52 protein-coding genes and 4 pseudogenes (1 of these 56 running past the window's edge) are annotated in these 57,671 nt (G+C 36.9%); 19 read left to right on the top strand and 37 right to left on the bottom strand.

What is annotated here, in order from left to right:
- Positions 1-288: 288 nt before the first annotated feature.
- The 3 genes from QNH43_RS23230 to QNH43_RS23240 all read right to left on the bottom strand — a co-directional run bounded on the left by QNH43_RS23230 (position 289) and on the right by QNH43_RS23240 (position 3,243).
- Entirely contained in the window at positions 289-1,218 is a 930-nt protein-coding gene (locus tag QNH43_RS23230; RefSeq protein ID WP_283915881.1) for an aminoglycoside phosphotransferase family protein, read from the bottom strand.
- Between the two features lie 165 nt (positions 1,219-1,383).
- A complete protein-coding gene (locus QNH43_RS23235; RefSeq protein WP_283915882.1) occupies positions 1,384-1,947 on the bottom strand; it encodes a histidine phosphatase family protein in 564 nt (187 codons plus the stop codon).
- A gap of 438 nt (positions 1,948-2,385) precedes the next feature.
- Positions 2,386-3,243: an alpha/beta fold hydrolase gene (locus QNH43_RS23240; protein WP_283915883.1), complete on the bottom strand. Its 858-nt coding sequence runs from the start codon at positions 3,241-3,243 to the stop codon at positions 2,386-2,388.
- 383 nt (positions 3,244-3,626) lie between these two features.
- Here QNH43_RS23240 and QNH43_RS23245 point away from each other — a divergent pair, with 383 nt between their 5' ends.
- Together QNH43_RS23245 and QNH43_RS23250 are read left to right on the top strand one after the other, a co-directional pair.
- Positions 3,627-4,547, top strand: coding sequence for an IS110 family RNA-guided transposase (locus QNH43_RS23245; RefSeq protein WP_283915884.1), 921 nt, complete (start codon positions 3,627-3,629; stop codon positions 4,545-4,547).
- Positions 4,525-4,857, top strand: a complete 333-nt coding sequence (locus tag QNH43_RS23250; protein WP_283915885.1) for a hypothetical protein — start codon at positions 4,525-4,527, stop codon at positions 4,855-4,857. Before QNH43_RS23245 ends, QNH43_RS23250 begins: the two co-directional genes overlap by 23 nt.
- A 214-nt stretch (positions 4,858-5,071) precedes the next feature.
- Here QNH43_RS23250 and QNH43_RS23255 read toward each other — a convergent pair whose 3' ends face one another.
- The 6 genes and pseudogenes from QNH43_RS23255 to QNH43_RS23285 form a co-directional block, all read right to left on the bottom strand.
- A complete protein-coding gene (locus QNH43_RS23255; protein ID WP_076370413.1) occupies positions 5,072-5,455 on the bottom strand; it encodes a DUF1259 domain-containing protein in 384 nt (127 codons plus the stop codon).
- Between the two features lie 193 nt (positions 5,456-5,648).
- Entirely contained in the window at positions 5,649-5,984 is a 336-nt protein-coding gene (locus tag QNH43_RS23260; RefSeq protein WP_192207562.1) for a hypothetical protein, read from the bottom strand.
- Between the two features lie 495 nt (positions 5,985-6,479).
- Positions 6,480-7,649, bottom strand: coding sequence for a serine hydrolase domain-containing protein (locus QNH43_RS23270; RefSeq protein ID WP_283915886.1), 1,170 nt, complete (start codon positions 7,647-7,649; stop codon positions 6,480-6,482).
- A gap of 467 nt (positions 7,650-8,116) precedes the next feature.
- A protein-coding gene (locus QNH43_RS23275; RefSeq protein ID WP_283915887.1) for an IS3 family transposase occupies positions 8,117-9,459 on the bottom strand; the annotation gives its coding sequence in 2 pieces (ribosomal slippage) (positions 8,117-9,018 and positions 9,018-9,459; 1,344 coding nt in all).
- A 433-nt stretch (positions 9,460-9,892) separates the two neighbouring features.
- Positions 9,893-10,180: a hypothetical protein gene (locus tag QNH43_RS23280; RefSeq protein WP_283915888.1), complete on the bottom strand. Its 288-nt coding sequence runs from the start codon at positions 10,178-10,180 to the stop codon at positions 9,893-9,895.
- Positions 10,180-10,353, bottom strand: a pseudogene (locus tag QNH43_RS23285) (SHOCT-like domain-containing protein); the annotation flags it as partial. The gene QNH43_RS23280 and the pseudogene QNH43_RS23285, both read right to left, overlap by 1 nt.
- A gap of 2 nt (positions 10,354-10,355) precedes the next feature.
- Between QNH43_RS23285 and QNH43_RS23290 the strand changes: the two are divergent.
- The 3 genes and pseudogenes from QNH43_RS23290 to QNH43_RS23300 form a co-directional block, all read left to right on the top strand.
- Positions 10,356-10,490, top strand: a pseudogene (locus tag QNH43_RS23290) (helix-turn-helix domain-containing protein); the annotation flags it as partial.
- Between the two features lie 270 nt (positions 10,491-10,760).
- Positions 10,761-11,663, top strand: coding sequence for a DMT family transporter (locus QNH43_RS23295; RefSeq protein WP_283915890.1), 903 nt, complete (start codon positions 10,761-10,763; stop codon positions 11,661-11,663).
- A gap of 18 nt (positions 11,664-11,681) precedes the next feature.
- Positions 11,682-11,990: a tRNA-binding protein gene (locus tag QNH43_RS23300; protein ID WP_283915891.1), complete on the top strand. Its 309-nt coding sequence runs from the start codon at positions 11,682-11,684 to the stop codon at positions 11,988-11,990.
- Positions 11,991-12,263: 273 nt separating this feature from the next.
- Here the strand turns inward: QNH43_RS23300 and QNH43_RS23305 are convergent, their stop codons facing one another.
- The 3 genes from QNH43_RS23305 to QNH43_RS23315 all read right to left on the bottom strand — a co-directional run bounded on the left by QNH43_RS23305 (position 12,264) and on the right by QNH43_RS23315 (position 14,342).
- On the bottom strand, positions 12,264-12,683 hold the full coding sequence (locus QNH43_RS23305) for a VOC family protein (protein WP_283915892.1): 420 nt from the start codon (positions 12,681-12,683) through the stop codon (positions 12,264-12,266).
- A 325-nt stretch (positions 12,684-13,008) separates the two neighbouring features.
- Positions 13,009-13,467 (bottom strand): hypothetical protein, encoded by a 459-nt coding sequence (locus QNH43_RS23310; protein ID WP_434060140.1) that lies wholly within the window; start codon positions 13,465-13,467, stop codon positions 13,009-13,011.
- 266 nt (positions 13,468-13,733) lie between these two features.
- Positions 13,734-14,342, bottom strand: a complete 609-nt coding sequence (locus QNH43_RS23315; protein WP_283915894.1) for a DedA family protein — start codon at positions 14,340-14,342, stop codon at positions 13,734-13,736.
- Positions 14,343-14,869: 527 nt separating this feature from the next.
- Between QNH43_RS23315 and QNH43_RS23320 the strand changes: the two genes are divergently transcribed.
- Positions 14,870-16,297 carry a PQQ-dependent sugar dehydrogenase gene (locus QNH43_RS23320; RefSeq protein ID WP_283915895.1) on the top strand — a complete coding sequence of 476 codons (1,428 nt, stop codon included), beginning with the start codon at positions 14,870-14,872 and terminating at the stop codon, positions 16,295-16,297.
- A gap of 276 nt (positions 16,298-16,573) precedes the next feature.
- Here QNH43_RS23320 and QNH43_RS23325 read toward each other — a convergent pair whose 3' ends face one another.
- The 4 genes from QNH43_RS23325 to QNH43_RS23340 all read right to left on the bottom strand — a co-directional run bounded on the left by QNH43_RS23325 (position 16,574) and on the right by QNH43_RS23340 (position 20,595).
- Positions 16,574-17,125: a hypothetical protein gene (locus tag QNH43_RS23325; RefSeq protein ID WP_283915896.1), complete on the bottom strand. Its 552-nt coding sequence runs from the start codon at positions 17,123-17,125 to the stop codon at positions 16,574-16,576.
- A 234-nt stretch (positions 17,126-17,359) separates the two neighbouring features.
- Positions 17,360-17,749, bottom strand: coding sequence for a cupredoxin domain-containing protein (locus tag QNH43_RS23330; protein ID WP_283915897.1), 390 nt, complete (start codon positions 17,747-17,749; stop codon positions 17,360-17,362).
- Positions 17,750-18,031: 282 nt separating this feature from the next.
- The gene (locus QNH43_RS23335; RefSeq protein WP_283915898.1) at positions 18,032-19,633 is read right to left on the bottom strand and encodes a bifunctional metallophosphatase/5'-nucleotidase; all 1,602 of its coding nucleotides are present in this window, start codon (positions 19,631-19,633) and stop codon (positions 18,032-18,034) included.
- Between the two features lie 350 nt (positions 19,634-19,983).
- Positions 19,984-20,595, bottom strand: coding sequence for an FMN-binding negative transcriptional regulator (locus QNH43_RS23340; protein ID WP_283915899.1), 612 nt, complete (start codon positions 20,593-20,595; stop codon positions 19,984-19,986).
- Between the two features lie 173 nt (positions 20,596-20,768).
- Between QNH43_RS23340 and QNH43_RS23345 the strand changes: the two genes are divergently transcribed.
- Positions 20,769-22,148, top strand: coding sequence for a MocR-like pyridoxine biosynthesis transcription factor PdxR (locus QNH43_RS23345; protein WP_283915900.1), 1,380 nt, complete (start codon positions 20,769-20,771; stop codon positions 22,146-22,148).
- 280 nt (positions 22,149-22,428) lie between these two features.
- On the opposite strand, the gene QNH43_RS23350 is transcribed toward QNH43_RS23345, so the two are convergent.
- The gene (locus QNH43_RS23350; RefSeq protein ID WP_283915901.1) at positions 22,429-22,950 is read right to left on the bottom strand and encodes a spermidine/spermine N(1)-acetyltransferase; all 522 of its coding nucleotides are present in this window, start codon (positions 22,948-22,950) and stop codon (positions 22,429-22,431) included.
- 253 nt (positions 22,951-23,203) lie between these two features.
- Between QNH43_RS23350 and QNH43_RS23355 the strand changes: the two genes are divergently transcribed.
- Both QNH43_RS23355 and QNH43_RS23360 read left to right on the top strand, forming a co-directional pair.
- Positions 23,204-23,848 carry a YczE/YyaS/YitT family protein gene (locus tag QNH43_RS23355; RefSeq protein ID WP_283915902.1) on the top strand — a complete coding sequence of 215 codons (645 nt, stop codon included), beginning with the start codon at positions 23,204-23,206 and terminating at the stop codon, positions 23,846-23,848.
- A gap of 289 nt (positions 23,849-24,137) precedes the next feature.
- Complete coding sequence (locus QNH43_RS23360) at positions 24,138-24,404, top strand: hydrolase (RefSeq protein WP_082609221.1); 267 nt, start codon at positions 24,138-24,140, stop codon at positions 24,402-24,404.
- A 135-nt stretch (positions 24,405-24,539) separates the two neighbouring features.
- Here QNH43_RS23360 and QNH43_RS23365 read toward each other — a convergent pair whose 3' ends face one another.
- From QNH43_RS23365 to QNH43_RS23380, 4 genes are all read right to left on the bottom strand, one after another.
- Positions 24,540-25,097, bottom strand: a complete 558-nt coding sequence (locus tag QNH43_RS23365; protein WP_283915903.1) for a cysteine hydrolase family protein — start codon at positions 25,095-25,097, stop codon at positions 24,540-24,542.
- 302 nt (positions 25,098-25,399) lie between these two features.
- Complete coding sequence (locus tag QNH43_RS23370; protein WP_054399368.1) at positions 25,400-25,885, bottom strand: DinB family protein; 486 nt, start codon at positions 25,883-25,885, stop codon at positions 25,400-25,402.
- A 193-nt stretch (positions 25,886-26,078) separates the two neighbouring features.
- The gene (locus tag QNH43_RS23375) at positions 26,079-26,858 is read right to left on the bottom strand and encodes a GNAT family N-acetyltransferase (protein WP_283915904.1); all 780 of its coding nucleotides are present in this window, start codon (positions 26,856-26,858) and stop codon (positions 26,079-26,081) included.
- Between the two features lie 534 nt (positions 26,859-27,392).
- On the bottom strand, positions 27,393-28,073 hold the full coding sequence (locus QNH43_RS23380) for a hypothetical protein (RefSeq protein WP_283915905.1): 681 nt from the start codon (positions 28,071-28,073) through the stop codon (positions 27,393-27,395).
- A gap of 445 nt (positions 28,074-28,518) precedes the next feature.
- Between QNH43_RS23380 and QNH43_RS23385 the strand changes: the two genes are divergently transcribed.
- Complete coding sequence (locus QNH43_RS23385; RefSeq protein ID WP_283915906.1) at positions 28,519-29,676, top strand: FAD-dependent oxidoreductase; 1,158 nt, start codon at positions 28,519-28,521, stop codon at positions 29,674-29,676.
- 32 nt (positions 29,677-29,708) lie between these two features.
- Positions 29,709-30,377, top strand: coding sequence for a TetR/AcrR family transcriptional regulator (locus QNH43_RS23390; RefSeq protein ID WP_283918436.1), 669 nt, complete (start codon positions 29,709-29,711; stop codon positions 30,375-30,377).
- Positions 30,378-30,742: 365 nt separating this feature from the next.
- On the opposite strand, the gene QNH43_RS23395 is transcribed toward QNH43_RS23390, so the two are convergent.
- The 8 genes and pseudogenes from QNH43_RS23395 to QNH43_RS23430 form a co-directional block, all read right to left on the bottom strand.
- A complete protein-coding gene (locus tag QNH43_RS23395; RefSeq protein WP_283915907.1) occupies positions 30,743-32,068 on the bottom strand; it encodes an FAD-dependent oxidoreductase in 1,326 nt (441 codons plus the stop codon).
- 440 nt (positions 32,069-32,508) lie between these two features.
- Entirely contained in the window at positions 32,509-33,924 is a 1,416-nt protein-coding gene (locus QNH43_RS23400) for a DUF4179 domain-containing protein (RefSeq protein WP_283915908.1), read from the bottom strand.
- On the bottom strand, positions 33,917-34,456 hold the full coding sequence (locus QNH43_RS23405; protein ID WP_283915909.1) for a sigma-70 family RNA polymerase sigma factor: 540 nt from the start codon (positions 34,454-34,456) through the stop codon (positions 33,917-33,919). Before QNH43_RS23405 ends, QNH43_RS23400 begins: the two co-directional genes overlap by 8 nt.
- 277 nt (positions 34,457-34,733) lie before the next feature.
- Positions 34,734-35,108 carry a VOC family protein gene (locus QNH43_RS23410; protein WP_283915910.1) on the bottom strand — a complete coding sequence of 125 codons (375 nt, stop codon included), beginning with the start codon at positions 35,106-35,108 and terminating at the stop codon, positions 34,734-34,736.
- 161 nt (positions 35,109-35,269) lie between these two features.
- On the bottom strand, positions 35,270-35,662 hold the full coding sequence (locus QNH43_RS23415) for a GNAT family N-acetyltransferase (protein ID WP_283915911.1): 393 nt from the start codon (positions 35,660-35,662) through the stop codon (positions 35,270-35,272).
- A gap of 293 nt (positions 35,663-35,955) precedes the next feature.
- Positions 35,956-36,039, bottom strand: a pseudogene (locus tag QNH43_RS23420) (GNAT family N-acetyltransferase); the annotation flags it as partial.
- Positions 36,040-36,177: 138 nt separating this feature from the next.
- Complete coding sequence (locus tag QNH43_RS23425) at positions 36,178-37,515, bottom strand: MFS transporter (RefSeq protein WP_283915912.1); 1,338 nt, start codon at positions 37,513-37,515, stop codon at positions 36,178-36,180.
- A gap of 66 nt (positions 37,516-37,581) precedes the next feature.
- Positions 37,582-37,866, bottom strand: a complete 285-nt coding sequence (locus tag QNH43_RS23430; RefSeq protein ID WP_098573007.1) for an ArsR/SmtB family transcription factor — start codon at positions 37,864-37,866, stop codon at positions 37,582-37,584.
- Between the two features lie 215 nt (positions 37,867-38,081).
- Here QNH43_RS23430 and QNH43_RS23435 point away from each other — a divergent pair, with 215 nt between their 5' ends.
- Positions 38,082-38,366, top strand: a complete 285-nt coding sequence (locus QNH43_RS23435; protein ID WP_283915913.1) for a hypothetical protein — start codon at positions 38,082-38,084, stop codon at positions 38,364-38,366.
- A gap of 234 nt (positions 38,367-38,600) precedes the next feature.
- On the opposite strand, the gene QNH43_RS23440 is transcribed toward QNH43_RS23435, so the two are convergent.
- Positions 38,601-39,914, bottom strand: coding sequence for an HAD family hydrolase (locus QNH43_RS23440; protein ID WP_283915914.1), 1,314 nt, complete (start codon positions 39,912-39,914; stop codon positions 38,601-38,603).
- A 465-nt stretch (positions 39,915-40,379) separates the two neighbouring features.
- Here QNH43_RS23440 and QNH43_RS23445 point away from each other — a divergent pair, with 465 nt between their 5' ends.
- Positions 40,380-40,508, top strand: a complete 129-nt coding sequence (locus tag QNH43_RS23445; RefSeq protein WP_283915915.1) for a hypothetical protein — start codon at positions 40,380-40,382, stop codon at positions 40,506-40,508.
- Between the two features lie 251 nt (positions 40,509-40,759).
- Here the strand turns inward: QNH43_RS23445 and QNH43_RS23450 are convergent, their stop codons facing one another.
- A complete protein-coding gene (locus QNH43_RS23450) occupies positions 40,760-42,028 on the bottom strand; it encodes a saccharopine dehydrogenase NADP-binding domain-containing protein (RefSeq protein ID WP_283915916.1) in 1,269 nt (422 codons plus the stop codon).
- Positions 42,029-42,463: 435 nt separating this feature from the next.
- Here QNH43_RS23450 and QNH43_RS23455 point away from each other — a divergent pair, with 435 nt between their 5' ends.
- Positions 42,464-43,051 carry an SET domain-containing protein gene (locus QNH43_RS23455; RefSeq protein ID WP_214926251.1) on the top strand — a complete coding sequence of 196 codons (588 nt, stop codon included), beginning with the start codon at positions 42,464-42,466 and terminating at the stop codon, positions 43,049-43,051.
- Positions 43,052-43,212: 161 nt separating this feature from the next.
- Here QNH43_RS23455 and QNH43_RS27885 read toward each other — a convergent pair.
- A pseudogene (locus QNH43_RS27885) lies at positions 43,213-43,374 on the bottom strand (IS110 family transposase); the annotation flags it as partial.
- Positions 43,375-43,838: 464 nt separating this feature from the next.
- On the opposite strand from QNH43_RS27885, the gene QNH43_RS23465 reads away from it, so the two are divergent.
- Entirely contained in the window at positions 43,839-44,756 is a 918-nt protein-coding gene (locus QNH43_RS23465) for an IS110 family RNA-guided transposase (RefSeq protein ID WP_283915839.1), read from the top strand.
- On the top strand, positions 44,753-45,070 hold the full coding sequence (locus QNH43_RS23470; RefSeq protein WP_283915840.1) for a hypothetical protein: 318 nt from the start codon (positions 44,753-44,755) through the stop codon (positions 45,068-45,070). Before QNH43_RS23465 ends, QNH43_RS23470 begins: the two co-directional genes overlap by 4 nt.
- 229 nt (positions 45,071-45,299) lie before the next feature.
- Here QNH43_RS23470 and QNH43_RS23475 read toward each other — a convergent pair whose 3' ends face one another.
- The 4 genes from QNH43_RS23475 to QNH43_RS23490 form a co-directional block, all read right to left on the bottom strand.
- Positions 45,300-47,522, bottom strand: coding sequence for a transglycosylase domain-containing protein (locus QNH43_RS23475; protein ID WP_283915918.1), 2,223 nt, complete (start codon positions 47,520-47,522; stop codon positions 45,300-45,302).
- A 77-nt stretch (positions 47,523-47,599) separates the two neighbouring features.
- Positions 47,600-47,839, bottom strand: a complete 240-nt coding sequence (locus QNH43_RS23480) for a hypothetical protein (RefSeq protein WP_101225802.1) — start codon at positions 47,837-47,839, stop codon at positions 47,600-47,602.
- A gap of 904 nt (positions 47,840-48,743) precedes the next feature.
- Entirely contained in the window at positions 48,744-50,213 is a 1,470-nt protein-coding gene (locus QNH43_RS23485) for a multicopper oxidase family protein (RefSeq protein WP_283918437.1), read from the bottom strand.
- A gap of 643 nt (positions 50,214-50,856) precedes the next feature.
- On the bottom strand, positions 50,857-52,026 hold the full coding sequence (locus QNH43_RS23490; RefSeq protein ID WP_283915919.1) for an MFS transporter: 1,170 nt from the start codon (positions 52,024-52,026) through the stop codon (positions 50,857-50,859).
- A 532-nt stretch (positions 52,027-52,558) separates the two neighbouring features.
- Here QNH43_RS23490 and QNH43_RS23495 point away from each other — a divergent pair.
- Positions 52,559-54,238 carry a NucA/NucB deoxyribonuclease domain-containing protein gene (locus QNH43_RS23495; protein WP_283915920.1) on the top strand — a complete coding sequence of 560 codons (1,680 nt, stop codon included), beginning with the start codon at positions 52,559-52,561 and terminating at the stop codon, positions 54,236-54,238.
- Positions 54,239-54,871: 633 nt separating this feature from the next.
- Positions 54,872-56,215: a branched-chain amino acid transport system II carrier protein gene (gene brnQ, locus QNH43_RS23500; protein ID WP_283915921.1), complete on the top strand. Its 1,344-nt coding sequence runs from the start codon at positions 54,872-54,874 to the stop codon at positions 56,213-56,215.
- Positions 56,216-56,394: 179 nt separating this feature from the next.
- Here the strand turns inward: brnQ and bla are convergent, their stop codons facing one another.
- Complete coding sequence (gene bla / locus QNH43_RS23505; protein WP_283915922.1) at positions 56,395-57,327, bottom strand: class A beta-lactamase; 933 nt, start codon at positions 57,325-57,327, stop codon at positions 56,395-56,397.
- A gap of 301 nt (positions 57,328-57,628) precedes the next feature.
- Between bla and QNH43_RS23510 the strand changes: the two genes are divergently transcribed.
- A protein-coding gene (locus QNH43_RS23510; RefSeq protein WP_283915923.1) for a BlaR1 family beta-lactam sensor/signal transducer crosses the window boundary here: on the top strand, positions 57,629-57,671 show its 5' portion. Its footprint extends 1,769 nt past the window's final position; the window shows 43 of its 1,812 coding nt (coding positions 1-43); its start codon is at positions 57,629-57,631; its stop codon lies beyond the right edge, outside the window.

Below are 57,671 nucleotides of genomic sequence, written 5' to 3' on the forward strand. Positions count from 1 at the left end.
TTGATTAAAGAATTGTTAAAATGACTCCCCAATAAGAAAACTCATAGTAAAAAAAACAAACGCAAATGCCGATATTGCTTTTGGTAATTTACCATAAAAGTATATTAATGCTAACCCTATTAGTATGTGAATAAAAGCAAAAAGAATAAGACTCATTTACCTCACCTCTTTCCTAAATTGTACCATTTTCCACTTTGATAAATAATCCCTTCTTTCACTAACCTGCCCCGATAGTTCCGTAAGAAAAGCTGTCTTAAAGACAGCTCCGATCTTCAGCTAACGCACCTGTTAGCTAAATAACTTATTTGGTTCATACCATGTAGGTTTTAGTAACTCAAAGTTTTGGTGGTCTTCCAACACAACGTATAATCGTGTTATCATTGCATCTAAATCGCCTGGTGCAAATCGTAAAGACCATACAACTGATGAAAAGATAACCATTCCCGTATAGATAGAATAAAGCATCCAAAAATCTTCAGGAGCACTACCATCAAAATACCCTTCAATTTGTCCAATTGAAAATGGAATGCTTAATTCCCTTTGAAATAATGCTACTTTTACAAAGTCATGAAAGGGATCTCCCCAATCAAAATTATTAAAATCAATTACACCAGCATACTGCTTATCCTTCACAATGATATTCTCCAGATGAAAATCATCATGCTGAAAGTGATTGGAACGATTTTTTATATGATGTTTATTCTTCTCAATAAAATCAATAATTTTTTCATCATTTTTAATTTTTATACCACAGGATTTGTAAGCATTTAGATATCTATAATGCTTATCCATCACTAGGTCATACCAGGCTTTAACTGTTGAAGGTGCTTCATATAAATGCATCCTCGATAGTTGTATACCTGCTTCCATTCCAATTTTATATTGTTCTTCTTCTTTAAGTGTATGTATTGCCTCTTTTGCATCTACACCATCAATATAAGAATAAATATTATAACCGGCGTTTAATGCTTCAATAATACCTATATCAATTGGCTGTGATGATTGAACATTAAACTGTTTCATTTTGTTCAATATTTGAAACTCTGCCTTCTTCTTTTCATACCCCAAGATATCATATACTCGTAACAAAAATTTGTTATCATCAACATAAACTACATATTTTTTATCGGGAGAGTACCCTTTTGATAGTTTTTCAATTTTAGTAGCGTTTTGCAGAAACTTTACTCTGTCTTGAAGAGTTTTTATAATTTCATCCATACTTTACCTCAGCTTTTATCTTTTCACTCTATAACATTTAAATGTTCCTTTAGTTTTCAGTTATTCGACTAACCTGCCCCGATAGTTGTATAAGAAAAAGCTGCCTTAAGACAGCTCTGATCTTCAGCTAGCGCACCCGTTACTTCTATAAAATATTGTATTTAATTAGATTTCTATTACTTTATCTTCATCCCATATACGTTCCAAGATCACTTTATTATTAATACAGTTTATTTGAAAAACGTCAGGATTACTAAGGTTTTTCCAACACTCGAAATCAAAGTTACTATTATAATTCTTTAAAAGTAAGGAAATTATATCTCCATGACTGACGATTACTGTGTTTTCAGTCCCACTTTTGAAGACTTCTTCTACAACATTTACGATTCGATTCATTGCTTCTTGACTTGACTCTCCGCCTTCAAATTTTAATTCCATATCATTAAATGTTGCTTTTAGCTTTTCATACCAATCAGGTAAGTCCGTTGTGCTTAGAATACGTTCTGAGAGGCGTTCATCAATCTCTATTTTAATATTCGTTTTCTCACTTAATGGTTCTACTGATTGAATAGCACGCAACAACGGACTTGATATTATTCGGTCAATTTTTTCATTACTGAAGAAGTCAACTAAATATTTCGCTTGTTTTGAACCTTTTTCTGTTAATTGTGATTCCGAAGGTTGCCCCTGTGCTTCGCAATGTCTGACAATGTAAATCTTAGTTAGCATAAGCTCCTCCCACCTTAGTAGTAAATACAAGTTTCTATATCTGTCTGTACTTTTCCTTCCTGAACTAAACTGCCCCGATGGTTGCATAAAAAAGGAGCTGCTGATCAACTCCTGATAAGTAAAGCACTCGTTACTTAATTTAGAAATTTAATTAGCTTTTCTTTGTCCTCCTAAAAAATAAATAACCTAAGACACCTAAAATTAATGCTATACCTCCGAAAACAATTACTTGAAATATAATATCCCCTATAAACATAACCTGTTTCTCCTTTTCTAAAAAACATTTTCCTAAATCTGTATACGAGATTTTTCCTAAAAAGGTTTCAACTGATAGTTTGATTTTAAAAGTCTTATTAAACTAAACTGCCCCGATGTTGCATAAAGAAAAAGCTGCCTTAAAGACAGCTCTAATCTTAAGCTAACGCACCCATTAGTTCATTAAGAATAGGTTTTCGTTTTCAGTCCTTTATAATCAGAAACCATCTGAAGGAATTTTTCTTTCTCTTCTAAATACGGTACGTGATTACTTTTTTCAAAAATATAAAGTTTGGAATTTTTTAAACCAGCCTTTATTTCTTCAGAAAAAACAAGAGGACATTGGGCATCATACCTTCCACAATAAACAATGGTCGGGATCGTAACCTGATTCAGTTCATTTTGAATGTCGTAGTTTGGCAAATCATTAAAGGAATAATAATCCAGCCTTTTTTGTACAACTTTCCCACTGCTCGGTTTATTAAAATAATCATCCCATCTTTCTTTGTTATATAAAGACATATTAGTCCATTCTCTGTTAGCATCCCTTCGCTCTTCAGTGGTAGAGTCAGGAGATTTTAGTACGGCAAAAATCTTTTTCAGTTTTTTATTTAGTGGACTACGAGGACTATAAATACTGCCTTCGTGTTCCATATATTTTTTAGTAGCAGTTGCTCCTCCAACTAATAGTTTTGTCAGAGATTTTGGAAACATTGTTGCATAAATTAAACCCAGCATTCCTCCAGTTGAATGCCCTGCAAAGCACCATTTATTATAATTTAAAGCTTCTCTAATAGCCTCTAAATCCTTAGAGGTTTCTTTCATACTTAATTCCTCTTCTATACCTGCTTTGCAAGAGTTTCCTGCTTCTTTTAAGTTTATTAGATAAACTTTGAATTGATCTACAAAAGTGTCGGCGAAATAATAACCTAATTCATTAAACTCACTATATAAATGGGTAATACAAACTGGTTCTCCTTTTCCTTGGGTAAAGATCTCAAACTTTCCACGAGTTGTACTTATAAACATTCTCTCCCACATAACGGTCCCCCTAAAAACTAAAATGTATATTATTGTAAATTCAGCATTTTTTAGAGAAAATCCTTCAAGTTACTGTTGAACTATCCTGCCCCTTTAGTTCCATAAGAAACTCCTATGGCGGCGCTCCTCGCCGCCACCATCTACTACGAAAATCTAAACTCAAAAATAGAGTCTAACCCATTAAACCGTTGACGATAATGGATGATAACAATACAACCAGGCTGAACTTTTTTTGGTGGATCTTAAGGAAGATACCCTGTATAAGAAACTGGTTGTGACAGTATGGAAGAACCATTTAGTGTACTACTAGTACGTATACAAAAATTTTTGTAACAAATCTCCTGTCATATGTATTGTTAATCTTTTTTTGAGGTGATTCTCCTATGGAAGCAATGATTGAACGGTGTGCTGGCCTAGATGTGCACCAAGAAACAGTAGTAGCCTGTGTATTATTTGGTCCATTAGATAAAAAACCAAAAACCTCTATTGAAACGTTTTCAACTACAACAACGGGACTCTTGGCTTTGAGTGATTGGCTCGCTCCCCTCCAGGTATCCGATGTTGTGATGGAAAGTACCGGAGTCTACTGGAAACCAATATGGAATATACTCGAAGGATCTTTTCACCTTGTTCTTGCCAATGCCAGGCATGTCAAAAATGTTCCAGGCCGTAAAACTGATGTAAAAGATGCCGAATGGCTTGCCAAGCTTCTAAGATGCGGACTTATTGAAAGCAATTTTGTCCCACCAGAGGATATTCGTGATTTACGTGATCTTACTCGTTATCGAAAAAAATTGATTCATCATCGCACATCAGAGCAGAATCGCATTCACAAAATTCTTCAAGATGCTAATATCAAGCTAACTTCCGTTCTATCAGACATTTTTGGTGTATCGGGACGCCGAATCCTTGAAGCGATTCTAAACGGTGAAAAAATAGAGACCGATGGTCTTCGAAAAATGGTGGATTGGCGAACAAAAGCAAGTATTACTGACATTGCCCATGCAATTAATGGTCGTATTCGCCGTCATCATCGTGATATGTTGCGTTACCATTGGGAGCATATGAGTTATTTAGAAAAAGCCATAGAAGAATTGGAAAAACAAATTGATCAACTCCTATCCCCATATCATAAGGAAGTAGAATTATTGGATGGTATACCTGGTGTGAACAAAGCTGCCGCAGCTACTTTTATTGCAGAGATGGGCGTGGATATGTCCTTATTTAAGTCGGCTAAACATCTTGCCTCTTGGGCTGGTGTGAGTCCTGGAAATTACGAAAGTGCTGGTAAAAAAAACGAGTAAAACCACACAAGGTAACAAAGCTCTGAAAACGATGGCCGTAGAGTGTGTATTAGCGACATCAAGGCAAAATAATCGAATTGCTTCACATCGAAAAAGGATTACCAAAAGGCAGGGAAAAATGAAAGGACGAATTGCTTCTGCTCATTTACTATTGACGATTGCTTACAACATCTTAAAAACAGGAGAACCCTATCATGAACTAGGCTCAAATTACCTTGAAGAAAAACAAAATAACAAAGAATTAAAAATGATCGAATACCTAAAAAAGAAAGGCTATTCAATCGCTCCATCTAAACAACAAACTGCATAACCAGTTAAAATAACGACATAGTACATTTACGCCCTTCGAAAAAAAATGAGAATATGGAGGGTTTATTTTAGCATGACTTTTTACTAATGTGTTTTCATACAAAAAAGCCGCCTTAAAGACAGCTCCAATCTTCGGCTAACGCACCTGTCAGTTCAACAAAACCAAGTTTTCACCGTGTATTATGTTCGTCAAAAATCAACTAGTGGGACATCCGTTAGTTCCTTAACGCTTTTCTGACTTTCTTTGCAAAAACTAATGGATCATCAACAGCTTCGATATTAACGTAAATCAAATTCGGATCATCAAATAGCCACTCATTGTGTATGGATGAAACTATTATTCCTTGTTTAAGAATCAAAGCAACAAAATTCTCGACTTCACTTTGCAAGAGTGCTACCCTACCTAGGCACAATGCTTGTCCAGTCTTATCTCTTGATTCAAATGAGAAAGAAGAAGTCACTCTAAAGCGTTTCCCTAAAATTTTTGCTTTTATTTCATTTCGATTTATGGTTGTCACACATTTTCCACCCGCAAATCCTTCTTGGCCGCCGATAATCCTAGCAAACTTTTGACAAATTAATTCATCATTAGATGCCATCTATTCATCCCCTCCCTAATATTAATAGGGTATGAATCAATGAATAGATTCGAAACGGATATGCATCCATTTTGAAATGAAAATCATTTTATATTTTATTCAAACTATCCTGCTCCTGTTAGCACCATAAGAAAAGAGCTGATCCTCAAAGCTCACTAATGAACTAATGCACCCGTTAGTTTAACAACTAAACTTAATTTTTATTTTCTTTTTCGAAATAGAAACCTGTCCCATTTTCTTGTGGAACAAACCCTTGTTGAGCTGAACTATTTTCCACCATATTTTGCTCTTCTACTGAAATAATTGTGGTAACATTTTTTCCTTCAGCTACATTACCTTCTCTACGATTTTGCTCTTCTACTGATATAACTCTGTATTGATCTCCGTTATTAGTGGCAGTTTGTTCAACTTTTACTTTTGACTGTCCAGTTTGTGCAAATACCTTTGTACTTTGTAGGTCCTTCGCAAAACCGATTGATAAAGCTAAAGCACCAGCAAACCCTATGGTCAAAACTAATTTCCATTTCATTTAAAAACCTCCTAATGGTTCGAGTTTGTGTTAATAACATATTTTACCATACCTAAAACTATGTTACTTTAAAAATTTGTTACTCAACTAAACTGCCCCGTTAGTTCCATAAAGAAAGAGCTGCCTTAAAGACAGCTCTGATCTTCAGCTAACGCACCCGTTAGTTTAAGTACAAACTTTCAAAAATTGAAATCTATCCTTGGAATTTAATACAACAAAAAGGTTCTAGAACCAAAGCCTTTTTTGTTTAATTTACCTTTTAAAATCCACCTTCTGAATGAATAATCTGATCTGTAATCCAATTTGCTTCATCGCTCATTAGAAATTAAATCGTTTTTGCAACATTTTAATGCATTAACCGTTATTTGAGAAGGAGTTACCTTTTTCTTGCTTAATAGCTCACTGTTTTTAAAAGTAAGTTGGGGCTTTTGAACCGGAAAGGTATATTTTTAACTATAAAAACTATGATAAAATTTTTCCATTTTCCCTTTTTGCCTACTTGCTAAATTCAGCAAGTAAAATATTTTTAAAAGGATTAGGACTGTTATCTCTACCCAAACTGTTCAAACTGACGACCAATGTATGCTTGCCTCCAAGTGTACCTCCAGCAATAGTGGAAAACCCTAGAATGCCACCTGTGTGTCCCCATATCGAGACACCGTTTGGAAGCTTAGTTTCATAGATTCCAAGACCATATCCATCAATTCCTGCTCTTCCTGTAGGAACTGTAGTAAGCATTTGTTTTAGTTGCTGTTCCTTCAGTAATTTGCCACGGAGCAAGGAAGAGAAGAATTTATTTAAGTCGTCAGCAGTAGAAATCATATCTCCAGCCGAGCTGCCTGCACTTGGGTTATAATAAGTAACGTCTTTTATCTCACTTGCTTCGTCTGGTTGGGAATATCCCCGAGCATGCTTGGTGCCTGGAATAACGCTTGAATTGCCAGGTAGGAATGTATCCGACAATTCAAGCGGTTCAATAATCCGATTTTCAATCTCTTCCGCGTAGCTGTTTCCGGTTACTTTTTCAATAAGAATACCCAGTAATACGTATCCTGTGTTTGAATAAGACCAGCCCTTTCCTGGGACAAAGTCTGGGGGCAGAGAAATCCCCATCTTCACTAGTTCTTCAGCCGTATACGATTTTTTTGTATCCATAAAATCAGCGTCTTTTGACCTTGAGTATTCAGCGATACCACTTGTATGGTTCAATATCTGCCGGATGGTAATCTGTTTACCATCATATCCGTTTCCTTGAATGACACCAGGCAACCATTTTTCGATGGAGTCGTCTAGATTCAAGCGGTTCTCTCCAGCTAATTGAAGTACAACCGTTGCGGTGAACGTCTTCGTCACGCTACCAATGCGAAAGCGAAAATCTGTTTTCATTGGTTGCTTGGTGCTCAGATTCGCTACCCCAGCGGCATAACCCCACGTTTTACCATCCTCGGAAGTTTTAGCAAGTATCCCCGGGAATCCAAGTTGCAATGTATCCCGCATTGCTTGCTTGACGGAATTATGATCTCGTTGAGTGCTTGTTTGTAACGAACTAGATACATTTTGAGTGGGCTCTACTTTTGCAATTGAGGTTGGCGATGTGTATAGCAGGGAACTTCCAGTTATCAACAGGGCGAGACTTGCAAATGTAATTTGACTACGTATTTTCATAAGGCATTCCTCTCCTCTATTAATATTGTATAGGTGGTTGCTTGTTGTTCCATATTAATCACACAGCTATACTTTGCACAAAATGACTATCCTCGCCTTCGTCTGCTTCGTCTTGATACTCATCATTCTCATCTTGATTTTCAATGTGCTTTTTTATAAGGAATTGTTCCATTTCCTCTACATATGACTTAAGGTTACCTTATTTTACCATAAACACCCAATAATTAGATTTAAATATCATTTTTCTATTCTCGTGGTTTAGTATTCATTGCACAGTTCGAATAAAATATGGCTTGATGAACTATCCTGCCCCGTTATTGCCATAAAAAAAAAAGCTGCCTTAAAGACAGCCCCGATCTTCAGCTAACGCACCCGTTAGTTTAAGAACAATCCTTCACAAACTAACGCAACACATTAGAAAAGGCCCATTTGTGAAGTGAACCCAAAAAGTTAGACACTTTATTTAATTAGGCAACCTTGAAGGCATGAACCCGGTAATCTACTGGGCTCATGCCTTTTAGTTTTACTTTGATTCGTCGGTGATTGTAATAATGGATATAATCTTCCAGTTCTTTTTTGAAATGCTCCATGCTGTCGAACTTCTGTAAATAAAGTAATTCCGATTTCAGTAAGCCAAAGAAGTTTTCTATGACGGCATTGTCTAAACAATTTCCTTTGCGGGACATGCTTTGTATAATGTTATGTCTTTTCAAATCATGTGAGTATTGTTTCATCTGGTAATGCCAGCCCTGATCTGAATGGAGAACGGGGGAATCTTTCGATTCCAATCGCATAAAGGCTTGGTCTAGCATCTTGGAGACTAAGGGATAAACAGGACGTGATTCGATATTGTAAGCAATGATCTCTCCATTAAATAAATCTAGAATGGGCGATAAATACAACTTCTCACCGTGTAAATGAAATTCAGTTACGTCCGTAACCCATTTTTGATTTGGCTTTGTTGCCTTAAAATTACGATTGAGGATATTAGGCGCAACCTTTCCAATCTTGCCTTTGTATGAACGGTATTTCTTCATACGGACCAGACACTTTAGTCCCAACTCCTTCATCAATCGAAGGACCGTTTTATGGTTCATTGAAATCCCTCTATTACGTAATTCCAATGTAATGCGTCGATACCCATATCTCCCTTTATTCGTATGAAATATCTCCTGAATAACTGGCTTTATTTCTTCGTATTTATCCTGACGCCCGAAGGCGTTTATCCAATAATAATAGGTACTCCTTGCCAGATTTGCGACGGACAGAAGTAGCTTTAAATTAAAATCTCCCCTTAGCTCATGTACTACTTTCGCTTTTTGCGTTCGGACGCTTCGCTTTCTTGAACTAAGGCTCTCAACTTTTTTAAATATGCATTCTCTGCACGTAATCTTTCATTTTCAGCCTGTAACGCCTCTAATGACCCTTCTACTGGTTTTTTCTCCGTTTCTTTTTTCATGGATGGACGCCCCTTTTTCTTCGTTTCAAGAGCGTCAACTCCGTACTCCTCCAATTGCTTTAGCCAATTAGTAATGGTAGAAGGAGAAGCAATGTTATACACAGCAGCTGCATGGGTACTAGACACTCCAAAATCGTTCATATAGTTTAGTACATCCATCTTAAAGCTAATATCATAATTTGTATAGGTAGACATTAGCCCATCTATCCCATGTTCTTTATAATGCGCCACCCATTGCTTTAAAGGAGTCAAACTGATATTAAATTGATTGGCTACAGTTCTAAATGAGTCCATTCCTTCTAAATAAACAAGGACAGCTTTTAATTTCAACTCTAATGAATATTTTGTCATAAAAAAAGCACCTCCAATTGTTAGATGGTGTCTAACAATTGGGGTGCAGTTCATTTGACGGCCTTTTTATGGAGGTAACGCGGCGTTAATTCAATAAGAACAATTCAAGAAAATAAAATATTTACTGTTATTATTCCTATAAGGACCATATATCACAAAGCAATTCTCAGTTACCTGTTGGCACTTCTTTCATTTTTTAACCCTATAATAATTAAAATCAACATTACTAAAATTACAATTATTGAGTTGTTGACATTGTCCAAACGCAATATAAAATAGCTAACTCCCATTAAAGAGAAAAGAATAAAGAGGAAAATTGGTATATCGAGTTTTTTTATAAATAACACCTCAGATTTAATTTATTGTCTAAATTAATATGATAGATTAACTTCTTTATAAAAAAGTTTAATCATTTTTAAAATTCTTGTGTTCGTCAATTAATATCATGTAACTTCATTTTTTCTAATTCTTTCTTTCTTTTATTTTTTAGAGATTCTCTTCCCTGAGCCCAGCCTCCCAATAAAATTATCAATCCAGCAAATGCAACAAAAATAGTGTGAAAAGGATGTCCATTATCCATTCTATTGGACAACCATTCAAAAATAAAAACTAAATACAGAATAGGTAAAATTGCTCCCCAGTAAACATTGGTTCTTCTAGATAAAAAAAATTGAACCCCTAATATTCCAAAGGCTATTAACCATTTATAAACTTCATCCATTATTCATCATTCCTTTCGTTTTTATATTTATCAATAATCAATTTTGCCGTTTCTAAACTCATCCGTTCATCAATAACAAAATTTTTAATCATATTTACAAATTCTACATCTTCTGTTTTGCTATTCAGTTCAATTTTTTTAATTAATGTATCCAACTTAGCCCTTACTGTCGGATTTAGAAAGAGAACGTATACTCCAAACTCTTGAAAAAACATATAGAAATAAAAGCATCACTGCAAAAGAATTAGGAATGTCTAGAGCTACTCTTTATAAAAAAATGAAGAAATACGGAATTGATTTTACCAAATAAAGTATCTTACCCTTTTATTAACACTAGGTTAATAACAATATTTTAGTTATGAATCCGGAAAAAAATAAGGTGTTCATCAATATTAATTTTTGTTACACTTAAAAAAATTATGAAATTTTGGTAACGAGGTGACTAAGATGTTTTGGACTCCATTATTTGAAAACGATGTACCAACAGTACTCTCCCACTCTTAACGGAGAGAACTTTAGAATAGCTATTTCTCTCCGTTAAGGCATAACAAGCCTAAAAATAAATACGGAGGGTACAAACATGAAAAATACACTAATTGGTTCTTTATTTTTAATATTAGCTTCAAGTATTTGGGGAGGTATGTATGTTGTCGTTAAAGTAGTAGTGGCAGTCATACCACCATTAGAACTTGTGTGGATGCGTTATCTTATAGCACTTGTTGCGTTAGTAATCATTGGATTTGTGACTAAACAAAATTGGAGAATTAGAAGACAGCATTTTGGAATTATAATTGCCATTGCAATTATAGGATACGTCATTTCCATTGTTACTCAAGAAACAGGTACAATGCTTTCTACTGCACAGATGGGGGCTATTATCACTTCTACGACACCTGCATTCATGGTTTTGTTTGCTAGTATAATTCTTAAAGAACGTTTAACTTTTAAGAAAGCTATTTCTGTTAGTTTAGCCACTATCGGTGTCATTACTATCGTTGGAATTGACGATATTAATATGTCTAGTTTGCTAGGAGGAGTCTCTCTTATTATAGCTGCATTGACATGGGCTTTAATGTCAGTACTTATAAAACGCTTGCCTGGTGACTATTCACAACTTGTTGTAAATACCTATGCTACTTTAATTGCTTTTGTTGTTCTAACTCCTTTAGTTATAACAAGATTACCTAAAATAAATATAAATGATTTAATGAATCCTACCATTTTTGGGGGAATAATATATTTAGGGGTAATATCAACAGCTATTGCATTTCTATTATGGAATCGTGGTTTACAAATGCTAAATGCCTCTAGTGGAGGAGTTTTCTTTTTTTTCCAACCCGTTGTTGGAACATTATTAGGTTGGTTGATATTAGGTGAAACGATTAGTATCACTTTTTGGATAGGATCTTTCTTGATTCTGATAGGAGTCTTAATCGTTATTAAAGATAGACAAGAAGAACAAAATCAATCATTATCTCAATAAATACAAAAAAGAATAACATTGGCAACTTTCGACGATTTTCAAAAATTAGATATGCGTGTTGGGGAAATTACAAAAGTAGAAGAATTTCCTAAAGCAAGAAAACCAGCCTATAAATTATGGGTTGATTTTGGAGAAGAAATAGGGATTAAACAAAGTAGCGCTCAAATAACAGATTGCGGTAAGCAAGTAATAGGAGTGGTCAATTTCCCTCCTATTAAAGTTGCTGATTTTAGTTCAGAAGTTTTGGTGATGGGGACTTATTCGGAGCAAGGTGCTGTTCTAATTGAACCTCAACAAAGGGTTAAAAAAGGCGATCGATTAGGATAAGTTCAAAGAACACAAATGATATTACATTTGTGTTCTTTTTTTACCCTTCTTCCTCTATGCTGCCATTATAGCGACATAATAAAAGGAACCCTCCTTTTATTAAAGGAAAGCCCCCGTTAGTTCATTATCAAAGGTTCGTACCCTTCGCGGATTACCATTTAATCATTTTCATTTGTTCGATTGAACGATTCTATAAAATAAATTGTGTAAACATACCAGCGATGTGAGTAGTACAAACTGGACATGCGTTAAGCTGAATGCCGACAGCTCGGATCACTCTTTTCTGGTCGAACCTAGAACTTCCAAATAGTGCTGATTGTACATAATGCCCAGTATGTTCCCAAAGGGATCAACCACAGAGGCAGTAATGAACCCCTCACCGCGAACTGTAGGTGCTTCGTGTTCTTTCGCTCCCATGGACAACAGCTTCTCGAAAGTTGCTGTCACATCATCGACGTGCCAGTACACGACAGCACCACCGGCCTGGCCGGTCGACGAACCATCGGGCGCGTAGCGGCTATCGATCAGGCCAAGCTCGTGCTGGTAGTCGCCGAGGCGAAACTCGGCATATCCTGGGCGTTCGAAGTATGGGTCGATACCCAACAGCTCGGCGTACCACTTCTTTGCCGCCACTAGATCAGCCGCCCAAAAACTGACGGTGGTTAGTCCTCGTAATGTCTTTTGGTCGCTCATATTCGATTTCCTCCTCAATGTCGAGTATGTAACTGTTCTTTAAAATTCAGGGTCGCCGGGTTATTTCCTGGTTGTTGTTCCAAAAGCTAATGTAAACGTCTAATGCTGACAACAGTATGTCAGTGGAGATGAATATTTTTTCAAAGGTGCTTTGAACATTTATTCCTTTGATTAATTTCGATTTCCTTACGAATGATCCCTTCCCTTATTCAAGAAAATGGCCCAATTGTTGAAGTAACCTAATTTTAGCTCCATAAAAAATGAGCTGTCGGAGCAACTCCCTTATGGAAGTAAAGCACCCGTTAGCTCAATATGAATATTTACTTTAGTATGCTGGCTCCCCGTTTTCAGTGTCAAATCCCATTCCCCTTAGCAACTGCTGGGTATAAGCTAAACTTTCCTCTGTCTTCTGCTGCCAGTCGATAACGGTATCCATGAACTCTTTATATTCACTTGGAGCATTTTCCCTCATAACCCTTAACCATTTCGTTACTTCCTTGTCTTGCTTCAACCCATTATTAACACATGCAACCAGGGCTTTAATAATGGATTCATGGTATTCACCACTCTGCAATCGTTTTGCGCAGCCTAATGCTGTAACCCGGTGATAGGAGGCTGGAATAAGATGATTATGCATTTCTGCGTGTCCTTTTAAATTTTTAGTGACAGGGATATGAAATAATTGCGTCGTCATTGAACAAACCATTTGTTCGCCGTTCAGACTGTAGTTTAAATATTCCAATACAGTAGACCAGTCTTGCCGGTAGGGAAAATAATAGCTCAATACATTCACCCACTTGTAAAAATTCTAAAATATTCTATGTATCATTTATATTTTGGTCTACCCTTGTTCAGCACTCGTGCCCGTTAATTCATTCAAAAAACCTATATTTTTTGTAAACTAAATTCCTTTATTCAACTAGCCTGCCTCGATAGTTCCATAAAGAAAAAGCTGACTTAAAGACAGCTCTAATCTTCAGCTAACACACCCAATAGTTCTATAAGCTCTATATATAATTTTATTAAAGTCCTCCATCTAAACCGTCACTTTTATGAAATACCCCTTCTTAATCGATTTCTTCTCTTCCATAAAAAATAAATGAATATTGAAAGGACAAATAAACTCGTAATCACATAAATACTGTATGTTGACATATATAGTTCAACATTGTTCCAATTTTCCCCTAATATTCTTCCTAATGTGATAAAAGTAAAACTCCATATTAATGCACCAGTATAGGCGTAAACAATAAATTTTCTAAAAGAGAAGCGATTGACAGATGCTATATACGCTGTAAGGTGCCGTACCCCAGGTATAAAATAACCAAATAATAAAAGATAGGGTCCAAATTTCTTGAATAATTTCTTTGTTATATTAATTTTTTGTTCGGTTATGTGAAGTTTTGGTCCAAACTTTTCTAATAAAGGCAACCCAAATTTATAACCAATGAAGTAGCTAAGCGAAATCCCCCCTGTTGCTCCTGCAAAGGCACTTACTATTGAAATTAAGTAAGATAATTTACCCTGAAACACATTGTAACCAATATATGTAAGAAGAACCTCGTCGGGTACAGGAAGTCCTACAATACCTCCGATTAAAGCAAATATTATTCCGACGTACCCATAATGTTCTAGAAGGTAAGCAACTTGATTTTCCACTTTCTCACTCCAACCTTTAGGTAATGTCTAACAATCATTTCTGATTATTTACTATCAGCAGTATTTAAATAATAAAGGCTGTTTTCGCTTACTTTGTTGCTATTTTCCAAGTAAAGCGGTGTGGTTGATTTCCCCTTCAGATGCTCGCTTTCCGCGGGCGGGCGGTGAGCCTCCTCGTCGTAAACGCCTGTGGGGTCTCACCTGACCCGCTGCTCCCGCAGGAGTCTCGCACTTGCGCTCCAATCAACCTTAAATCGTTTCGTTTTAAAAACAACAATCTTTACGAAAAGAGCCATAATAAAAAAAGGAAATTCACTCTTCATTGGGGATGATACCTTTAACAATATTAAAGGTATCATCCCCAATTTTTGATTTTCTTATTGCACTATCCTGCCCCTTTAGTTTAATTACGCTCGCGCGCGGAAAGTAAGTGCAATGCCTTATCAGCTTCCCGACCCAACTTGGTACTAATAGACGGTTCTAATCATATTCTTATAAGAAAACGATAAGAAGGGGTGCAAAGTCAGTTGATAAAAGTTAAGGTTGGTTTACGGCCCATTGTAAGTAAGATAAATTTACCTACTGTTTTAAAGACAACCATACTTCCAGGTGACTCAATTGAAAGATTATTTATTGCAACCCAGGTAGGAGAGATCTTTTACATAGGAAACGGAGTTATAAGGACTTTTTTGGATATTCGCCCGCGAATTTTAAAATTAGGTACTTCTGAACAAGGTGTTTCAGGTAGGGGATATGATGAACGGGGATTGCTGGGGCTAGCGTTTCATCCAGAATTTTATTATAACGGTCTGTTTTATCTTCATTATTCAGTAGCTGGAACACAAGGTCCAGGGGCCCTTACTGAACATTTTAGGCCTAACCCGTGCGATCCCAAAACTTTAAACCTAAAGTGGATAAATAGAGAAACTCAATATGATCATATTAATACAGTTGAAGAATGGATTTTACAATCGAATGGTCAACCTCAAAAACGACGGACATTACTTAACATAAGAAGACCATTTTTTAATCATAATGGTGTCAATAGCTTAAACTTTTCACCTGAAACCGGAAAACTTATTTTAACAACCGGTGATGGCGGAGCAGGCTATGATCCATTTAATTTAAGTCAAGATGATATGGAGATAGCTGGTAAAATAATTGAAATCGATGTAGATAAGAGCATATCCTTCAATAATCCACCCATTGTTACACGTTTTAATGAACTTCCTCTGCCTATTCAGGAAACGCTTACGGTCATTGCAAAAGGGGTTCGCAATATACCAGGCATTTCATTTCAAAGGTTTTATAATCAGTATATCAAATATGTGGGGGGTGTCGGACAGGATTTGGTTGAGTCGATTTTTTCATTCGTTCATTATAAACCAATACCGGTTACTCAGATTGTTCAAGCTTCTTTCATGAATTCTGAAACTGACAAAGAGGGATTCATTAACTTTGGCTGGCGAGGCTGGGAAGGTGCTTTTCCTACTTCGATTATAAGAGGATGCAATGAAAATAATAATTTGGATGAGAAAACAATTGCTTATTACAATGAAGCAGTAGCACTTTCAGCGAGTCGTCTTCAGCCTCTAACCAGTTATTTTCATAAAGAAACCAGACCCGATAAGTTTGGAGGAACTGCACTTACAGGAGTGCAGGCCTATATGGGGAATACAATTCCTGGTTTAACAGGAAGCGTTGTGTTTACCGATCTTGCCCGGAAAGATTCTCAACCCCAGGTTAGAGGGGCTTTAGCTTATACCACCGTAAGACCAAATGGTGAACAAAATGATTTTAGTGTGATACAAACCGATTATGATTTTGGGTCCCAATCAGCCTATTATGTTAGTTTGGGAACGAACCTGAATCAAACCAGCTTATATTTAGCGGTTTATGGCTCTATGAAAGTGACTGATTTTAACCAAGGCACTGTTTTTGAAATAGTTCCATGAATCATCACAGTAAATCTCTTACATGGATTTTAGAACCATGTGATGGAGAATTATTAAATTAGGCTGTTTTCGCATACTTTGTTGCTATTTACCAAGTAATGTGGTGTGGTTGATTTTCCCTCCAGATGCTTTTTTTCCGCGGGGCGGGCGGTGAGCCTCCTCGTAAACACCTGTGGGGTCTCACCTCTCCCGCTGCTCCCGCAGGAGTCTCGACTTCCACTCCAATCAACCTTAAATCGTTTCGTTTTAAAAACAACAATCTTAACGAAAAGAGCCTTAAATTATAATCATTTTTAACCTTTTAAACATGATTAAAGCAATTTCAACCCATAACCAGCTATAAATGAAGGCAAATAAAAAGCAAGTTGTAAGAAATGAAAAGGAAACAGAGACGGCTGGACCTAATACCGGAAAGTGAAAAATAAATATTAGACCCATAATTCCTAACATTAAAAGAATGGCACCAGTAGCAATAATACTTAACCTCTTTCTAAAAAGGTGAAAAGATGCCCCTATGCCAAGTCCTAACAATCCTGTTGTAAAAGGAAATACAATTAGTTCAGTTGGCTGCAGGATGAATAACAGCATCATTGTCAGAAAGTAGGACATTGCCCCAAATGGAATGGAAAACATGGAACATAACAGGATAGGTGCAGTGGCCAGCGGACTTATAAAATATCCTACCCCTGGTAAAACTCCGGCAGACTGCAGAATGGCAGCAATACAGGAAAAAATAGATACTTGAATAAGCTTCATCGTTTTTTTATGTTTATTGAATATTAATTGAGATAAACGAGCCTCATCAGAAATAGGTTTTAAAAAATACACCTTTCCACCTCATTTTAAATGGTTTATACGTTACCACACATTATATTTACCATTTATTGGAGGTGGAACAATTATTAATGATCCAAGCATCAATATCCTCTGTAATGAAAAATAAGCTTAATAAAAACTCCCTCTAAACCTTAATCGATAATACAAAGTAGAGAAGTCCGTTCGGGAGGCAGTAAGTAATTTCCTTTGCCTATAAAAAAAACAAGGCCTTATCGGCCCTGCATTTTATTCGACTATTACTTTCCCAACCATTCCCTCCTGGAAATGGTACCGGCATATCAGTTCATATGTACCGGGCTGTTTCGGATTCACGGTAATGTTTTTTTCTTCACCTGGCTGAACCTCAACGTCAATTCCGAGCTTTTCCAGTGTGAAGGTGTGCTCTTTACTGCCTTTGTTTTTCAATATCATCGTTGTGGCTGTTCCACTCGGAATGGTGATGACTTTCGGATTAAAGAAATCATCCTTCAACTCGACCTCAATCGATTTTCCCGTCTCCATAGGCTGTGTCACAACACCGGATTCGGCAAATACGCCGAGTGAGCCTAGTGTTGTCACAACCACAAACATTGCAAGCACAACGACCAATCGTGTTACCCACTTTTTCACAGACATTCGCAATCCCTCCTTTCCTTTATTTTTTTCTAATTCATAAAATATTATTACTATAGATTTGGTTGCGTACTTTCAGATAGTAACTTTTTATCTGAAACAGTGAAAAGAAAAAGAGCGACTCTAATGACGATCTTCTGGTATCTATTCTTATGCAACAAAAAAGAGCTGCCAAAGCAACTCCCTACCTTTTATTTCTCGTTTAAGCCAATCTTGAGTAACTGAATTTATTTTTTGGTAATACTTCCTCAAAAGCCACTTATGCAAATCCTTGTATGATCCCCTTCATTCTTTCAATGAATGGTGAGAATTTTCATGGGGATACTTCTGTTGGATATAGCTTATAAGTGCAGTGACAACTTGTGGACCGGATTCTACGAGCCTACCTTGTTCAAATGCAGTGAAGTTATCACCGCCTGAAGCTAAATAATTACTAACCGCTACTTCATATTCGTTGTTTGGCTGAATCTCTTGACCCTTCATGTCTTTTAGCGCAACAATGCGGTTGCCAATTGGAGCATTGGGGTCCCAATTATACGTTAAACCAACCGTTTGTAACCTATTTTCATAATCTTTCGCCCACTGCTGTTCTAGAGCAAGCTTTATTTGGTCTCCTGTTAAGATTAACTTACTGACATTATGTCCCATAGGCAAGTCTGTATAAAGGTCTTCTACAGTGATTTCCCCTTTTTTTAAATTTTTCCGCATTTCTCCTTGATGGACAAAAGCTATATCTACCCCCATGGCTTCCCGCTCAGATTCTGCAATCATTTTCGCTAATGGGGATTCACCGTTTGCATCTTGATTTCGTGTTATTTCTTCAGGCATTTCTCCTATTATCTGATCAAAATAGCACCCCAATCTTTTTCTATATTTATTTTGAAGAGCAACCGTTTCTTTATCTGGTTTTATATGATGATGTGAAGTGACTATAATCTTTGCTTGTTTCTTAACAATATTTTTAGTATGTGGGTCAATTTCAAGATTCACTTGAGAAAAGGCTTTCCCATTGGAATAAGCTTGAACGATCAGCTTACCGGCTACAACGGTATTGGCATATTCATGGCTGTGACCGGCAAACATGACATCGACCTCATCATCGATTTTGGGAGCCATCTCCACTAAAGCTCCACTGGAATTTGCTCCTGCCTTATCTGATTTAGCTGAATCATGTGCCAGAACAACAATCACTTTGATCCCTTTTTCCTTTAAAAGCTTAACGGTTCGGTTAATAGCTGAAACTTCATCCGTAATTTCTACTTCTTTTCGATTTTCAGGGGCCACATACAGGTTGGTCTCTTTTGTGACCACACCGATAAATCCAATATTAATCCCGTCAATTTGTTTAATAACATACGGTGGTAACAAGGGAGTACCCGACTTTCTATCGATGATATTTGCAGAACTGTAAGAAGTATTGGCACCTTGAAAATAACCTGTTTTTTTGTTGAATCCTCCATGAATAAGACGTTTCATTTCATTTACGCCTTGGTCCAATTCATGATTTCCAGGTGTCCCGACATCAAAGTGCAGGAGGTTTAAAAATTCAATCGTGGGTTCGTCTTGAAATTGAGAAGAGATTGGAGGACTTCCTCCTACCATATCACCAGCATGAACAAGCAGTGTATTCGGGTTTTCTTGTTTATATTTTTTTAAATAGGCAGCCAGATATTCAGCACCGCCTGCAGTGGTCCCTGAAACCATTTGATATTTGTTCAGCTGGCCGTGAAAATCATTAACGCCTAACAATTGTACTTGGATGTTGCGGTTGGATGTGGAACGATTCGTTGTGGAATGTTTGGATGAGTGTGCTGTGATTTTAAAAGTTACTAAAATGATGATAAATACCAAGATGAACAAAGAAGTTATGGCCTGAAATTTTGACAACTTCCGATCCCTCCCCCTGGATGTAAATTAAGAATAACTCTGGAATTTTATATCCGTATAAAGGGACCGTGATTTTTTGTTATGTTTTAAATAATAATTATTAAATTAACCCAGTACATGCATATCTTTTTAAAAATGCCCATACGGCTTTACATTTAGAAATCTGTTAAGATTTTGACTAAATTATTTAAAAAGGGATCCAATTTTTCTTCCATTGACACGATAGAGAAAAAACGTTGCTGCTAATTACAGTTAGTATTGAAATCTGCTCCGTTAGTAATAGAAGTTCAACAAAAAGAGTGTAAATCCTTATTGGATCAACACTCTCGTTAGCGCAGTAACATTCAACGTTATTTTTTTAGGTTTGCCTTCATTAAAGAGGAAATTTTTTGCTCATCTGTATTTTGGATCTGTTCCAGTTGATTGATAACCAGCTCTTGTCGATGTAATGAATGGTTTTGACTTAACTTCGCTTTCCCCTCCATTTTGTTGATTTTAATTTTGAAGCCTTGAATGCCTTTGTTCATCCCAGCGAGAAAGTCAGCATCTAAATCTTGCAAATTGTATGAACTATCAGGGGCTTCATACTTGAATACCATGTCATGCAAGGTATCCGTTAACTCCTGTTCATCCTCAATAAGCTCGACTTCGCCGTATACATGAACAGTCACATAATTCCAAGTTGGTACAGCTTGGTTCGTCTCATACCAAGAAGAGGAGATATAACAGTGAGGACCATGAAAGACTGCTAAGACAGTTTGATTTTCAATATCTTTCCATTGAGGGTTCGGACGAGCAAAATGACCATACAAATAGGTTTTCTCCTTATTCAACAGCAGTGGTAAATGTGTAGCAAAAGGCATGCCTTCATGCATTGAACACAATGTTGCAAAACCATTCTCCTGTATTACATCGTAGGCTGCTTCTAATTCTTTTATTTCAAATTGCTTAGGGATATACATAAAAAATCTCCTTTCATCCGTCAATATTATTCCATTCACAATCATAGCGACTTTTACTAAGTGTCCATCACCATTTCTACTCGTGAACCTCATCTGTAAAATATGGTAATATACAAACTGACATATAAAAAGGTACAATTCTAAATAAATAGACATGTCAAAGGAGATCGTAAATGATAAATGCCATTTTTGCTTTTAAGGAGGATTCCCCCAGATACAAACAAATTTACGAGCAGTTTAAGTCATTTATTGAAAGGGGTGACTTACTTGCCGATGAACAATTGCCCTCCATCCGCCAACTGGCAGATTCCCTTCAAGTAAGTCGCAATACGACATTAATGGCTTATGATCAACTTGTAGCTGAAGGCTATATTCGTGGAGAAGGGAGAAAGGGTTATTTTGTAAATGAATTAGAGCCACTTTTATCCCAAGAAGAGTTAATTCCTCATAATAAAACGCAAAGGGAGCCAGCGACACCTACCCTTATTGATTTCCGGGCTGGTGCCGTAGATCAAGCACAATTCCCTCTGAAAATTTGGAGGAGGATTGCCAATCAAGTATTAACATTACAGGAGAGTTATCAATATGGGGAACCCTTTGGTGAGGTGTGCCTACGTGAACAAATTGCCACATACTTACTCCAATCCCGTGGGGTGAAAACAGATGCGAATGCCATCATTATCGGCAGCAGTACCCAACAAATGCTTATCAATCTTGGACATATACTGAAGGGTGATTTTCCAAGCATTACAGTAGAAGACCCTGGATATGATGGCGCTAGGGAAGCTTTTCAATTCCATTGTTTTACGATTGAGACTTTACCAGTTTATGAGACAGGTGCTGATTTTTCGCAATTGGAACAAATCAAATCACGTTTAATCTATGTAACCCCTTCCCATCACAGTCCATATGGGGTAAGCATGTCCATTCAACAACGGCAAACGCTTATTCATTGGGCTAACAAGATGCAAGGGTATATTATCGAAGACGATTATGATAGTGAATTTCGCTATACGCAGCAACCATTTCCCGCTCTCGCTTCCATTGATTCTGCAAGAGTCATTTATCTAGGGAATTTCTCGAAGTCCTTTCTTCCAGGAATTCGGTTAAGTTATATGGTGTTGCCAGAGCCACTTTTAACCCATTATAAAAATCAATTTCTTCATTTCGAAAGTACCACTTCACTTCCAAGCCAGCTCGCAATGGCTAAATTTATGGAAGAGGGAGAATGGAATCGCCATATTAAACGTATGCGTCTTGTTTATAAACGAAAAATGCAGCACTTGGCATCAATATTAAAAAAGCAATTCGATCAAAATATATCCATTATCGGTAAGCAGTCAGGTTTGTATGTATTAATCAAAGTACACCTGGAACGTTCAGAAGATTGGCTAATAGAGCGAGCTTCCTTTCATGGTGTTAAAGTGTACCCCACCTCACTCTACTTCATTAAAAATAATACCGCTGAACCAATTATCAAACTTGGCTTCAGTAATCTTTCTTGTGAGGAAATCGAGCTTGGCGTGGAACTCCTAAAAAAGGCTTGGTTATAAAAAACACACCGTAATCGCAGCTTATATCAAATACTGGCGGGGCAGATCTTGACTTTCAAAACACAGGTCCTCATTCCACTGACATGCCCCGTCAGCTCCATTAGAAAAGAGCTGATCGTCACAGCTCCCTAATGAACCAACAACCCTGTACTTTATATACAATCCTTTACAAACTGAAGAGAAGCTGCCAATATGACAGCTCCGTTCCGTTCTTTAATTCTTGCATTTGAGGGTGAAATAAAAGTGGGCTTATCAAAATAGTTCACCCTTCCAAAACAAGTTATAGAAGTGCTTTGGTCATTATAAAGTCTATTTGTTCTTCATCACCCATATAAAAAGAATGGGCACCAGTTTGAACAAACCCCAGTTTCTTATAAAAGGCAATAGCATTTTCATTTTTTTCCCATACTCCGAGCCAGATTTTCTTTTTATTACGTTCCTTCGCAATTTCCATAGCTTTATTTAGCAGATATTTACCAAGCCCATGTTTTTGAAATTTGTTCTTTATATAAATCCTCTCGATTTCAAGTGATTCATCACCCATTTCCTCAGTCTGTGCATCATTCGTATTGACCTTTAAATATCCAGCTACTTGATCATTAAAATAAACAAAAAAGAATTGCGAAGAAATATTGGATAATTCTTTTTCTAATTGTTTTAAGTTAAATGCCCTTTCCAAATAGGCATTCATATTTTCGGCTGAATTCTGATCCTTAAATGTCTCATCAAATGTTTCATAACTAATTTCTTGAAGTTCGCGTGAATCTTCAAGGGTACACTTTTTAATATTTTTAGTCGTCATTTAAATATGTCGCTCCTTCATATAATCAATAATTTCTCTTGTTTTCCTTTTTAACAAATTCCATATTCTTTAAATTCTATATTACTTATAGAATCTAATGCTCTTGCTATCATTCCAATTTCACGATGAATTTCTTCATGATTAACTCCTTAGCTTAGATTTTTGTTGTAAATGCAATAAAAATGACATATATTAAATGTAACCTTACTTTGTTGCATTTGCAATAAAAAATACATTAAAGGGGTCGAGCAAAGTGAAATATGTTTTTTATGTATTAGGAATTTTACTATTAACTCTTGGTATTTGTTTCACTATACAATCAGACCTTGGAACTTCACCTTTTGATGCACTTTTAGTAGGCCTGTCCATGAATGTGGGGCTTACTGTCGGAAGTTGGGAAATCATAATGGCTTTAATATTGATATGTTGTAATTCATTTTTAAAAAGGCAAAGACCAGAAGTTTTGGGGTTGTTAACAGCATTTATAACGGGTATTGGTATTGATATGTGGCTTTTTTTATTGCACAATTTGATAACACCTGAACTATGGTACAGCAAAGTTGTTTGTTTTGGAATCGGCTTGGTTGTTATAGGATTAGGAACTGCAACATATTTACACACAAATTTTGCACCGATTCCAGTTGACCGATTAACATTAATCATACAAGAATTAACTAGAACAAATATATTTTTTTCAAGAACCTTCATTTACCTCGGATTCTTGCTAATGGCAATGGTCCTAAATGGGCCAGTTGGCGTTGGAACTTTATTAACCGTTTGTTTAGGCGGGCTAATGCTAAATTTCTTCATGCCACTTACTGAAAAAGTATTAGACCGCATATTAACAAACTCTAGTCCATCACCAAATTATGATAAAGATAAAAACCATTCAATATAGAGTTCAACTATCCTGCCCCGATAGTAGCATAAAGAAAAAGCTGCCTTAAAGACAGTTCCGATCATAATCTAATGTAAAAAATTGAAGCTTGCTTTTTATTTAATATGGTCTTTTTCCTCATTGTTTAATTTTCATGGTAGTGTATCATATCTGTCCCTCATAGCCCAAGGAGCAAAAAAAGCCTAATTAACTCAAAATTGTGCCAAATAATCAATCACTTGGTCCACTCCTGATTGTTTTCCCTTTCATATGTTATTAAAGTAAGACAAGCTATTGAAAGGGGGATGTAATGATGTCAAGTCGAAATTCATCGAGTCGTCAATCCAGTTCATCTCGTAGAAACAGGTGTAATGGATGTGTATGTAATACATTACGCCGTTTGCGTCCTGGTACAGAAGTAGACGTTTTTTTATCTGGAGGCACAGTTCTTGAAGATGTTATCTTCCGTGCCTTTGACAACAATACTTGTTGTGCCCGATTCAGAGACGAAGAGACCGAGCCTGGTACTGTCATTTTTGTTGACTGCCGAGACATCCAAGCCCTTCGCATCGAGTAATAACATTTAGGGGGATCCTTCATTTTTGAAGGATCTTCTTTTATTTAAAGACACTCCCCCTTTAGTTCCATAAGAAAAAGAGCTGCTGAACAGCTCCTGATATTGAAGTATGCACCCGTTTGTTGAAGATGCTTATTATCGGTAATTATTGTGAACAGGTTCAAACAATTCTTCATTAGAATTTCTAACAAGTGAAAAATTGTCTACATTATAGTGACCGTGAAGGGTTTCATTGTGATGAAGGATTATTTGTTTTGCAGATAAGTTTTTGGAATCAGAAGTAGAATGTCCATCACCAACTAATGTCACATCAAAATGATTGATTGTTGCTGTTCTAACAGCTGTATCAATACAATGTTCCGTCTTACATCCCATTATTACAATATGATCTACATTGTTTTTACTTAAATGTTCGAGTAATGGAGTGCCATAAAATGAATTTGTGGCAGCTTTATCAAATATGATAGCAGTTGATGGTACTTTAATATCCTTGTGTATCTGGAATCCGGGGCCTTCTCCATTTGAAACATCTAAATCTCTTATAAAAACAACGGAGATACTTTCATTTATCGCTTTATCAATTACAGTATTAATGTTACTAACGATTTTTTCTTTCTCAAAGACTCCTTGTCCTTCTTTATTACCTTCTATTAATTCCTGTTGAGCATCGATTATCAGTAATGTTTGTTTCAATATTTTCCCCCCCTAAAGTTATTAGCAGTTAATTTTTTCCTTTTTTCATTAAATATCTTAAAGTATTTTAAGCAATTCTTAATAAGCTCTTTATATTTTCGTCAAAAGATTTACTAATACCTTCTTGAACTATCCTGCCCCGATAGAAGCATAAAGAAAAAGCTGTCTTAAAGACAGCTCCGATCTTCACAAACTGATATTGCTTAACAAAACTGACCTGCAGCAGAACATCGAAAAGGCGATTTCTAATTGAAGGATTACACCCAATATATAGAAATCGACTAAATTAATATCTATTTGAATTATTTATTGGAATGAGAGGAAAGACCCCGACCTATAAGGTTTGCAGAAACAGGCTTTTTCCCTAATTCCCTTGCCCAAATTGATAATTGCCCTATATGGTGAATTTCGTGAGCAATAGTATGTCGCATTATTTCACCCCAAGTATCCGTCACAATTCTTCCATCTTGCAAGGTATCATAAAATAATTGATTTTCCATACTAGCATCCCAGTTGTTCACAAAGTTTTCCACTTCTAAATGAAATTCAGCGTCCAATTTTCGAACTTTGTTCAAGCTTTTATAACTATCGAAACTCTCCTGAAAGTCAGTTTTCCCTTGTAAGAGACGTATCCAGCTCCATTCGACATCAACAATATGGAAAAGTGTATGCAATATACTACCCATTCCACCCGTTCGGTTCCGCAGAAGTTCTTCTTCACTTAACTCTTCACACCAACGATACCAGTCTTCTCTTACCATCCAGTTATATCTAAAAAAAGTTTGCAAAAATGCCCCTCCCCATTTAGAAAATAATTTAACTGTTAAATTACTTTTAGAGCAATTCTAAACATTGTTAAATATTACTATTTATACAAATATAGGTTGAAATCCTTTTTCAACACTCCTGCCCCTTTAGTTCATTAAGAAAAGCGATTCTTGAATAACTCAAGATTAGCTATAAATTCATTCATTTAAAAATCTATAGGACTTTGATATTTAATAATCTTGTTTTAGAGACCATACCAGCACTTTCTAACGTTTGTTTCGGGGGAGCGTTATAATACCAACAACCGCAAATCGGATTTAGATTATTGTCATAACACCATTCCTTTAAATGATGTATGATCGTTCTGCCAATTCCTTTTTTTCTGTATTGTTCATTTGTAAACATGCCGATATTTCCATATTTGTCGAGTAACTTACTTGTTTCTATAATCCCTATTCCAAGAAGAATACTTCCTTTGGTGTAGGTGAATATTTCCCTATTTTCAATACGTTCCTCCACTTTATCAATGAACTCCTGACATACCTCAGTTATTTTTGGAGCATCGCTAGGAACCGCAGCTCTGAATTCCCCATCTTTAAATAATTTTCCCTTTAGAATTTCCACTTTGTTATCTTGGAAAAAGTAAGCTTGTTTTTCAATCTTATAATCATGATCTAATACCAAACTTAAAAAAAGTTCGTCGCATGTTGGAACCAGTATTGACTGAATTGAATGATGATCCCTAAGAACCTTGTTAAAAATCTCTTGGGATTCATTATAGTATGATAAATCTAAATAAAATTGTGTTAGGTACTGGTTACTATGAATGGCATAATAACCTGCAACTTCAGAGCTGTAATTGATTGTATAAAATACGGAATTGAGAATGTGCTCCTCTAAAAAGGAATCAATAGGAGAACTTAATGTACTAACATATCTTTGGATTAATTCCCCAATATCACTTTGTTTACATATTTTAAAATAAAAACTCATGTTTAGACACCTCATATTTTTGTTGATCTCATTAATCCTCATGTAATATATGTTATAACTCATAAAATAAAGAGAAGCTATCTAATAAATCATCTAGAAGTATTAGTGAGAAATTCTATTTAAGTATCGTGATATCCTTCTCTGACCTCCGAGTTAGTTGGACAACCTTACTTTACAATCTGTCCCTTTAACGTAACAACTCTATTGTTACTCAACAATTCCCTAATCCACCTTTTCATTAAGATGTTGATGTACTTTCCTTTCACTATAAGAAAAGAAACCCCCTTTAGATAACCATTCTAAGGGGCAAGCATCGTAACTTTTTTGCAAACATCGCGACTTTATTCAAAATATCTCATCTTTTTTATAAACATCGTGACTTTATTTTAAATCCACACTATGTACGACTTTAGGTTTCATTTCTTTAGCCATTGCAGGTTTACTATGTAACCGATGTGCGAACAAAAAAGACCTTCAATTGAAGGTCTTACTCATATGAGGAACAATGTGGATAAAGGTCCCTCCGCTAATGTATCAATAAGACCATTTCTCATCATCTGTAACCCACTGATTTTTCTTTAAATCAAAGGATTCATAATCATCGTGAAGAGAAAAGTAGGCTGGCAATGTGATTGCTTGTCCATCTGCTTTTTTCCAGCAATCTGCGACCCAAGTAGCAAACGCTTGTTTTTCTGCAAGGTTAAGTTCCTCTTCATTTTTTTCGTAGAAATCCCAAAAGTCATCTGTTTGATTACCTAAAAGGTGGGTATATCTTACATTTTCAATCATACCCAGACTACCTGCAAAGATAGAAGAATCCTCAATCTCGTTAAAGACTTCATTAGCTTGTCTATCCATTGAGAACATAGTAATGGATAAGTTAAACTCGGAAGGATCTTCTATAAATGCTACAAAATCCAATAATTCCACTTTAGAGTACATGGTGTATTTATGTAACTCCTTTATATTACTGATTAATGTTTCCGATTTTGCTTCAAGGTTTTCTTCGACTGACTTCATATAACTGTCCACCGTATAAAGAGATTTAGTTTCGTCTACTTCTTCTGAAGAGAGCTCTTCAACATCTGTCGGTTCCTCAGCATGTGCACTTTCTTCGACTGGAGCCTTTTTATCTACTGCTTTTTCTTCTTGCATACATGCACCAAGCATTCCAATTGAGATAACACTTGCTGCTAAAATAAAATAATTTCTCATAACAATTTTTCCCCATTTTCTCTCAAATAGTAAATATTAACTAATCTATCTTAATCTAATTGAACTAGAAAAGCACTAGGATTATTCAGAGTACCTAAACAAAAAACTTTAACAAATAGAAAGGGCATGTTTTGAAAAAAGATTATCAAAACATGCCCATATACTACTATTAAATTGGATTATTCTTTTATAAAAACGCTGATCTTTTTTGCCTTCCTTAATAAACTAACGCACCCGTTAGTTTAAGTACACTTCTTCACAAACTTATATTAGTTCGGAACAAAGATTTAAGAATATTATTGATAAATCAGCTCTTTAGTTAATAGAGAAACGTGAACTTAAAAAGTTACCACCAAATATAACGAACACCGTTCTTTACAAACACCGTTCGTTATATTATAAATAGAACAAGACATTTAAATTTAATTTATAGGGGTTGATAATTATGATAATGAAAACAAAAGAAATACAGGAACAACGGATTGCTATTATAGGTGCAGGTCCAGGCGGTCTCACATTAGCTCGCATTTTACAGAAACATGGTGTAAAAACGGTCGTCTATGAAAGAGAAAAGTCTCCAACTAGCCGCCAACAAGGTGGTACATTAGACCTTCATGAGGATTCCGGACAATGGGCGTTAAAAGAAGCTGGATTATTTGAAAAATTCCAAACGCTGGCTCGATATGAAGGAGAGGACTTTCGTCTTGTAGATAAAACGGGTAAAGTCTATTTGGATGAAGTTACAGATAAAAATAATGGAAAGCGTCCTGAAATCGATCGTGAAACACTTCGTGAGTTATTATTAGATTCTGTTGATTCAACTTGTATTCAATGGGGACATAAGTTGACACATGCCGTTCCTTTAGAAAATGGTATACATGAACTTCACTTTGAGAATGGGCATGTTGATACTGTTCATCTTGTGATAGCTGCCGATGGCGCCTTTTCACGTATTCGCCCTCTTGTAACGGATTCCGTACCTGAATATACTGGAATCAGCATGGTTGAGCTAAATATAAAAAATGTAGCAACCTCTCATCCAGGTATTGCTGAGCTTAATGGCAATGGAACATTCTTTGCCATCGCTGATCATAAAAGTATTTTTGCGCAGCTAAATGGAAATGGGAATATTCGTGTATATTTATCATTTAAAGTTGACCACAACTGGCTAGATAATTGTGAAATCCCGTTCAATGAACCTGATAAAGCTAAACAACAGCTCCTTCAGTACTTTAATGATTGGGACGAGTCCCTAAAAGATTATATCCGATTTGCTGATGAAGCTATACTCCCAAGACGTATATATATGTTGCCTATTGGCCTTAAATGGATCCATAAACCAGGTGTAACTCTGATGGGGGATGCGGCACACTTAATGTCGCCTTTTGCCGGAAAAGGCGCAAACATGGCAATGCGGGATGCTGCGGAATTGGCATTGTCAATTGTTACGCATGAGAATGTTGATCAGGCGGTTCAACGATATGAGAAAAAAATGTATGTGTATTCCTCCCAATCAGCCGAAGAGTCAGATGCAAACCTCAAGCTTTGTTTTTCAGATAATGCCACAGCTAAATGGATGGATTTAATGAAACAATATAAATGACACCATTTGATAAAGGAGATTGGAAAAGAATGATGAATAAATCAGAACGCACGATTATTAGCCGTCGTTCGCGGCCTGCTAAGGATCCATTAAGCAAAGATCTTATTGTGAGAACTGCGTTAGAAATTTTAAAGAACCAAGGCCTTTCTGGGCTGAGCATGCGTAAAATTGCCAAAGATTTAGATACGGGACCATCTTCTCTATATGTGTATGTCAAAAACGTTCAAGAGTTAAGAGCGTATGTGTTAGATTATGGACTCGAAAAAGTTGTTTTGTCAGATAACCAAGATGGGCATTGGAAAGATGAGTTATTTGATGTACTAGAATCTTATCAAATGACTCTCTATGAATCACCAGGGATCGCTGAACTTGCTTTAACGACACTTCCAATAGGACCTAACTCGTTAGCAATGATAGAATATATCCTTCAGCGGCTTCATGCGGGTGGAATTCATTCTACTTCAGCAGCGTGGGGAGTAGATCAACTATTTATCTATGCTACTTCAGTGGCATTCGAACAAGCTTCACGTAAACAGGATGGAACTGCAATGGATTCCCTTTACGTTTCTTACCAATCAGTGGATGCTAGGGAATATCCAATAATCTCTAGTTTAAAAGAGGAATTATTCTCCGGAGAACAAGAACGTTTTCGTTGGGGATTAGAAGTGATCCTGCAAGGAATGTTACAAATGCAAAAATAAATGAGAACACAGCACGTTATGAGGTGGTATCTTTGTTTTATTTCTCCTATGCTATTGCACAAAACAGAGCAACCCTTCGAGGACGAAGATATTATAAATTATCAATACCTAAATCGTAAAAAGCCATAAAAATAAAGGGGGATACATATTAGTCTTGTATAATAGGTATCCTTCCTTTTCTTTCCTGTTCCACAATCGCGCCCTAACCCCCCCCCGTTTGTTCATCAAGAAAATCAACAAGATTATTTAACAGTGTCTGTTTCATTAGAAAAAGACTCACAAACGAATCATGAGTCTTTTTTCTCGTATTTTCGTTATTAAGTATTCAGAAATCCATAATTGTTACATCCTTTACAACAGGAGAATCATTTATGCCGCTGATTAGTAAGAATCGCGAATAGTACTTTTGGATGAAACAGATGGAGAGGGCTTCGGATAAGATTCATTACTCTGGCTAATCGACTATATATTTCAGGATCAGAAGATGAAAGCTCATATACCCTTTTGCAGTACCACTGCTTGTATGGCTGAACAAAAGTTCGCTCCCCTTTAATTTCGGGATGACGAAGAACCTCTGTTGTCGCCATCTCCCAAGGAACGTCGATAATCTTAGAAATCCTCTTATGAAATCTTTGACCAAATCCCTTGTCAGCTCTCTTCGTTTGAAAAAGAGAAGATTGCAACTCTAAAGCCTGCACCGCAGCAACAGAAATTCCCTGTCCGAAAAGAGGATCAAAACGGCAATGAGCATCACCAATGATTAAGAACCCTTCCGGAATGTTTTTTGCTAGATCAAAACGGCGTCGTACTTGATAAGGAACCCGATGTATTTTAATCTCGGAAAGAGGCTCTGCTCCCTCAAGAAATCGAAGAACGTCAGGAACAGGAAGTTTTTTAGCGTATGAGATAAATTCCTCATTTGTGTTTGGTGCATGTGCATTAGCATACCCGCTGAACGTGACAGAGAATCGGTTGTCTTCAAGAGTTTGAATATAGGCACCGTAAGGGTTATCGGGAAAGCTCGGTGATATAAGGAGGTTTTGCCATTCGGGATGTTCTTGTTTTTTAAGAGAGTAAAGGCGTGTTGCATAAAACAATTGAATCTTAACTCTTTCTTCCTTCACTTTTACATCAAGTGCTTGTAGCCACTCTATATTCTTAGAGGCAGAACCGCTGGCATCCACTACAAAACTGGCATCCAGTTCTTCTGCCAGACCCGTCTTACAGGAACGTACTCGGACTCCAAGAACGGTATGGTCATGCTTGTTTACTAGCAGCTGCTCTGTTTTTGTTTCATATCGAGTAATAATATTAGGAACTTCTTCAACCCGTCTTTGTAAATGCCATTCAAGCATAGGCCGGCTTTGCTGAATCAGGGTAAACTCTCCAGAAAACCGACTTTTCCAATAACCAAAATGGTGCCACTTCAGATCATTTGTAAAATTAGTGACGATGCTGCCATCTTCTATTAATTGAGACAATATCTCCGGAAACAAAATCTCAATGGCTTCTTCTCCTCTTTTCAATAAAACGTGAGGGTGGTAACTCTGAGGAACTCTTTTTCTAGGAACTTTTTCTTTACATTCTTGACCTGCTTCTACGATGATAACTTGCTGAAAAAAATGAGACAACGCTTTAGCAGCTAATTTACCGGCAATCCCCCCACCAATGATTACAGCCTTTTCCCGCATTTTACTCCTCCATTTTTCTTTTAAATTTGCATGATTGAAGCAATCAGAAAACTTTTACTGTTTTGCCATTTTAAGCACGATCTTATTATAACTAAAAAACAAAAATAGGAGTAGAAAGATTAGCTATCACTTGGATCTGTTGATTCAACAGATCCGTTTGAAGTACCACCAGCGAATTTGCAAATGCAAAAGAGCTGTAAAAATGACCTCTTATTTTGCTAACGCACCCGTTAGTGCCATAAGAAAAAGAGCTGCCAAAGCAACTCTCTTATTGAAGTAAAGCACCCTATAGTTTAAGTGCAATATTTCACAAACTTCTAACTAATAAAAAAAAGACGGTGACTTACATAAGTCATCGCCCCGATATTACTAATTATTCAATGCACTAGTAGAATCCCACTCGTCAACTATATGGTCCTAAAATGAGCTACTTTAATTGTTTATTCATTCCCCACTGGAAGTACAACAGTAAATGGTTGTAATTCCTTAGCTGGGATAAAGTTTGAAAAATTGAATTGCAAAATTGTATTTTCCAGTTTAAAGTTCATGATTTTTTCTTCTCCATTTAAATCGAATGTAGATTGGAAGTTCGCTGTCTTTTTATCGATAGTTTTCACTTTATTCATGCGAATGCTATGATTTTTAGGTGGCACTGGATTTTCAGGATCTATTTCCCCTATATATTCCTTATCTACCAACAATAATTCATATTTCAAATTATTTTCAAATAAATCAAGCTGGTGTTTACTCAATTTCTTGGAGAGCCCTGTAAATTGATAATCGATTACTAGTTTACTACCCTTTTTAGTTATATCATTTACCTGAAGGCCTAAATTGAGCCGTTTGCTTTTTAACGTAAATGATTTTTTGTACAATAGCTGTTGTACTTTTGGGTCTGCAACAGATAGCTGCGGATAAAAAGTAAGTGAAGTAGTATTTGAGTTCAGCTTGGTCATTTTTGTTCGAGCAGTACTATGATATCCTTCCTCTAGTGCTGCCTCCTCTAGAGATGTTCCGTTTCCAAACCTATATACCTTTCCTTTATTATCAATTGCTTTTAGTATATAAATTTCATCATCTTTGTATTTTTCCACCGTCTCATAAATAAGCGAAGATGACGCCCTTGCGGTGAGGATCTCTTTAATACGGATTTTGACCTCATCATCCGGGTACCCTTGCTCCTGATCTATAACAAGTGTACTGTTTTTTTCTTGCTGAATTGGGATATCAAAATTCCATTCACCTTTTATCCCGTTAATATTATGAATAGTTATGGGGAGAGTAGAATTCTCCTTAAATGATTTATATGGATATTCCATTTTCCATTGGAAATTGTATCCCCCCTTGACCTTCCTAATGTCTGTCGACTTTCCATTCAACCAAGGGTCATTATCCCCTTTGTTGTGTTCAAAATTCATATCAAAGCTTACTTCCCCTTTTTCGTTATGCCCATTTTCAACATCTTCATCTACAAATCCTGTAATTGATACCACATTGCCATCAAAATAAGCGCTGGTGAGTTTTACAGTCACTCCATTTTTAGTTAAGGATTGATTTAATTCTGTAACTGCATCTTGATTTGCAAGTTCAACGCCCATTGAATCATTGAATTCTTGAAAAATCCCGCCTATTAAAGGGGTATTAGCCAATACTTTATTCATTGTAGGATTAACAAATCCAGAAGCAATGGTGATTCCAAGAAGAGCAGCTGCAGCAGATGAACCTGCAAGAACTTTCTTTTTCTTTATTTTCCTACCTTGCCCTGACATTTTTAAGCCTTTATCAATAGCGCCAAACACTTTTTCTTTTGGTACAACTATTTTTTCAATAGCACTTTTTACTTCTTTGTTATCCATTGCATTTGCCCTCCTCATCTTTATAGGACTTTTTTAATTCGGCTTTCCCCCTGCTTAAACAAGTTTTTACAGTCCCTTCGGGGATCTTCATGATTTCACTAATGGTTTTAATAGAATAATCATAGTAGTAAAACAAAATAATGGCGGATCTATAATTCCCTTTTAACTGTCCGATCGCATTTAATAGATCTATTGCTTCGTCATGACCTAAATGATAGGTTACCGATAAATCAGACAATACTTCGTCTGTTAGTGGTACAATATTATTTCTTCTTTTGAGAATATGACCAGCACATCGGATAATGATCCTGGTAAGCCAAGTCATAAAGTAATCTGGATGCTTTAACGAGTGAATACTCTTATAAGCTTGATATGTCGTCTCTTGAACGACATCCAATGCATCCTCTTCGTTATGTACATAAAGATAAGCAGTCCGGTAGATTCGTTCATAGTGCTGCTTTATGAGTTGTTCAAAAGCTTTTTTATTGCCCCTGATTGCTTTTTTAACCATCTTATCATTCTCAAACTCCATCTCTCTCTCAACTCCTTTCAACTATTAGTGGAATATATCTTCAGAAAAAGTTTCAAAAAGTTAAAGTATTTTTAGATAAAGCATAACGCAAATAAAAACCTAAGTTTTAAAAAATATAGCTTTTGAATTTGTTGAGTGCATTCTGCAACTCAAAGGTGTTGTGAGTTTACACTTTATTCTACAAAATTGCTTATTGAACTATCCTGCCCCTTTAGTTCCATAACAAAAGGAGCTGCTGAACAGCTCCTGGCATGGTTAGAATGCAATAAGGAAGTGTTTACCTATTAATCCACTCTAACAATTCCATACGGTTACCAAAAGGGTCGGAAATATAGAACCTTTTAGCACCTGGAAGTTTATCGTCATCCATAACATCAATACCGTTTGTTACCAGATGTTTTCTTAATTCCTCTATATTTTCTATTTCAAAAGCAGGATGTGCTTTTTTGGCTGGATAAAATGGTTCTTCGATTCCTATATGTATTTGATAATTTCCAAATTCAAACCAAACCCCGCCACGTTTCTTTAATTCTTCAGGTTTTTCAACTTCTTCAAAACCTAAAATATTCTTAAAAAATTTTCTTGCAGTGTCCTTACTACCTTTAGGAGCAGCGAGCTGAATATGGTCAATTGATTTAAAAATATAAGTCATTTATATCCTTCTCCTCTGACTTCAAATGGATATTACTTTTGTTATTTTCAATTCTACGCTAATTGGAATGATAAGGAAATTTTAAAAATGTTAATTATAACCATAAGTCCTCCTTATGGTTATAAATCTTTTTTTCTTCAGCTAACGCACCCGTTAGTTCATTACTGTTTTTTCCATAACCCACCTGAACAAGGAGTAAAGCCGCAAGTTTCATAAAAGCTCTTATGTTTAGGATCATGCGTTAAGGTAACAATTTCTAAACCATACCTTTGAGACTCTCTTAATAATTCTCTTACTAACTCCACACCAATCCCCATTTTTTGATAATCAGGATGAACAATGATGTCTTCCATATAACCATGTTCTAATCCCGTCCCTGCAACATAACCAAATGCTATAAGTTTATTATTTTCGTTTCTTACTCCAGCCCAAAAGTTACATCGTTTAAATAAGGTTGGAAAATCTTTGTCTCGTCTTCCCCATCCAACAAGTTCTCTTAATTCAGGTATTTCATGATTAGATATTGGCATGTTTATTATGACTTTATAATTCATTTAGTTCCCCTTTTCCTCATCTAAATTAGAATTCAAGATACTAATTTCTATGGGATGAAGACTAATTCCTTGTTGAACAAACCTGCCCCTTTAGTTCCATAAGAAAAGTAGATGCTGATCAGCTCCTGATAATGAAGTAAAGCACCCTAAGTTTAAGTGAAAATCTTCACAATCTTTTGTGTAGGAGCATACAAAAAAGACGCCTTCTTACTAAAGAAAAGCGCCCTTTTGGGGAATAAAAGCAATTGATTTCTGAATTAACGAAGTCAACATTTTCAAAGTGTCTTTATCAGTTAATCTTTAGGATTAATGATGGCAAAAACCTGATGGTCTTCCCACTTTCCGTTTATCTTTGCGTTTTTTTTAGCAATGCCTTCTAGGGCTATCTCAGGTGACAATATGGATGGAATTATTGTGACCGTGTACGAATGAAAGTCGTCCAAGCTAAAAGAACCATTCAAAAGGTTTTAAGCACTAAAAAACTGGCTAGAAAATATCTAACCAGTTTTTTAAGATTACAGTTGACGTGACTGCTTTATCTTCCTTGAAGAGACTGGAATGCTGCTCACGCATGATAATAGCAATGCTACAAGTAATAGACTAACGAAAAATCCAAAGCTCAGGCTGAAACTTGATGTCACGTTTAGGATTCGGCTCGCTATTGAAGGGCCAAATGACATTCCTAAAAAGTTGATTAAGTTATAGATCCCCAGCCCCATTGCACTTTTTTCCTTCTTTATCGTGTGGGGAATATCAATATTGATGACAATGGTAAGGATTGTAAAGCTTATATTAATAAGGGCAACGCCAACACTAGCCACTGCAAATTGGTTTACTCCAAAGATGGCTAATAGCAGAAATCCAATGAATTGAAGGACGACAGCAACGACCAATTGACCATTCCCTTGGATGCGGGTTATAGCTGGTCTTATTACGAAGCTCAGCAAAAAGGAAAAGATTGATATCCCCGCCAAAATAAAGCCAGTTTTCAAGGCAGAGACATGAAACTGCTGTCCTGCTAATAACGGAAAAAGAAAAATAATTCCCACCATGGCAGCACTATTAATAAAACTAAGCAAAAGGAACCGATTAAAGGCATAGAATCGAAAAACTGACAAATCCATAAATATCCCGACATCTTGACGTTTGCCATGGATCCCCATAAAAAATACAGATATCACTGTAATAATTAGCAAATAACCATTTAATTTGACTCCTAAAATAAACGTCACGACAAAAGTCAATAAATAAAGGAAGCCTAAAAAATCAAACGGTTGGGTAAGCTTCTTATGATTGGCATATCCGGAGGGCACAAACAAAATAATTCCTAGCAACGTAAAAATAGCCATACTCATTAATAAAAATAGGGAGTGCCAGCCCCAAAAATGAGTAAAGAAGCCTCCGAGCAAAAATCCTATTCCTGAACCAAGTGATAGACAGGCACCTATTAATGTTAAAGCCAGATTGCGTTTAGGGAAGGTGAGATACTGATTCGTCAGGATCATGGATAATGCAATAAACGAGCTACCACCCGCTGCTTGAATAATACGGGCCAAGACCACAACGATAAAATCATTCGTCGTGTACCCTATAAGGGAACCTGTAACGAATAAACTAATCCCAAAAATCAACAAACTTTTAATTTGAAAATAAGAGGCTAGCTTACTATAAGTAATCGAACCACAGGCAATCACTAAAGTATAGGAAATAACCACCCAGCTAATTTTGGAAGCTGTCACCTCAAGCCCATTCATCATTTCAAATAAGGCAACATTAAACAGAAGTGAATTGGCTACCCCGGATAAAACGATTAAACATAATGTGATAATCAACCTATTCTCTTTTTGATTCATCTATTTCTCCTCCGTTATATCAAAGTCATAAAACTTTAGAACTAATAACCAAAAAAGAAGGCTACATTAAAGCGTAGCCAAAAACCCAGGTAAATAGCGGGTGAATGTCTCCTCATTTAATGAGACATATTTTATGACACCCTCACGGTCAATCTTCACCAGCTCTGCTTCGGATAAAATTTTTAAATGATAGGAACCATTGGACTTACTTACACCTAAACTCCTTCCTATATCCGTACACATCGGGCGATTGTTTCCGTAATACAATAAGCGGATGATTGCGATCCTTTTTTCATCTGCTAAGGCATTAAATATTTTTATTCGTTGCGTATCGTTTTGTTCTAAAGTCATATGACTATTATATTATTAGAATTCAAATTGTCAACTTCTTTGCCGAATACTTTCTTGGATTTGGCCGGGATGCACAGATTATCAAACCAGTTCAACTAATAGAGCAGCTACCTTTTGGGTTTACTGTATTATAGAATGTAATTAAATCGTTTTCTTCTTCAAACTCCCACTTTTCGGGTATATCTGTTGAAAACCAATCTTCAAAGTTAATTGTATTGAAGAAACTTGAGTTTGTCGGGGAACAACTTAAAGTCCGAAGGGATATCGCATTAGAGGCTTTACAGACCTATTTAAGCGATGTATGCGTTTGGGATATACCTTCAGGTGGATTTTTTATATGGTTGAAAATCTTATCTGAGTTATCGATGAGGGATCTATATGTCAAGTCTTTTGCGGAAGTCATCCTTCTTAATCCAGGTTATATGTATGCCCAGGAAACTGACCGTTATATTCGAATTTCTTACGCCTATGCACCAATAGGTAAAACTTGGAGTATATAAACTCAGTCAAATTATTCGAAATGAGAAAATGTTAAATGCTAAGATTTCTAAGTCGATTTCACATTAATTAATTTATATTTCTACATAAGTTGTTTGTTGACAATCTATTGCATTATAGAAAAAGAGAAAAGCAATAATTTAAGGGAAACCCAAGTATAAGGTTTCCCAATCCTAGAAAACATCAAGCTTTATTTTATACTCCGAGTGTGACTGAATCTCCTGGGACGAATCTTTTTATGGATTTGCCAACAATTCTTCTTCATTTGACCCAAGCTTGATCGTGTATTCAGTCGGTATCCATAAGCCTGTATTCTCATTTCTTCCTTGGAGAACATATTTAGGGTTGTTTTTGCCCATCCGTTCTGTAGCTGTTTTTGCAAGCTTGCCGATATCACCTGTTTTAAGGCGGTTGATAATTAAACCGAGTTTCAAACTCTTAATTGTCAGCATTTCATAATCTGTGCTGCTGTCTCCCGCTACGAATATCGGACCGTATCCGCCCCGCGTTTTGGAGATGGCGTGTTCGATCACTTCCACCTTACCCTCTCGAGCAGTGATCGGCCAATTGTCTTCATATTCTGCTTGAGTAATTCCTTCCTTCTTTTTTAATCTCATCCCAAAGACATTTTCCTTTGGAAGGTTGTAGCCGTATTTTGGATTTGACGAAAATACCTCCACCACTTCTTCCATCGAAGCTGAAATAACAAAAACGTCAATCCCATTCTCCATAAAAGTATGCATTAAGTTTGCGATTTCCGAGGCCAGACGCAGTCCTGTTGTATAGGTAACTTGAACAGTACCGGCTTTTCCTAACATGGACCCAGGACTTATAAGCGTCACCGATGCCATTTCCGCCCCTAAATTATAATCATTTGAAGCCTCTGCAAGCTGCTGAACTTCTTCGGTCGACATGTTGGCAAATAAATACAGCACCCATGGATATCCGATTTCAACACCGTATGTTTCCCCAATGGCTTCATACAGAAAGTACATTTTCGCTTTAAAATCTTTAAATTGATCAGTTGAATGAAGCGTTTCTAACCTCTCTTTTCCATTCATCCCATTATAGTTCGAATAAAGAAATTTGTAATCACGCTTAAGATCCTCGGCAATTTCCTTAAGAGTGACCGCATTTCCTTGAAGGTTTTTAAACTCGTGTGAAAAGGGTCCATTCGGCACATTCTTTTTGATCACTTCATAAAACTCTTCCGGTTGCATGTTATATGCCAAGTGATCAATTTGATAAAGAAAGAGGGCCTCCTCCGTATCATTCATGATGCTGGTATGATCCCAATCAAAAACAACATAAGGTTTTCGATTTGGATCGTATCCTGTACTTCCGGCACCATGCTTATCAATTAGGTTTTGAACAGACTTATAGGTGCCAGGAGCCCATTTCCCTTTATCCAACACTTGAATACAATGGCCCCCCCTATTTTGCGGAGTCGAAACTGCTCTTCCGCTTGCAGCCGTTCCTAAGGAAGCATACAAAAACAAGCAAATAACGATCATGCCAAATAAAGCTTTTAATTTGGTTCTATTATTCATATTATCCCCCCCCTGAAAAATGCAAAAGACGCCTGCCCAATAGCTCGTTATAAGCTATTGAAACAGGCGCCATTGCCGATTGATTCTTTTATGCGTAAATATTATCATGAATTTTCAAAATAGTCAAATATTGATTCGTGGTTCTTCAATCAGGCTAGAAGAAGGGCCTAGATACATATCATCAATTTTCTTTTTATTTCCAAAAACAGCATACCCCATAAGCAAAAGCTGCCTTAAAGACAAACTGTCCGCCCCCTACTTGTAGAAACATGTTTGAGGCTGGTTGGGACTTAGATCTCGTATAACAAGCGAAGTTATGACACTACATGGAGGACTAAGGGGTACTGGTTAGTAAGTTGAGGAGGAAAAAACGATGAATCCAGTTGTTGGTCTGGATGTGGCAAAAGGAGAGAGCCAAGTTCAGGCATTTTTAGATCAATCTAAACCGTATCGGAAGAGTTTTCAATGAAGCATATCATAGAGGAACTAGATCATTTTTTAGACCTTCTAAAAGAAATTGAAGAGGTGACATGGCAGCCCTATTGCGGAATGCTCATTTTAAAGAATGCTGCCCTGTGGATTCCTCTTTTCTGACGAATATTGCACCTGTTAGTTCAATAACCCTTCATGTGAACGATTTCAATCATGGGCAACATTTATGAATGGCTACTGAAACTACCCCACCACAAACAATAATAAGTGCTTTTCCTATTCTAATCTCCTAACTAAATAGATTTTGTAAATGAAAGAGGGAAGTCAATAACAAACTAACTAGCAGTGCATCAACTTATTAGGATGCTTTAGAAAACAAATGAATGCAGTGTCTCTGCTTATCATTAATCAGCCTATTCAATCCATTTAAGTCTTTGATGCAATAATCCATCGGAGCCTTTATTTTCTCCTGTGACAAAGTCAGTCATATGGTAGGTTAAATACCCTCCGTACTTGCTCTTGGTGTTGAACAAAAGCTCATCAACATAATAGATACCTAAAGAAAGGTCATCCAGGATTATGCTCGCCATAGCAGCATAAATGCCACAAGCAACTTGGAAGTACGTGGCGTTTGTTTTGAATTTCGGATATATTTCACTACTTTTCATCACATTATATATATACTTTTCGCTATCCTCGTAAACTAATAGGACACCAACTAGGTCTTCACCTTCAATTTCACCTATATCTGGATCAAGTAATTGTTGATTCCAATCCCAGAGAACGTCTACATTAGCCAAATTATTTCGGATTGATTCCGTTGTATATTCATTTACACGATAAATAAACCCCAATTGCATATCAAATAATTTACCTAATGTAATCACTTCTTCATGTGGCATTAGACAACCATAAAACTCTTTTTGCCCTAACCTTACTTTATACTCCATTGCATATACTTTTTCATAAAAATATTGTGGCAAATGATGATGGACAAACATAGGGTAAGATAATATCGCTTCATCCAGGAAGCATTCGACCGACCAAGAAGTATAGAGTGTGTTAGGTTTGATCAACGTTTTGTCTTTAAAAAAGGAATCGTCATGCTCCACAATGTAGCAGGCTAATGGTTTTCGATCCGGATTTTCGTTTATGAGTTTTATGGCCATCCATTGCACTACACCAGGATTCATACCCGAGCCAACAATCGCCTTCATATTGGTAAGATTTTTTTTGCTATCTTCAAATCTAATATATCGCTCGGTCAATGGGAAACCATATAGACTTTCGTCCTCATCGACCTCAGTGTTCTCGAGGGCTGAATTGATGTAAAAAACACCTAATTCGTTACAGCATTTCATCATCTCAATTGTATCAGCCCAAGAAACATCAATGACTACTTTCGTTTTTGTCCTTTTTAAATGTTTCTGAAAGTGACTTACATCCGTGAGATCAAGCTGGGAAATTTTGATTTTATCCGCAAGGTTTAGGAATAATTGGTCGTAATACTCTTTATCCTTTTGTTTAATATCAATTAGGTGAAGCTGGGAAATGCTAATGATGGGGTACATAGGGTCATTTTTATCTTGGGCGGATTGATTTAGTATGGCCAATACCGCTTTTGCAACACCTCCACTGCTGCCTAATATAGAAATGGAAAATGAACTTGTCCCATTTAACATTTCATCACTCCTTTCGCCAATTAATACTGTACGTGAAACATGTGCAATGATTTCTTAAACAATATATGATTCTAATGATCGCTTCGTATGTGCTTCTGTCTATGAATAAGAGAGGTATTAGAATTAATAATATGAGATTTAGAATAAGTGCTTTTTCAACTAAGGGGGCAGTAGTTTAATAAAAAGGGGGTATACCATTGAAGAAACAAATCTGATTGAAGGTGTATTCGGCATTCAAAAGTTATCGTTTATGGCAGGATGATTTTTGAATGTAAAAAGCTCCCGATTGTGGAACAAAAATAAAAGAGCTTTCTCGTTTTCCAGGGGGGGACATTCCGCTGATTGAACTTGGATAAAATACGCGAACGAACGGTCACTTAAACGAAACTTCTGTATATAGTAATAGTAAGTTTTGAGAAAGGGTGAATAGAATCGATGATACATCCAGATACCGAGATTCGGTTTGTCAATGAAAAGATTGGTGTGGGCGTTTTTGCCACAAAAATGATCCCCAAAGGAACGATCATCTGGGCATTGGATGATTTGGACATTATTCTCAAGGAAGATGAAATTGAATCGCTTGATATCGTGCGAAGGGAAATCGTCTATAAATATGCCTACCTCAACGATGACGATTACTACGTGCTGTGCTGGGATCATGCCAGATACATGAATCACAGCTTCAGTCCAAATGTGGTATCGACGGTCTATGAGATTGAATTGGCGTCGAGGGATATTCTTCCCGGAGAACAAATCACGTGCGACTATGCTACGCTCGGGTTGGACGAACCTTTTGAGTGTGAACCGGAGGAAGGGACTTCTAGCACCGTAGTGATGCCGGATGATTATCTGTATCGCTATAAGGAATGGGATGAGTTGGCTAGGGAGGCATTCAAACAATTGAATCAAGTAGACCAGCCTTTGCGTCATCTTATTCTACCGGAGTTCGTCGACAGGGTAAACGCGATCGCAGAGGGACGTGCCGAGCCAGATTCCTTTCTTACGCTCTATGAAGAGGAGTAAAGGCAACTAAACAACCACCAGGACAGACGGACTGGTGGTTTGTCTATGTTAACTTTACCAGCTTTTTTTGGCGATCTAGCAAGATGGAACTTGAATCATCAACGTGAGAGTTTAAAACCCAGAAAAGTTCGCACCTCTGACAAGTAGAAAGTGCTAAAAAAGACTATTACTTCTGTTTTCTTAGCTTCCTTCATCGTTTGACGAATCTTTTCATACAGGTGTTCAAAGCCCTCTTTTGATTGATGGACTGCGAAGGCTTTTTCTATCACGCGCCCTCGTTCTTCAACAAAACAAGCGTAATGAACACGATTGGCAATATCCATACCAACAACGAGTGTATTTTCAGTAACTTATTAATTTTTCATTTCATTTAAACTGGATAGAGAAGTCCTCCTTGTTTGATACTGGGTCAATGGTCGTTGACACTCATGCATCATACAAGAGGGCTCTTTTTCTTTCAAGACCTCGAACAACCTTCTAACAGGAATGCTGCCCCTTTAGTGCCATAAGAAACTCCTATGGCGGCGCTCCTCGCCGCCACCATCTACTACGAAAATCTAAACTCAAAAATAGAGTCTAACCCATTAAACCGTTGACGATAATGGATGATAACAATACAACCAGGCTGAACTTTTTTTGGTGGATCTTAAGGAAGATACCCTGTATAAGAAACTGGTTGTGACAGTATGGAAGAACCATTTAGTGTACTACTAGTACGTATACAAAAATTTTTGTAACAAATCTCCTGTCATATGTATTGTTAATCTTTTTTTGAGGTGATTCTCCTATGGAAGCAATGATTGAACGGTGTGCTGGCCTAGATGTGCACCAAGAAACAGTAGTAGCCTGTGTATTATTTGGTCCATTAGATAAAAAACCAAAAACCTCTATTGAAACGTTTTCAACTACAACAACGGGACTCTTGGCTTTGAGTGATTGGCTCGCTCCCCTCCAGGTATCCGATGTTGTGATGGAAAGTACCGGAGTCTACTGGAAACCAATATGGAATATACTCGAAGGATCTTTTCACCTTGTTCTTGCCAATGCCAGGCATGTCAAAAATGTTCCAGGCCGTAAAACTGATGTAAAAGATGCCGAATGGCTTGCCAAGCTTCTAAGATGCGGACTTATTGAAAGCAATTTTGTCCCACCAGAGGATATTCGTGATTTACGTGATCTTACTCGTTATCGAAAAAAATTGATTCATCATCGCACATCAGAGCAGAATCGCATTCACAAAATTCTTCAAGATGCTAATATCAAGCTAACTTCCGTTCTATCAGACATTTTTGGTGTATCGGGACGCCGAATCCTTGAAGCGATTCTAAACGGTGAAAAAATAGAGACCGATGGTCTTCGAAAAATGGTGGATTGGCGAACAAAAGCAAGTATTACTGACATTGCCCATGCAATTAATGGCCGTATTCGCCGTCATCATCGTGATATGTTGCGTTACCATTGGGAGCATATGAGTTATTTAGAAAAAGCCATAGAAGAATTGGAAAAACAAATTGATCAACTCCTGTCCCCATATCATAAGGAAGTAGAATTATTGGATGGTATACCTGGTGTGAACAAAGCTGCCGCAGCTACTTTTATTGCAGAGATGGGCGTGGATATGTCTTTATTTAAGTCGGCTAAACATCTTGCCTCTTGGGCTGGTGTGAGTCCTGGAAATTACGAAAGTGCTGGTAAAAAAAAATGAGTAAAACCACACAAGGTAACAAAGCTCTGAAAACGATGGCCGTAGAGTGTGTATTAGCGACATCAAGGCAAAATAATCGAATTGCTTCACATCGAAAAAGGATTACCAAAAGGCAGGGAAAAATGAAAGGACGAATTGCTTCTGCTCATTTACTATTGACGATTGCTTACAACATCTTAAAAACAGGAGAACCCTATCATGAACTAGGCTCAAATTACCTTGAAGAAAAACAAAATAACAAAGAATTAAAAATGATCGAATACCTAAAAAAGAAAGGCTATTCAATCGCTCCATCTAAACAACAAACTGCATAACCAGTTAAATTAACGACATAGTACATTTAGCCCTTCGAAAAAAAATGAGAATATGGAGGGTTTATTTTAGCATGGCTTTTTTACTAATGTGTTTTCATACAAAAAAGCTGCCTTAGAGACAGCTCCGATCTTCAGCTAACGCACCCTATAGTTTAAGTAGAAACCTTCACATTCTCTTTTGTGTATCATAAACAAGGATGGAACCAATACGATCCCATCCTAACAATCTTTATTGTTCGTGTTTCTTTTCTTCTTGTTGTTTATGCTTCTCTTCCTTTTTTTCGTGTTTCTTTTCCTCTTGTTGTTTATGCTTCTCTTCCTTTTGTTTGTGTTTCTTTTCCTCTTGTTGTTTATGCTTCTCTTCCTCTTGTTTATGTTTTTTATCCTCTTTATTTCCACCAAATGGTTTATCTTTATTATTTTTTGTAACTGGTGGACCTTCTTCAGGATTTGCACCTTTAATGAACAGTTCATTATTCACCTGGTATACATCACTAGGTTGCTGGAAGCTACTTCGGTCTGTTCCAAACTCTTCCAGCATGACCTTAAACATTTGGTGCGAGATTTTAGTTGTATTTCCATCCATATAATTACCTGGACCATTTTTAGTATATCCAGTCCAAACCGCCATAGTGTATTGCGGTGTATAACCAGCGAACCAACTATCATTTACCGAACCGGATGGATATCCATATTGTGCTCTGGTTTTACTGTCAAAATTGGTTGTGCCAGTTTTTCCAGCCACATCTAGTCCAAGGACATTTGCTGTTTTTCCTGTACCAGATTTTACGACTGTCCGTAACATATCCGTCACCAAATAAGCTGTGTAATCATGCATAGCACGTTTTGGCTTTGGAGTTAAATTAACAACTCTGCCATCAGGATAGACAACTTTACGAACAAAATGTGGTGTATTGTATTCACCGTTATTTCCAAAAGCACTATATGCCCCTGCCAACTCTAATGGATTAACCGTATTACTTCCAATCGCATATGATTCGTACACCTTATTATTATTAAAAGTAATACCCAGATTTTCTGCAAAGTTTTGTGCTTTATCCATCCCTACTTCTTGAAGGGTAAGGAGTGCTGGAATATTGTATGACCATTGAAGTGCTGTTCTAATCGACAACATTCCGTGATATTGATGATCCCAGTTAGAAATAGATTGACCATTTGAGTAGGTTATCTCATGATCATTAATTTGGTGTGCTGTAGACCATTTTGAATTTTCAATAGCCGGACCATAATCAAAGATTGGCTTGAAAGTAGATCCTGGTTGACGTTTAATATCAACCGCAAAGTTGTTGCCTCGGAAAGAAGCTTTATATTGGTTTCGACCGCTTCCAATAGCTCGAACTTCTCCTGTTTTTGTATCTAAAAATACGAAGGCTCCTTGAAAGTTGTCATTTGGATAAGAAATAATCGTATCGGTGTTCATTATTTTGTCCGCAAAGGTCTGAGCTTTTGGATCTAGCGTCGTATAAATAGATAATCCATCCGAACTGATATTTACATTTTTCAGCTTTCTTTCAACTTCTTTTACAACAGCGTCCAAAAACGCCTCGTACGGCATTCCTTGTTGTTTCGTTTTTGGAACAAGTCCTGCTGTAACTGGAACCTTCTTTGCATCCTCCAATTGCTTTTTCGTAATATACCCTTGTTTATACATGGCTTCTAAAACAATATTACGACGATTTGTTGCTGCTTTCACATTTTCGGGTTCAGTGGGATCGTAATAACTCGGACTCTGTGGGAGCCCCGCCAACATAGCAGCCTCCGGAAGCGTTAATTTATTTAGATGATCGGCATCGATTCCGTAGTAATTTTTGGCGGCAGCCGCTACACCATATGCCCCGTCTCCAAGGTAGATCTTATTTAAATACATCATTAAGATTTGATGTTTAGAATACTTTTGCTCAAGCTGATAGGCCAAGCTCCATTCCTGTACCTTTCGCTTTATTGTTTTCTGAGGTGACAAAAAGGAGTTTTTAATGACCTGCTGTGTAATCGTACTTCCGCCTTGAGATCCGAAATCCCCTTTTAGGTTCTTGAAGATTGCTCTCGCAGTTCCTTTTATATCAATGCCATCGTGTTCATAAAAATGTGCATCCTCCGTGGCAATGAAAGCATGTTCCAACATTATTGGAACTTGAGAATACTTAATTTTTGTGCGCTTTTCTTTACCATATTCGTAAAGGAAATTCCCGTTTTTATCGTATAATTTGGTAGAAAGCGGATCGACTAGTTTTGAAGCATCTATTTTAGGTGCATCCTTAATCATCGCTGCAACCGTAACTGCCCCTATTCCAATTGAAACAACACCTAATAATAAACACCAAAGTAAAACTTTTTTCAAGAAAGACTTTCTTTTAGGGGTGTTTTTACTTTGATCTTGTTTTGTTTTTTCCACTTGTTTTCGTTCCTGGCGAGAACGATACGTTTCTGACATTAATCTTCTCTCCCATATTCAAGTTACTCAACAAAATTGAAGAAAACTATGCAAATAACCTTTTATTTACTCACTAGTCATTGATGATCAGTATGGTATTTAAAACAATGCATTTCATTCAAAACCTGTATATAACGTATTAAGGAAGAATTTATCCTATACTCTCCTTGGTCGGTTTTCGCAATAAAGTAATTACTTCGTACTATCTTATCTAATACATCTTTTAGAACGTCTTCCTTCTTTACATCTGGCCCTTTTATTATTTTTTCTCGTTTAATATCATTATCCAAGGTATAACAAACAATAAATTTCTTCAAATTAGCTCCCCCTTTCGAGAACAACTTCTGATTGTCTTAAGTAGGGAAACACATCTACTTATTTGAAGCGAATAGTCTTAAAATTTATATACTGAATAAGAATGCAATTATCGACCAGCTTTGTCTTTCAAAGACGTTATACATGAAGCAAATACCCCTGTTGATAAATGATGGATAGCATTCCTACTATTTTTGAAAAATACCTTTGTGTACCATCTATAAATATTTCATGAATACCATAGATAGATACAGCCTAAAAAGATATATATCAAAGCGAGTATAGAAAAATTCATTTTTTTAAGTCCATTACACAGTCCATTTATATTAATTCGAATTGAACCTTGGTATTAAGGGGGCAAAATATTTAATCCTTGATTCCCCCCTCTATATAAAGATCAAATCTTCACCTTAGTCAATAAAAAAGCCACCAATTATGGCAGCTGGATCTTCGACTTTTGTTCCCGTTTAAGCACATTCTCATTTTCTATATATTATGTTCGTTTTACGTAATAACCTGGGTAACTTACCTATCTATAGGCCATCCAAGAGACACCCTAAGTGTTTGTCTGAATCCATCCTTGAAGCTTTTCAGGGATGGATTTTTATTTTTTACTTTTCTTAGCTGAATAATATGTCTCAAGAGCGACTTAAAAGAGAGCTGGATTTTCATCCGCCTTAATTGCACTAAACTGCCCTGATAGTTGCATAAAAAAAAACTGCCTTAAAGACAGCTCCGATCTTCAGCTAACGCACCTGTTACTTTAAGTACATTACTTCACAATTTTGAATGGGTATAAATAATTGGAAATTTTAGTCGCCAACATAGAAAATGGCTTTAGCTGTCAATAACTCCTTTCATTCACTTTTATAAGAAATATCGACCTATGACCTGTTATCTAGTTCATTAGTGCTTTCTTATGGTCAATGGTCGCATCATGTCATGGTCTTCGTGCTCCAACTTATGACAATGCCATACATACTTTCCAGCAAATGGTTCAAATCGCATGATGATTCGAACCGTTTCTCCCGCGTTGACTGTCACTGTATCTTTTAAGCCAAAATCAGTGGGAAGAGGTTGTTTGAAGTTTCCATTACTGTCACGGCGTTCAAGGACGAGAAAATCCACCAAGTGAAGATGAATTGGATGGCCACCGTCAGTTATGTTTTCCAGCTCCCATATTTCAACCGAATCAAGTAGAGGTGTTTCTGTCACTGGATCATCCCACTCTTTTCCATCTAACAAAAGCATAGGACGTCCAAATTCATCCTGTGTCTCCACAAGAGTTAAGTGTCTTACCTTTTTGACTTCTGTGAGTGGAATATGATCAATATTACTTAAAATCGCCGGCACTTGACTGTTGTCCTTTCCTTTTAAGGGCTTTGTCACTTTGAATGCCATCACATCACCTGTAGGATTTCCTAATTCAAACTGGTTTTGCAAGATGATGGTTTCGCCTTGCAATTTAGAGAAGTCCACAACGATGTCTATCCGCTCAGCTGAACCAACTAGTAGACTTTGTACCTCAATCGGCCGTTCAAGAAGCCCCCCGTCTGTTCCGATTAAAAAAAAAGACTGGGAATTACTTAATTGAAACTGGTATGCGCGAGAGTTAGAAGCGTTTACTATACGAAATCTGTATTTGCGGGGCTCCACGTTTAAATAAGGCCAAACTTTCCCGTTCACTACGATTGTTTCTCCAAAAAAACCAGGAACGATAGATGGAAAAGGTAAATCTGGTGAGGGATTGCTTGGCTGGGCTGGATACAACAGAGATCCATCTGGATTAAATGACTTATCCTGGACGATGAGTGGTACCTCATATTTTCCCTTCGGAAGAGGCAGCGCCTTCTCTTCTTCATCGCGTATTAAATAAAGCCCTGCAAGACCTGCATACACATTTAACCGGGTGATACCAAGGGCATGGTCATGATACCAAAGAGTGGTCGCTCTTTCACGGTTTGGGTATTTGTAGGTCTTTGTTACAAACTCTGCTCCTGTTTGCCCAAAATTTTTGGTAAACCACGCCTCGGGGTGTCCATCACTTGCTGGTGTACTCGGACTTCCGTGTAAATGTACAACGGTTCGAACTTCAGGGTTATGAGAAGCCCCATGAATCGTTGTATCGATGGGTAAAAAATGTTTTTTAGGTAATTTATTTTTCCATTTCACGTATATAGGTTTGTCTTTCTTGACTTCAAACGTTGGACCAGGCACTAACCCGTTATACGCCCATACTTTTGTTTTGGGCAAATTTTGATGAAATTGATGTCGTGTTTGTACCATGCTTACAACATAAGGGTTATTTTTGGTAGTTTTTCTTGATTTGATTACCGGCGGAATTGGGAGTCGATCAACAAATTTCTTAAATTGCATATTTTCTTTTTTTTTCACTCCTTTAATTTATAAATATTGAAAACAAAGGAAGGTTCATGGCTTGAACCGTGAGACTGGTCGAAAGCAAAAAGAGATTTAAATGGCCTTTTACCAACTCTTCAAATTGAATTTCGGGAAAACATCGGAAACTTCGTTCACTAATGCCACACGAACACAATGGAATACTCCCTCATTAAAATACAAGCTATATATTATTTTATGGCGTTAAAAACGTTATGAAACGACACATGTCCGAGATGTAAGTATAAAAACACTGGAAATAGTAAAATGGTCTACCCCACATCCCCCCTTTCTATCAAATTATGAAATGAATAAGGGGAGTGCTTGTTTAAAGAGCCAAACAAATGTATAGGTATAGCGTTAAAATTTTCCGTTTTTTTAGAATTTGTGTCAAATACGACATAAAAGAGAGATAAAAATTTCATCTCTCTTGTTCATCTATCCTTGCCTTTTAGTTCCATAAGAAAAAACTGCCTTAAAGACAGCTCCGATCTTCACCTAACGCACCCGTTAGTAAGGCGCGATTCTTATAAAAGAATCACGCCTTTAATGGAAGCATATTCATTTTTTGTTCATACTCTGCTAACTACTTATAAACTGCATCCTATCAATCTTTTAAGATCTATGTTGCTTTTCTTACGTTAATAGAGAGCATTCTAAATAACAAAATAGATGCAATCAAGGCGATGATCCCATTAATCAGGAATGAAATCTCAGCGCCAAATATCTGCCATAACAAACCTGTAAGCAAAGAAGCCGGAAATAGGCCAATCCCCGTAATCATGGCATAGAAACCAAGTGCAGTTCCCTTACTTTCTGGATTGGATATATCAGCAACCAGCGCCTTTTCGACCCCTTTAGTAAAAGCTGAATACAGCCCATATAATGTAAATAGACCGATTAAACCAATCGTTGTATTTACTTCCGCAAAACCAATATATACAAATCCATATAATGCATATCCTACAGTTAGTATACCTCTTCGTCCGTATCGATCTGAGAACGCTCCGGAAATATATGAAAATAAAGACGCAGTAAGGTGAAAGAGTAGATATAATAATAGAACATTGGCAGTAGAAACCCCCAAATCTGCTGCTCTTAGTAAAAGAAACGAATTTGATGAATTCACAATAGTGAAGAGAAATACAATTAACAATAATTTTTTTACATTCGGATTTAGAAGTTTCACATCAAGTTTAGGTTTCGTGGCAGGCGGCATTTCTTTCACTATTGGTTCATGCTTTCTTTCCTTTATGCCCAATAACAGTAGCCAACCAATAATTACAGGGATTAAAGAATACAGGAATACATCATGAAAGTTTTGATTTCCATTCATCTGTAATATGAAATAAGCAGCTCCAATCCCGATGGAAGCACCTAACATATCCATCATTTGATGTAATCCAAAAACCCTTCCTTGTTTATTTTTTCCTCCAGACTCGGATATAAGAGCATCTCTTGGAGCCGTCCGTATCCCTTTTCCCGTACGATCTATCAGTTTCCATATGAAAACGCCGACCCAGGAACTTGAAATAATCAAAGTTATTCTTCCTAAACCCGATAAGCCATAACCAAACAAAGCAAACCCTTTTCTATTTTTCAAACGATCCGAACGACGACCAGAGAAAAATTTCAAAAAACTTGCCAAGGTTTCTGATAAACCATCTACAATCCCAATAATTAAAGGGCCAGACGAAGCAAGAATAATCGGGATTAAAGGAGTCACCATATAGGTACCCATATCTGTAAAAAAACTAACGAAGCTTAATAACCAAATGTTGCTGTTTTTCAATTCGAAACCGCCCCTTAAATATAAATTGCTGAATGATCAACTCTGGTAATGAACTACATCACCCGTTTGTTCAAGTGAATCACTTCACAATAATGAACAATTTACAAACGAAGAAATACTAATAAAATTTCCCAATAAATGAAATTATATCATTTAATAATCTATAGAGTAAGCATTGAAATCAAAACGTTCAAAATATTCCAGTTTGTTGGTCCGATACATTTATAAGAACGCATTCCCTGCTTCGGAAAAGCTACCTGCAATTGAATTACATATCCTCGTCTTTAACCAACTTTTAATGCAACATCTTTATTGTCTTCAACATTATCAGGTCTTTTGAATCGGCCACCATCTTCCTATTTATTTATTATTTGGTAAAAAATGTAGGTTGATAGCATTATTTGATTTGGAATGTATTGTCAAACATTTTATTTTGTAGTAACCTATCAGCGATTTAAATCACACTGACCTAATAGCGCACTAGTCCATGGGTAATAAACAGCTGTTACTGCTCAATAAGGGAGGAATTATAATGTCCAGGTTAAACAAGAAATTATTTACAATTGTCCTTGTCATGCTTTTGACTCTTGGCATCTTTGCACCTGTACAGACACAAGCAACTTCAGAAGGTGGAGGATACTGGGTTCCAGACGAAAAGATCAAGAAGGCAACCGAACTGATGAAGCAAGGCAAATCCCTCGGGGAGCTTGAAATCAAACAAGATCAAATCCAGCAAAAAGAAGGCATTCAGACATTAGATGAATTGATGGAAGTAGACCAGCAAAGTAAAGCGACATACAAAGCGAACTTGGCACCTCCGATCAAGACGGCGGTCGGATGGGTACCCCCGGAATTTGACTATGATCATATCCAGACTGTAGATGAATGCCGGAGAAGTCCTGACAGCAGTTCAGAAACAGGGTATATCAAGAACCGTTATTCCTTCTGTTGGTCCCATGTGGCGACATATCAAGTCCCTATAAAATGCATCGGAGGGATCTGTATAAACGCAGGGGTTCAATTCCAATTCACGGAAATAGGTTATGGTTCCAACCAAAGCCGGAACATGAGAATCTATTATACACTTGACGATATCATCGTGACCGATCCAGCTTTAAATGGAGCCAAGTTGAAAATCGATATGGTATGTGAATCGAAATTGAACGCAGGTGACTGTAAAGAGGATCCCGACTATCCACCGACAGAACGAACGATCGCCCACTGGAAAAACACGAACTTCGATACAGAAATCTTCACCTCAGAAGCGCCCCCAGCAACTGATTCAAATCCTGACCAGTTGGGATACATGGAATTTTGGCCGAAACTCACCCTTACCCATTCAGCAAGGAAATACAAAAAAAGCATAGATGGCATCAAACAGACCGTCCGTTATGACTCTGCAAAATACATGTTCGCTTTCCCAGATCAATATTTCTGGCAAGGAGCCGTATTCAGCAAAGCCACACCGGTCTTCAATGTCCCGATCACGAAACCGGAATTCGAAATGCTAACTGAAGCCGGCCAGCATTGGAAGGACGCCATGGACCACCCAGAACAGACAAAGCCTCAAATGGTTGGAAAGAAAATACCTGGAGCCGTTGGAGACAGCACACTGACACGGATGTATACAAAACGTCATCAGGAGGAATACAACCGTAATAGGAACAAGACAAGAAGGATTTGTGACCGGGAGTTCGGAGATGAAGATCGGACAGGAAAGCAGTGTGACGAATATCCTTTCGCTTCCACCTGGGAAGGTTCATCGACGAACGGATCGGATAATTTTTCGGTAAGAATGATTTCCGCTGATTCGAACGGTGCTGCAGGTACATGGCTCGGTGCCTGGTACGCCTATGACCGGATTCTGGATGGGGACGCTTTTAATGTGGAGGTCGAAGCTCCCGAGAAAATCGCGACGATTCGATCGGAAGGTCAGCCTCAGGACGGCCAGGATAACCGATCGAGTGATAACTTCACGATTGGGAACATCCCTACTTACGCGACCAAGTTACAATGGAAAATCGTCGACGGCCCTAAAGATGCAAAATTCGATGTCATGAAAGACATCAGCTTCGGTATCGACGAAACGATCTTCTATGATCTTACAGACGGGTCCGAGTCAGAAATCAAAACGAGTGAAGATTTCTACATCGCCAGACCGGAAAACACCAATGGAGAAAGCTTCACTGTCGAAGTCTATGCAATCCCCTAATAATAGAAGTTTAGTTGAATAAAAGACGAAGGCTAGTCAAAAGAGCTTGGACTCCAATCTAAGCTCTTTTGACTAGGTATTTATAGTGACTGCCTCCATCATATCCCCGATAACGAAATAAGCAAATTATGTATTATTCACGGATAACATTCCAATTCATTTTCAAGCTTGTTAGAAACACTCCTTAATTCTCTTCTACATTTAATCCACTATGGTTCTTGTTTCACTAATCTGATACGTTGTTTTTTCAAAGCTACCACTTTTATCCCCCCAATGACAACTTTATTTCTTGTTTTTTTCCTCCTTTGTATCCTTTAAAGAGAAAGAAGTATGTATTACAATATATCAATAGTTATAAAATGTCATTTTAGTCAATGATTACATATCACTAATAGGGGGCTAAGAGGGGAATTTTCTGCATTTCATAGAGATTATCATTTCATGGTAGTAACAACAATTTGCTTGTCGTTAAAAAAGAACCTTATTGCATATTTAATAAGGCCGCCCAAAAGGATAAACTTATTAACAGGTCATAATACAATACAATCTTATGTATTTAGTTCGTGATCAATTTTTTGAAAATTATTTCTTTTTTGAAAAAGTAAAATTTAGTTCTTTCATGGAGGTTTTAATTTGGCTACTAGAGTACCATTTTCATTTATATTGGTTATTGGTTTAATGTTATTTGCTCTATTTTTTGGGGCAGGAAATTTAATTTTTCCACCAATGCTTGGTCAATCAGCAGGAATGAATATCTGGTCGGCAAATGCAGGGTTTTTAATAACAGGAGTTGGCTTACCGTTACTTGGTGTGTTAGCACTTGGTTTTTCGGGGAAAGATGATTTACAGTCGTTAGCAAGTCGGGTCCATCCTGTATTCGGCATTGTATTCACAACCGTTCTTTATTTAGCCATTGGTCCTTTATTTGCTTTGCCTAGATCAGGAAACGTTTCTTTTGAAATCGGTGTAAAACCTTTTTTGTCCGACAATCCAGGCTCTGCACCTTTACTTATTTTTACCATCATCTTTTTTAGCATTACGTGCCTTTTTTCGATCAATCCCGCGAAAGTTGTCGGAATTGTCGGGAAAATATTAACACCAATCAAGATAACGTTCATTGGAATCTTAGTAGTGGTTGCTTTTAAACATCCAATCGGGGATTTTCAAGCACCTATTAAGAATTATTCAGTTCAACCATTTTTTAATGGGTTTAGAGAAGGGTATTTAACAATGGATACGCTTGCATCTTTTGTTTTTGGCATCATCATCATTAATGCCATTAAAGAAAAAGGTGCTAAAACAAAAAAACAAATTATGGTTGTTTGTGCAAAAGCAACTGGGATTGCTGCCTTTTTCCTGGCAACCATGTATTCAGCTCTTTCTTATATGGGTGCTTCAAGTGTAGAAAAACTTGGGCACCTGGAAAATGGAGGCACCATCTTGGCAAAAGTCTCGGATTATTATTTTGGAGCTTATGGCGGGATATTATTAGGATTAATGATTACAGTAGCTTGTTTAACAACAAGCGTAGGACTTGTTACATCTTGTTCTTCATTCTTCCATAAACTATTTCCAAAGGTACCTTACAAAACAATTGCTATTAGTTTATCTATTTTCAGTGCAATAGTTGCCAATATTGGGCTGACACAGTTAATCGCTGTTTCCATTCCTCTATTAACAGCTATTTATCCATTAGCCATTGTATTAATTTTCTTGACATTTTTTCATTCTTTATTTAAAGGGAAAGCTGAAGTGTATCAAGGAAGCTTACTTTTAACATTTATAATTAGTTTATTTGATGGATTAAATCGAGCTGGCATACACTTTTCTTCCATTAATAATTTTTTTAATGAAATTCTTCCTATGTACGATGTCGGACTGGGGTGGATCATTCCCGCAATTGTTGGAGGATTTATTGGATTTAGCAGCAGCATACTACGAGGGAAATTCGGTCTTAATCCCCCAACCAGTAGTTAAGTAAATATTAAAATAAGGTCAACCCAGTGATTCTTTACTGGTTGACCTTTTAAAATTGTATGTCGAAGCCAGGAACTCCCTAGTTCCGCGGATAATGAAAGACATCACCATAACAATCGTTTTAGTAATTAATCTACTAAAAAGGTTACTTAACGTACCTTTTTCAGTACAATCATATTCTATTTATTTTTGGCTTTAAGGGCCTTAATTACTTCTTTTGTTGTCTCAGCAATAAGGTCGTCGTTGTAATCGGCATCTTTTTTATCACGACTTGAAAGTACAGCAAGAACAATAGGATCTCCTTTTGATGGCCAAATGATCGAAATGTCATTTCGCGTACCATATGAGCCTGCTCCAGTCTTATCAGCCACTACCCAACCTTTCGGCACTCCAGCACGAATTAACGCATCTCCAGTAGTATTTCTCTTCATCCAATCTATTAAAAGTTCACGTTTCTCAGTTGGAAGTGCATCTCCCAATGTAAAAGCCTGAAGACTGGTAGCAAGTGCCCTTGGTGTACTCGTATCATGAGTTTCACCAGGATTGACTTCATTTAAGTCTGGCTCAAATCGCTCAGGGTTGGTAACATTATCCCCGATTTCCTCCAGTGCCTTTTTAAACCCAGTCGGTCCCCCCAGTTGTTTAAGGATAAGGTTTCCAGCAGTATTGTCACTGTATCGAAGAGAAGCATCAGAAAGCTCCTTAAGAGTCAGCCCCGTATCAACATGCTTTTCTGTAATCGGATTATAATTGACAAGATCTTCACGTGTATAGGTAATTCTTTGATTAAGATCTTCTATTGATTTCTGTTGTAAAAGTGCTCCTACAGCAAGAGCCTTATGAGTGGATGCATAAGCAAAACGCTCATCTGGATGATAGGCTACTGTTTGGTTTGTACCAGTGTCCAACGCAAAGACACCAAGTTTAGCATCAAATTTTTCTTCAAGCTTAGCAAAAGCATGATTATTGGCAGTTTCTTGTTTTTTAGGTTTAGTTAATTCAGCATTAACGCTATTGTTTGAACAACCTACAAGCGTTGCACATGAAAGAAATAGAACTGGCACAATTTTTCTGAATGCGGAAGTACTAAAAATGTTGCTCAATGATTTCATAAGATTCAACCTCTTTCTAAAATATATTTATTCTCCTGGGATAGCAGCCGGCTCTTTAACTCTTGCACCCTATCTTTTGTTCATGATGCAGACCTCCTGATTATTTGATTAGACTCTTATGTACGAGTTGAAAAAACCAAGGAGTCTTAACGGATTACATTTGTAGTCTTGTTACATCTGTAGTACAGTATTACATATGTAATCAAATAAAGTCAATTTTATTTTTTTAACCTCAAGCCACTATAAATATGCTATATACCTGTTTTTAAAATTTAAAAGTCGAGAGTAGGTATTGAATGATATGTTTTTAACTCATTTTATAATAGGTCTATTGGTGTCTTCAT

This window comes from Peribacillus simplex (assembly GCF_030123325.1).
Lineage (GTDB): Bacteria > Bacillota > Bacilli > Bacillales > DSM-1321 > Peribacillus > Peribacillus simplex_D.

Bases quoted from the DNA above. Each gene is read 5' to 3' on its own strand.
- QNH43_RS23230 (WP_283915881.1), bottom strand. From the start codon at position 1,218: ATGGATGAAATTATAAAAACTCTTCAAGACAGAGTAAAGTTTCTGCAA.
- QNH43_RS23235 (WP_283915882.1), bottom strand. From the start codon at position 1,947: ATGCTAACTAAGATTTACATTGTCAGACATTGCGAAGCACAGGGGCAA.
- QNH43_RS23240 (WP_283915883.1), bottom strand. From the start codon at position 3,243: ATGTGGGAGAGAATGTTTATAAGTACAACTCGTGGAAAGTTTGAGATC.
- QNH43_RS23245 (WP_283915884.1), top strand. From the start codon at position 3,627: ATGGAAGCAATGATTGAACGGTGTGCTGGCCTAGATGTGCACCAAGAA.
- QNH43_RS23255 (WP_076370413.1), bottom strand. From the start codon at position 5,455: ATGGCATCTAATGATGAATTAATTTGTCAAAAGTTTGCTAGGATTATC.
- QNH43_RS23260 (WP_192207562.1), bottom strand. From the start codon at position 5,984: ATGAAATGGAAATTAGTTTTGACCATAGGGTTTGCTGGTGCTTTAGCT.
- QNH43_RS23270 (WP_283915886.1), bottom strand. From the start codon at position 7,649: ATGAAAATACGTAGTCAAATTACATTTGCAAGTCTCGCCCTGTTGATA.
- QNH43_RS23280 (WP_283915888.1), bottom strand. From the start codon at position 10,180: ATGGATGAAGTTTATAAATGGTTAATAGCCTTTGGAATATTAGGGGTT.
- QNH43_RS23295 (WP_283915890.1), top strand. From the start codon at position 10,761: ATGAAAAATACACTAATTGGTTCTTTATTTTTAATATTAGCTTCAAGT.
- QNH43_RS23305 (WP_283915892.1), bottom strand. From the start codon at position 12,683: ATGAGCGACCAAAAGACATTACGAGGACTAACCACCGTCAGTTTTTGG.
- QNH43_RS23330 (WP_283915897.1), bottom strand. From the start codon at position 17,749: ATGTCTGTGAAAAAGTGGGTAACACGATTGGTCGTTGTGCTTGCAATG.
- QNH43_RS23340 (WP_283915899.1), bottom strand. From the start codon at position 20,595: ATGTATATCCCTAAGCAATTTGAAATAAAAGAATTAGAAGCAGCCTAC.
- QNH43_RS23345 (WP_283915900.1), top strand. From the start codon at position 20,769: ATGATAAATGCCATTTTTGCTTTTAAGGAGGATTCCCCCAGATACAAA.
- QNH43_RS23350 (WP_283915901.1), bottom strand. From the start codon at position 22,950: ATGACGACTAAAAATATTAAAAAGTGTACCCTTGAAGATTCACGCGAA.
- QNH43_RS23360 (WP_082609221.1), top strand. From the start codon at position 24,138: ATGATGTCAAGTCGAAATTCATCGAGTCGTCAATCCAGTTCATCTCGT.
- QNH43_RS23375 (WP_283915904.1), bottom strand. From the start codon at position 26,858: ATGAGTTTTTATTTTAAAATATGTAAACAAAGTGATATTGGGGAATTA.
- QNH43_RS23380 (WP_283915905.1), bottom strand. From the start codon at position 28,073: ATGAGAAATTATTTTATTTTAGCAGCAAGTGTTATCTCAATTGGAATG.
- QNH43_RS23385 (WP_283915906.1), top strand. From the start codon at position 28,519: ATGATAATGAAAACAAAAGAAATACAGGAACAACGGATTGCTATTATA.
- QNH43_RS23390 (WP_283918436.1), top strand. From the start codon at position 29,709: ATGAATAAATCAGAACGCACGATTATTAGCCGTCGTTCGCGGCCTGCT.
- QNH43_RS23395 (WP_283915907.1), bottom strand. From the start codon at position 32,068: ATGCGGGAAAAGGCTGTAATCATTGGTGGGGGGATTGCCGGTAAATTA.
- QNH43_RS23400 (WP_283915908.1), bottom strand. From the start codon at position 33,924: ATGGATAACAAAGAAGTAAAAAGTGCTATTGAAAAAATAGTTGTACCA.
- QNH43_RS23405 (WP_283915909.1), bottom strand. From the start codon at position 34,456: ATGGAGTTTGAGAATGATAAGATGGTTAAAAAAGCAATCAGGGGCAAT.
- QNH43_RS23410 (WP_283915910.1), bottom strand. From the start codon at position 35,108: ATGACTTATATTTTTAAATCAATTGACCATATTCAGCTCGCTGCTCCT.
- QNH43_RS23415 (WP_283915911.1), bottom strand. From the start codon at position 35,662: ATGAATTATAAAGTCATAATAAACATGCCAATATCTAATCATGAAATA.
- QNH43_RS23425 (WP_283915912.1), bottom strand. From the start codon at position 37,515: ATGAATCAAAAAGAGAATAGGTTGATTATCACATTATGTTTAATCGTT.
- QNH43_RS23430 (WP_098573007.1), bottom strand. From the start codon at position 37,866: ATGACTTTAGAACAAAACGATACGCAACGAATAAAAATATTTAATGCC.
- QNH43_RS23440 (WP_283915914.1), bottom strand. From the start codon at position 39,914: ATGAATAATAGAACCAAATTAAAAGCTTTATTTGGCATGATCGTTATT.
- QNH43_RS23445 (WP_283915915.1), top strand. From the start codon at position 40,380: ATGAAGCATATCATAGAGGAACTAGATCATTTTTTAGACCTTCTAAAA.
- QNH43_RS23450 (WP_283915916.1), bottom strand. From the start codon at position 42,028: ATGTTAAATGGGACAAGTTCATTTTCCATTTCTATATTAGGCAGCAGT.
- QNH43_RS23455 (WP_214926251.1), top strand. From the start codon at position 42,464: ATGATACATCCAGATACCGAGATTCGGTTTGTCAATGAAAAGATTGGT.
- QNH43_RS23465 (WP_283915839.1), top strand. From the start codon at position 43,839: ATGGAAGCAATGATTGAACGGTGTGCTGGCCTAGATGTGCACCAAGAA.
- QNH43_RS23470 (WP_283915840.1), top strand. From the start codon at position 44,753: ATGAGTAAAACCACACAAGGTAACAAAGCTCTGAAAACGATGGCCGTA.
- QNH43_RS23475 (WP_283915918.1), bottom strand. From the start codon at position 47,522: ATGTCAGAAACGTATCGTTCTCGCCAGGAACGAAAACAAGTGGAAAAA.
- QNH43_RS23485 (WP_283918437.1), bottom strand. From the start codon at position 50,213: ATGCAATTTAAGAAATTTGTTGATCGACTCCCAATTCCGCCGGTAATC.
- QNH43_RS23495 (WP_283915920.1), top strand. From the start codon at position 52,559: ATGTCCAGGTTAAACAAGAAATTATTTACAATTGTCCTTGTCATGCTT.
- bla (WP_283915922.1), bottom strand. From the start codon at position 57,327: ATGAAATCATTGAGCAACATTTTTAGTACTTCCGCATTCAGAAAAATT.